The organism is Streptomyces sp. NPDC030143 (assembly GCF_055573695.1).
Window position 1 is genome coordinate 572,981 of the sequence record NZ_JBVIAY010000001.1, and the last position, 56,120, is coordinate 629,100.

50 protein-coding genes and 1 pseudogene (2 of these 51 running past the window's edge) are annotated in these 56,120 nt (G+C 73.2%); 31 read left to right on the top strand and 20 right to left on the bottom strand.

Annotated features, from left to right (window positions below; genetic code table 11):
- Together ACZ4YY_RS02525 and ACZ4YY_RS02530 are read left to right on the top strand one after the other, a co-directional pair.
- On the top strand, window positions 1–765 hold the 3' portion of the coding sequence (locus tag ACZ4YY_RS02525) for a LacI family DNA-binding transcriptional regulator (protein ID WP_468282823.1). Its footprint begins 270 nt before the window's first position; 765 of the gene's 1,035 nt are visible here — the last part of the coding sequence; its start codon lies beyond the left edge, outside the window; it ends in the stop codon at window positions 763–765.
- Between the two features lie 131 nt (window positions 766–896).
- A complete protein-coding gene (locus ACZ4YY_RS02530; RefSeq protein WP_468282827.1) occupies window positions 897–1,772 on the top strand; it encodes a phosphatase PAP2 family protein in 876 nt (291 codons plus the stop codon).
- Window positions 1,773–1,982: 210 nt separating this feature from the next.
- Here ACZ4YY_RS02530 and ACZ4YY_RS02535 read toward each other — a convergent pair whose 3' ends face one another.
- Window positions 1,983–2,867, bottom strand: coding sequence for a LysR family transcriptional regulator (locus ACZ4YY_RS02535; protein ID WP_468282830.1), 885 nt, complete (start codon window positions 2,865–2,867; stop codon window positions 1,983–1,985).
- Between the two features lie 72 nt (window positions 2,868–2,939).
- Here ACZ4YY_RS02535 and ACZ4YY_RS02540 point away from each other — a divergent pair.
- Window positions 2,940–3,902, top strand: a pseudogene (locus ACZ4YY_RS02540) (DMT family transporter); the annotation flags it as partial.
- Here the strand turns inward: ACZ4YY_RS02540 and ACZ4YY_RS02545 are convergent.
- Entirely contained in the window at window positions 3,808–6,813 is a 3,006-nt protein-coding gene (locus ACZ4YY_RS02545; protein ID WP_468282833.1) for a bifunctional [glutamine synthetase] adenylyltransferase/[glutamine synthetase]-adenylyl-L-tyrosine phosphorylase, read from the bottom strand. The pseudogene ACZ4YY_RS02540 and the gene ACZ4YY_RS02545 sit on opposite strands and share 95 nt — an antisense overlap.
- Before the next feature lie 341 nt (window positions 6,814–7,154).
- Between ACZ4YY_RS02545 and ACZ4YY_RS02550 the strand changes: the two genes are divergently transcribed.
- The 3 genes from ACZ4YY_RS02550 (at window position 7,155) to ACZ4YY_RS02560 (ending at window position 9,652) form a co-directional block, all read left to right on the top strand.
- Window positions 7,155–7,484 (top strand): hypothetical protein, encoded by a 330-nt coding sequence (locus ACZ4YY_RS02550; protein WP_468282836.1) that lies wholly within the window; start codon window positions 7,155–7,157, stop codon window positions 7,482–7,484.
- A gap of 103 nt (window positions 7,485–7,587) precedes the next feature.
- On the top strand, window positions 7,588–8,031 hold the full coding sequence (locus tag ACZ4YY_RS02555; RefSeq protein ID WP_468282839.1) for a VOC family protein: 444 nt from the start codon (window positions 7,588–7,590) through the stop codon (window positions 8,029–8,031).
- Between the two features lie 121 nt (window positions 8,032–8,152).
- On the top strand, window positions 8,153–9,652 hold the full coding sequence (locus ACZ4YY_RS02560; RefSeq protein ID WP_468282842.1) for an FAD-binding protein: 1,500 nt from the start codon (window positions 8,153–8,155) through the stop codon (window positions 9,650–9,652).
- Between the two features lie 332 nt (window positions 9,653–9,984).
- Here the strand turns inward: ACZ4YY_RS02560 and ACZ4YY_RS02565 are convergent, their stop codons facing one another.
- The 3 genes from ACZ4YY_RS02565 to ACZ4YY_RS02575 form a co-directional block, all read right to left on the bottom strand.
- Entirely contained in the window at window positions 9,985–10,491 is a 507-nt protein-coding gene (locus tag ACZ4YY_RS02565; protein WP_468282845.1) for a hypothetical protein, read from the bottom strand.
- Between the two features lie 64 nt (window positions 10,492–10,555).
- On the bottom strand, window positions 10,556–11,011 hold the full coding sequence (locus ACZ4YY_RS02570; RefSeq protein WP_468282848.1) for a GNAT family N-acetyltransferase: 456 nt from the start codon (window positions 11,009–11,011) through the stop codon (window positions 10,556–10,558).
- Between the two features lie 289 nt (window positions 11,012–11,300).
- A complete protein-coding gene (locus ACZ4YY_RS02575) occupies window positions 11,301–12,488 on the bottom strand; it encodes a globin domain-containing protein (protein WP_468282851.1) in 1,188 nt (395 codons plus the stop codon).
- Between the two features lie 327 nt (window positions 12,489–12,815).
- Between ACZ4YY_RS02575 and glnA the strand changes: the two genes are divergently transcribed.
- On the top strand, window positions 12,816–14,177 hold the full coding sequence (gene glnA, locus ACZ4YY_RS02580; RefSeq protein WP_468282854.1) for a type I glutamate--ammonia ligase: 1,362 nt from the start codon (window positions 12,816–12,818) through the stop codon (window positions 14,175–14,177).
- 223 nt (window positions 14,178–14,400) lie between these two features.
- Here glnA and ACZ4YY_RS02585 read toward each other — a convergent pair whose 3' ends face one another.
- On the bottom strand, window positions 14,401–14,841 hold the full coding sequence (locus ACZ4YY_RS02585) for an RrF2 family transcriptional regulator (RefSeq protein ID WP_468282857.1): 441 nt from the start codon (window positions 14,839–14,841) through the stop codon (window positions 14,401–14,403).
- Window positions 14,842–15,018: 177 nt separating this feature from the next.
- Between ACZ4YY_RS02585 and ACZ4YY_RS02590 the strand changes: the two genes are divergently transcribed.
- The 4 genes from ACZ4YY_RS02590 to ACZ4YY_RS02605 all read left to right on the top strand — a co-directional run bounded on the left by ACZ4YY_RS02590 (window position 15,019) and on the right by ACZ4YY_RS02605 (window position 20,345).
- Window positions 15,019–15,684: a DUF3105 domain-containing protein gene (locus tag ACZ4YY_RS02590; RefSeq protein ID WP_468282860.1), complete on the top strand. Its 666-nt coding sequence runs from the start codon at window positions 15,019–15,021 to the stop codon at window positions 15,682–15,684.
- The gene (locus tag ACZ4YY_RS02595) at window positions 15,681–16,298 is read left to right on the top strand and encodes a DUF305 domain-containing protein (protein ID WP_468282863.1); all 618 of its coding nucleotides are present in this window, start codon (window positions 15,681–15,683) and stop codon (window positions 16,296–16,298) included. Before ACZ4YY_RS02590 ends, ACZ4YY_RS02595 begins: the two co-directional genes overlap by 4 nt.
- Before the next feature lie 265 nt (window positions 16,299–16,563).
- Window positions 16,564–18,504, top strand: a complete 1,941-nt coding sequence (locus tag ACZ4YY_RS02600; RefSeq protein WP_468282866.1) for a S53 family peptidase — start codon at window positions 16,564–16,566, stop codon at window positions 18,502–18,504.
- Window positions 18,505–18,590: 86 nt separating this feature from the next.
- Window positions 18,591–20,345: an NAD+ synthase gene (locus tag ACZ4YY_RS02605; protein WP_468282869.1), complete on the top strand. Its 1,755-nt coding sequence runs from the start codon at window positions 18,591–18,593 to the stop codon at window positions 20,343–20,345.
- A 453-nt stretch (window positions 20,346–20,798) separates the two neighbouring features.
- On the opposite strand, the gene ACZ4YY_RS02610 is transcribed toward ACZ4YY_RS02605, so the two are convergent.
- From ACZ4YY_RS02610 to ACZ4YY_RS02625, 4 genes are all read right to left on the bottom strand, one after another.
- Complete coding sequence (locus ACZ4YY_RS02610) at window positions 20,799–22,016, bottom strand: MFS transporter (protein WP_468282872.1); 1,218 nt, start codon at window positions 22,014–22,016, stop codon at window positions 20,799–20,801.
- A 97-nt stretch (window positions 22,017–22,113) separates the two neighbouring features.
- Window positions 22,114–23,172: an endonuclease/exonuclease/phosphatase family protein gene (locus ACZ4YY_RS02615; protein WP_468282874.1), complete on the bottom strand. Its 1,059-nt coding sequence runs from the start codon at window positions 23,170–23,172 to the stop codon at window positions 22,114–22,116.
- 124 nt (window positions 23,173–23,296) lie between these two features.
- Window positions 23,297–23,986 (bottom strand): TetR/AcrR family transcriptional regulator, encoded by a 690-nt coding sequence (locus ACZ4YY_RS02620; RefSeq protein ID WP_468282877.1) that lies wholly within the window; start codon window positions 23,984–23,986, stop codon window positions 23,297–23,299.
- Window positions 23,987–24,063: 77 nt separating this feature from the next.
- Window positions 24,064–25,656: an MFS transporter gene (locus tag ACZ4YY_RS02625; RefSeq protein ID WP_468282880.1), complete on the bottom strand. Its 1,593-nt coding sequence runs from the start codon at window positions 25,654–25,656 to the stop codon at window positions 24,064–24,066.
- 170 nt (window positions 25,657–25,826) lie between these two features.
- Between ACZ4YY_RS02625 and panB the strand changes: the two genes are divergently transcribed.
- The 3 genes from panB (at window position 25,827) to ACZ4YY_RS02640 (ending at window position 28,732) form a co-directional block, all read left to right on the top strand.
- Window positions 25,827–26,693, top strand: a complete 867-nt coding sequence (gene panB / locus ACZ4YY_RS02630; RefSeq protein ID WP_468282883.1) for a 3-methyl-2-oxobutanoate hydroxymethyltransferase — start codon at window positions 25,827–25,829, stop codon at window positions 26,691–26,693.
- A 192-nt stretch (window positions 26,694–26,885) separates the two neighbouring features.
- Window positions 26,886–27,914, top strand: a complete 1,029-nt coding sequence (locus ACZ4YY_RS02635) for an ATP-binding cassette domain-containing protein (protein WP_468282886.1) — start codon at window positions 26,886–26,888, stop codon at window positions 27,912–27,914.
- Entirely contained in the window at window positions 27,911–28,732 is an 822-nt protein-coding gene (locus ACZ4YY_RS02640; RefSeq protein ID WP_468282889.1) for an ABC transporter permease, read from the top strand. Before ACZ4YY_RS02635 ends, ACZ4YY_RS02640 begins: the two co-directional genes overlap by 4 nt.
- A gap of 9 nt (window positions 28,733–28,741) precedes the next feature.
- On the opposite strand, the gene ACZ4YY_RS02645 is transcribed toward ACZ4YY_RS02640, so the two are convergent.
- Complete coding sequence (locus ACZ4YY_RS02645) at window positions 28,742–32,035, bottom strand: AfsR/SARP family transcriptional regulator (RefSeq protein WP_468282892.1); 3,294 nt, start codon at window positions 32,033–32,035, stop codon at window positions 28,742–28,744.
- Window positions 32,036–32,222: 187 nt separating this feature from the next.
- Here ACZ4YY_RS02645 and ACZ4YY_RS02650 point away from each other — a divergent pair, with 187 nt between their 5' ends.
- Window positions 32,223–33,023: a site-2 protease family protein gene (locus ACZ4YY_RS02650; protein WP_468282895.1), complete on the top strand. Its 801-nt coding sequence runs from the start codon at window positions 32,223–32,225 to the stop codon at window positions 33,021–33,023.
- Here ACZ4YY_RS02650 and ACZ4YY_RS02655 read toward each other — a convergent pair.
- A complete protein-coding gene (locus tag ACZ4YY_RS02655; protein WP_468282898.1) occupies window positions 33,013–33,195 on the bottom strand; it encodes a hypothetical protein in 183 nt (60 codons plus the stop codon). The genes ACZ4YY_RS02650 and ACZ4YY_RS02655 overlap by 11 nt on opposite strands.
- A gap of 59 nt (window positions 33,196–33,254) precedes the next feature.
- On the bottom strand, window positions 33,255–33,971 hold the full coding sequence (gene npdG, locus ACZ4YY_RS02660; protein ID WP_468282901.1) for an NADPH-dependent F420 reductase: 717 nt from the start codon (window positions 33,969–33,971) through the stop codon (window positions 33,255–33,257).
- Window positions 33,972–34,096: 125 nt separating this feature from the next.
- Between npdG and ACZ4YY_RS02665 the strand changes: the two genes are divergently transcribed.
- Together ACZ4YY_RS02665 and ACZ4YY_RS02670 are read left to right on the top strand one after the other, a co-directional pair.
- Window positions 34,097–34,696 (top strand): hypothetical protein, encoded by a 600-nt coding sequence (locus ACZ4YY_RS02665; protein ID WP_468282904.1) that lies wholly within the window; start codon window positions 34,097–34,099, stop codon window positions 34,694–34,696.
- A 62-nt stretch (window positions 34,697–34,758) separates the two neighbouring features.
- Complete coding sequence (locus tag ACZ4YY_RS02670; protein WP_468282907.1) at window positions 34,759–36,072, top strand: MFS transporter; 1,314 nt, start codon at window positions 34,759–34,761, stop codon at window positions 36,070–36,072.
- Window positions 36,073–36,222: 150 nt separating this feature from the next.
- On the opposite strand, the gene ACZ4YY_RS02675 is transcribed toward ACZ4YY_RS02670, so the two are convergent.
- On the bottom strand, window positions 36,223–36,453 hold the full coding sequence (locus ACZ4YY_RS02675) for a hypothetical protein (RefSeq protein WP_468282910.1): 231 nt from the start codon (window positions 36,451–36,453) through the stop codon (window positions 36,223–36,225).
- Between the two features lie 58 nt (window positions 36,454–36,511).
- Here ACZ4YY_RS02675 and map point away from each other — a divergent pair, with 58 nt between their 5' ends.
- Together map and ACZ4YY_RS02685 are read left to right on the top strand one after the other, a co-directional pair.
- Entirely contained in the window at window positions 36,512–37,369 is an 858-nt protein-coding gene (gene map / locus ACZ4YY_RS02680) for a type I methionyl aminopeptidase (protein ID WP_468282913.1), read from the top strand.
- 127 nt (window positions 37,370–37,496) lie between these two features.
- Window positions 37,497–38,147 (top strand): biliverdin-producing heme oxygenase, encoded by a 651-nt coding sequence (locus ACZ4YY_RS02685; RefSeq protein WP_468282916.1) that lies wholly within the window; start codon window positions 37,497–37,499, stop codon window positions 38,145–38,147.
- Between the two features lie 67 nt (window positions 38,148–38,214).
- Here ACZ4YY_RS02685 and ACZ4YY_RS02690 read toward each other — a convergent pair whose 3' ends face one another.
- Window positions 38,215–38,577: a hypothetical protein gene (locus ACZ4YY_RS02690; protein ID WP_468282919.1), complete on the bottom strand. Its 363-nt coding sequence runs from the start codon at window positions 38,575–38,577 to the stop codon at window positions 38,215–38,217.
- A gap of 131 nt (window positions 38,578–38,708) precedes the next feature.
- Window positions 38,709–39,353 (bottom strand): PhzF family phenazine biosynthesis protein, encoded by a 645-nt coding sequence (locus ACZ4YY_RS02695; protein ID WP_468282922.1) that lies wholly within the window; start codon window positions 39,351–39,353, stop codon window positions 38,709–38,711.
- Window positions 39,354–39,773: 420 nt separating this feature from the next.
- On the opposite strand from ACZ4YY_RS02695, the gene efeO reads away from it, so the two are divergent.
- From efeO to ACZ4YY_RS02715, 4 genes are read left to right on the top strand one after another with little or no spacing between them, the layout of a single operon-like run.
- Complete coding sequence (gene efeO, locus ACZ4YY_RS02700) at window positions 39,774–40,916, top strand: iron uptake system protein EfeO (protein WP_468282925.1); 1,143 nt, start codon at window positions 39,774–39,776, stop codon at window positions 40,914–40,916.
- Between the two features lie 15 nt (window positions 40,917–40,931).
- On the top strand, window positions 40,932–42,194 hold the full coding sequence (gene efeB, locus ACZ4YY_RS02705; RefSeq protein WP_468282928.1) for an iron uptake transporter deferrochelatase/peroxidase subunit: 1,263 nt from the start codon (window positions 40,932–40,934) through the stop codon (window positions 42,192–42,194).
- Between the two features lie 3 nt (window positions 42,195–42,197).
- Window positions 42,198–43,082 (top strand): iron uptake transporter permease EfeU, encoded by an 885-nt coding sequence (gene efeU / locus ACZ4YY_RS02710; protein ID WP_468282931.1) that lies wholly within the window; start codon window positions 42,198–42,200, stop codon window positions 43,080–43,082.
- Window positions 43,030–44,043, top strand: coding sequence for an SCO2278 family lipoprotein (locus ACZ4YY_RS02715; RefSeq protein ID WP_468282934.1), 1,014 nt, complete (start codon window positions 43,030–43,032; stop codon window positions 44,041–44,043). Before efeU ends, ACZ4YY_RS02715 begins: the two co-directional genes overlap by 53 nt.
- Before the next feature lie 25 nt (window positions 44,044–44,068).
- On the opposite strand, the gene ACZ4YY_RS02720 is transcribed toward ACZ4YY_RS02715, so the two are convergent.
- The 3 genes from ACZ4YY_RS02720 to ACZ4YY_RS02730 all read right to left on the bottom strand — a co-directional run bounded on the left by ACZ4YY_RS02720 (window position 44,069) and on the right by ACZ4YY_RS02730 (window position 46,696).
- Window positions 44,069–44,794: a bifunctional DNA primase/polymerase gene (locus ACZ4YY_RS02720; RefSeq protein WP_468282937.1), complete on the bottom strand. Its 726-nt coding sequence runs from the start codon at window positions 44,792–44,794 to the stop codon at window positions 44,069–44,071.
- Window positions 44,795–45,010: 216 nt separating this feature from the next.
- The gene (locus tag ACZ4YY_RS02725) at window positions 45,011–45,643 is read right to left on the bottom strand and encodes a TetR/AcrR family transcriptional regulator (protein ID WP_468282940.1); all 633 of its coding nucleotides are present in this window, start codon (window positions 45,641–45,643) and stop codon (window positions 45,011–45,013) included.
- 51 nt (window positions 45,644–45,694) lie between these two features.
- Window positions 45,695–46,696, bottom strand: coding sequence for a Gfo/Idh/MocA family protein (locus ACZ4YY_RS02730; protein WP_468282943.1), 1,002 nt, complete (start codon window positions 46,694–46,696; stop codon window positions 45,695–45,697).
- Between the two features lie 80 nt (window positions 46,697–46,776).
- On the opposite strand from ACZ4YY_RS02730, the gene ACZ4YY_RS02735 reads away from it, so the two are divergent.
- The 4 genes from ACZ4YY_RS02735 (at window position 46,777) to ACZ4YY_RS02750 (ending at window position 51,494) form a co-directional block, all read left to right on the top strand.
- A complete protein-coding gene (locus ACZ4YY_RS02735; RefSeq protein ID WP_468282946.1) occupies window positions 46,777–48,078 on the top strand; it encodes a multidrug effflux MFS transporter in 1,302 nt (433 codons plus the stop codon).
- A 56-nt stretch (window positions 48,079–48,134) separates the two neighbouring features.
- Window positions 48,135–49,199 carry a serine hydrolase domain-containing protein gene (locus ACZ4YY_RS02740; protein ID WP_468282949.1) on the top strand — a complete coding sequence of 355 codons (1,065 nt, stop codon included), beginning with the start codon at window positions 48,135–48,137 and terminating at the stop codon, window positions 49,197–49,199.
- Window positions 49,200–49,459: 260 nt separating this feature from the next.
- Window positions 49,460–50,446, top strand: coding sequence for a small ribosomal subunit Rsm22 family protein (locus ACZ4YY_RS02745; RefSeq protein ID WP_468282952.1), 987 nt, complete (start codon window positions 49,460–49,462; stop codon window positions 50,444–50,446).
- 286 nt (window positions 50,447–50,732) lie between these two features.
- A complete protein-coding gene (locus ACZ4YY_RS02750; RefSeq protein WP_468283229.1) occupies window positions 50,733–51,494 on the top strand; it encodes an SDR family oxidoreductase in 762 nt (253 codons plus the stop codon).
- 285 nt (window positions 51,495–51,779) lie between these two features.
- Here ACZ4YY_RS02750 and ACZ4YY_RS02755 read toward each other — a convergent pair whose 3' ends face one another.
- Window positions 51,780–52,106 carry a nuclear transport factor 2-like protein gene (locus ACZ4YY_RS02755; RefSeq protein WP_468282955.1) on the bottom strand — a complete coding sequence of 109 codons (327 nt, stop codon included), beginning with the start codon at window positions 52,104–52,106 and terminating at the stop codon, window positions 51,780–51,782.
- A 125-nt stretch (window positions 52,107–52,231) separates the two neighbouring features.
- Here ACZ4YY_RS02755 and ACZ4YY_RS02760 point away from each other — a divergent pair, with 125 nt between their 5' ends.
- From ACZ4YY_RS02760 to ACZ4YY_RS02775, 4 genes are all read left to right on the top strand, one after another.
- The gene (locus ACZ4YY_RS02760; protein WP_468282958.1) at window positions 52,232–52,774 is read left to right on the top strand and encodes a DoxX family protein; all 543 of its coding nucleotides are present in this window, start codon (window positions 52,232–52,234) and stop codon (window positions 52,772–52,774) included.
- A 94-nt stretch (window positions 52,775–52,868) separates the two neighbouring features.
- Entirely contained in the window at window positions 52,869–53,333 is a 465-nt protein-coding gene (locus tag ACZ4YY_RS02765) for a MazG-like family protein (protein ID WP_468282961.1), read from the top strand.
- 394 nt (window positions 53,334–53,727) lie between these two features.
- A complete protein-coding gene (locus ACZ4YY_RS02770; protein ID WP_468282964.1) occupies window positions 53,728–54,408 on the top strand; it encodes a class I SAM-dependent DNA methyltransferase in 681 nt (226 codons plus the stop codon).
- Window positions 54,405–56,120, top strand: the 5' portion of a protein-coding gene (locus ACZ4YY_RS02775) for a SpoIIE family protein phosphatase (protein WP_468283232.1). The gene runs 108 nt beyond the window's last position; the window shows 1,716 of its 1,824 coding nt (coding positions 1–1,716); it begins with the start codon at window positions 54,405–54,407; the stop codon falls past the right edge of the window. Before ACZ4YY_RS02770 ends, ACZ4YY_RS02775 begins: the two co-directional genes overlap by 4 nt.

Genomic DNA, 56,120 nt, shown 5'->3' on the forward strand with positions numbered 1-56,120 from the left:
GTCCTCGCCACCCAGACCCCGGGCGGCTCCACCGAGGACGAGCTGACCGAGATGCTGGTCGACCGCGGGGTCGCCGGCATCATCTACGTGTCCGGGCTGCACGCGGACACCACCGCCGACATGCAGCGCTACGACCAGCTGCGCGCGCAGGGGGTGCCGTTCGTCCTCGTCGACGGCTTCTCGCCGAAGGTGCAGGCGCCCTTCATCTCCCCCGACGACCGGGCGGCGATGACGCTGGCGGTCACCCACCTCGTCTCGCTGGGGCACACCCGCATCGGCCTGGCCCTCGGTCCGAAGCGCTTCGTCCCGGTCCAGCGCAAGATCGAGGGCTTCGTGCGGGCGGTCCAGGAGCAGCTGGGGCTGACCACCGACGTCGTCGAGTCCGAGCTCGTCCAGCATTCGCTGTACACCCTGGAGGGCGGGCAGGCCGCCACCACGGCGCTCATCGACCGGGGCTGCACGGCGATCGTCTGCGCCAGCGACATGATGGCCCTCGGCGCGATACGGGCGGCGCGCCAGCGCGGTCTGGCGGTCCCGCGGGACATCTCGGTCGTCGGCTTCGACGACTCCCCGCTGATCGCCTTCACCGACCCGCCGCTGACCACCGTACGCAAGCCCGTCCCCGCGATGGGCCAGGCCGCGGTGCGCACGCTCTTGGAGGAGATCGGCGGAACGCCCGCCCCGCACAGCGAGTTCGTGTTCATGCCGGAGCTGGTGGTGCGCGGTTCGACCGCTTCGGCACCCGGTGACCGCAATCGTCCGTGAGACGGAGAATCCCCGGGTCCGGGTCGTCCGTCGGCAGGGCCCGTCAGGGGTCGGTCGGCCGTAGAACATGCGGGTGGGGCAGCCCCGCGGGATGATCGGGGGTGCAAGCTTTTCTGGCAGACTCTGTATCCATGGGTGAACCGACCGTGACGTCACCGGAAGGCCGCGAAGAGGCCCTTCCACGGCCCGTCACGGCCGAGTCCCGGCCGAACCGCCTGGACCGTCTGCGCAGCCCCCGCCGCCCACGCCTGTGGTTCGAGACCCTCCTCATCGCGGTGAGTTACTGGACGTACTCACTGATCCGCAACGCGGTCCCGGAGCAGAAGGCAGCGGCGCTGCGTAACGCCGACTGGATCTGGCAGGCGGAGCAGCAGCTGGGCATCGCCGTCGAGCAGACGGTCAACCAGGCCGTGAACTCGGCGACTTGGCTCATCATCGGCATGAACTACTACTATGCGACCTTGCATTTCGTGGTGACGCTCGGTGTTCTGGTGTGGCTCTACCGCGGTCATCCCGGCCGCTACGCGGCGACCCGTCTCGTGCTGTTCGCCACCACCGGCGTGGCCCTCGTCGGTTACTACCTGTATCCGCTCGCACCCCCTCGGCTGATGAACGGCACGGTCTTCGTGGACACGGTCCTGGTCCACCAGACGTGGGGCTCGATGGCCTCAGGCGACCTGAAGAACATGTCGAACCAGTACGCCGCGATGCCGTCCATGCACATCGGCTGGTCGCTGTGGTGCGGCCTGACGATCTTCGCGCTGGCCCGGCTGCCGTGGGTCAGGATCCTGGGCCTGCTCTACCCCGCCGCGACCCTGGTGGTGATCGTCGCCACCGCCAACCACTTCTGGCTGGACGCGGTGGGCGGCATGCTCTGCCTGGCCTTCGGCTACACGGTCGCCCGCACCTGGTACGGCAGCCTGCCGTACACCCTGCCGAGGACCGTCCGACCACGCGCCACCGCACCGACGGCCGGTCTGTCGCGCCCCCGCGCGCAACAGCGGTGACTCCCGGGGGGCGGGGGCGAGGAGACGGCGGCTCGTGCCCCCTGCCCTCGCGGCCCTCCTGACCCGTCCGGCGGTCGGGGGCGGCGGTCCTGTCCGGCGGTCCGGGGCGGCGCGAGGGACGGAGGCCCGTCGCGCGGGTGCGCCGCCTCGCGCGCATCCGCTCCGGGGCGCGGCCCGTGCGGCGCGGCGCGGCGACGGCCCGCCGGCCGGTCAGACCTCGCCGGCCGCCCGCAGGGCGCCGATGAACGCCTGGAGCGCCGGCTGCGGTGGGGCGCTCTCGCGCACCGCCGCGTGGATGACGCGGACGGGAACCGGGTCGCGCACCTCGCGGACGGTCACTCCCGGGTGCCGGCTGCCGAGGCCCAGGCGGGGGATCAGGGCGACCCCGAGGCCCGCCGCGACGAACCCCTGCGCGGTGACGTAGTCCTCGCTCTCGACGACGAACCGGGGCCGGAATCCCGCGGCCGCGCAGGCGTCGAGCTGGGCGTCCCGGCACGGCCCCGGCCACTCGCTGCCGACGAACGCCTCCTCGGCCAGCTCCCCCAGCCGCACGCTCCGGCGCGCAGCGAGCCGGTGCCCGCGCGGCAGGACGGCGAGGTAGGGATCGTCCAGCAGGTGCGCGAGCCGCAGCCCGTCCCCGGGCTCCGCCCGCACCACCAGGGCGAGGTCGGCGCGGCCCTCCCGCACGTCCGGCAGCGCGCGCTCCGGCTCGCTCAGTCCCAGCTCGACCCGCACCCCCGGATGCTCCTCGCGCAGCCGCGCCACGGCGGGGGCGACCAGACCGGCCCCCGCGGTGGCGAAGTAGCGCACCGCCAGCCGCCCCGAGCGCCCGGCCAGCAGATCGGCCAGCGCGGCCTCCGCCTCGGCGACCTGGCGTCCGATGGCCTCGGCGTACTCGGTGAGCAGCAGCCCCGCCGCCGTGGGCCGCACTCCCCGCCCCACCCGCTCCAGCAACTCGGCCCCCGCCTCCCGTTCCAGGGCGGCGACCTGCTGACTGACGGCGGAGGGCGTGTAGCCCAGCGAAGCCGCCGCCCCGGTCACCGACCCGGCGGCCACCACGGCCCGCAACACCTGCATCCGCCGCACATCGAGCATGCAGTCCACCTTAACGAACCATCCAGAACTTTTCACTTGTCCTGTATCAACGGGTGGACCACGGTGGGGGCCATGCCCCTCTCCTCGACCCTCCGCATGACCGCCCTGGCGCTTCTGTGGGGCTCCGGCTTCCTCTGGATCGAGCTGGCCCTCACCCACGGTCTGACCCCGGCCCAGATCACGATCGCCCGCTGCGCCCTGGGCACGGCCGTGCTGCTGCTCCTGGCCCGCAGGGCGGGCCAGCGTCTGCCCCGCGACCGCGCCACCTGGGCCCGGCTCGCCGTGGCGGCCCTGTTCTGCAACGCCCTGCCCTTCGCCCTGTTCAGTCTGGGCCAGCAGACGGTCGACTCGGGTGTCGCGGGCGTCCTCAACGCCACCACACCCCTGTGGTCGCTCCTCATCGGCGTCCTGCTGGGCACCGACCGCCCCCTGCACCCCCTGCGCCTGACCGGCCTCGTCCTGGGCTTCGCCGGCACACTGCTGATCTTCGCCCCCTGGCACCGCTCCGGCCTGCTGACCTGGGGTGCCCTCGCCCTGCTGGCCGCCGCGGCCAGCTACGCGGTGGCCTTCGCCCACATGGCCCGCACCCTCACCGTCCGGGACGCCCCGCTCGCCCTGTCGGCGGCCCAGCTCCTCGCCGCCACGGCCTGGACCGGTCTGGCCCTTCCCGCCGCCGGCCCCCTGCGCCCCGACCTCACCGCCCTGCTGGCCGTGACGGCCCTCGGCACCCTGGGCACCGGCGTGACCTTCTACCTCAACTACCGCCTGATAGCCGACGAGGGCCCCACCACGGCGGCGACGGTCGGCTATCTGCTGCCGGTCGTCTCGGTGACCCTCGGCGCGGTGTTCCTCGACGAGGCGGTGAGCGGACGCGTCCTGGCCGGCATGGTGGTGATCCTCGCGGGGGTGGCGCTGACCCGCACCCCGCGGCGAGCGGGCCTCACCCTCCGTAGAACAGCTCGTCCACCACGCCCCGGGCCCGCCGCGCCGTCCGCCGGTACCCGTCCAGCAGCTCCCCCACATGCCCCGGCCCGTACCCCAGGTACCGTCCGACCGCGGCCAGCTCACGGCTCTCCGACGGAAACGTGTCCCCCGCCCGCCCCCGCACCAGCATCACCGCGTTCCGCACCCGCGTAGCCAGCACCCACGCCTCGTCGAGGATCGCCGCGTCGTCCGCGCCGAGCAGCCCGGCCTCCCGGGCGGCCCGCAGGGCCTCCCGGGTCCGGGTCGTGCGCAGCCCCGGCCGCTCCCACCCGTGGCGCAGTTGCAGCAACTGCACGGTCCACTCCACGTCCGACAGCCCGCCCGGCCCCAGCTTGGTGTGCAGCTTGGGGTCGGCACCGCGCGGCAGCCGCTCCGACTCCATCCGCGCCTTGAGCCGCCGGATCTCCCGTACGGACTCCTCCCCCAGACCGCCCTCCGGGTAGCGCAGGGGATCCACCAGCGCGAGGAACCGCCGTCCCAGCTCCTCGTCCCCCGCCACCACCTCGGCCCGCAGCAGCGCCTGCGACTCCCACACCAGCGACCAGCGCCGGTAGTAGGCCTCGTACGACTTCAGGGTGCGGACGAGCGGGCCGGACTTGCCCTCCGGCCGCAGGTCGGCGTCGATCAGCAGCGGCGGGTCGGCGCTCGGGATCTGCAGCAGCCGCCGCATCTCGGAGACGACCCGGTTGGCCGCCCGGCCGGCCTCCCGCTCCTCCACGCCCTCCCGGGGCTCGTGCACGAACAGCACGTCCGCGTCCGACCCGTAGCCCAGTTCGTGCCCCCCGAAGCGGCCCATGCCGATGACGGCGAACCGGGTGGGCAGCGTGTCGCCCCAGCCCTCCCTGACCACCGCCCGCAGGGTGCCGGCCAGGGTGGCCGCCGTCAGATCGGAGACGGCCGCCCCCACCCGGTCGACCAGCGCTCCCTGGTCGGCTTCGGCGGGCTGGGCCTCGGTGCCGTAGGAGCTGACGATGTCCCCCGCCGCCGTCCGGAACAGCTCACGCCTGCGCACCCCGCGGGCCGCGGTGACCGCCTGCTCCGCGTTCCCGGCGCGTCCGACGGTCGCGAGGATCTCCTGCTCCAGGTGCGGGCGCCCGCGCGGCATCAGGCCACCGCCCTCCCCGCCGTCCCCGTCGCCGAGCAGCGCGACCGCCTCGGGTGCGCGCATCAGCAGGTCGGGGGCGAGCCGCCCGGCGGAGAGCACCCGGGCGAGGTTCTCCGCGGCGGCCCCCTCGTCCCGCAGCAGCCGCAGGTACCAGGGCGTCTTGCCCAGCGCGTCCGACACCTTGCGGAAGTTGAGCAGGCCCGCGTCGGGATCGGCGGAGTCGGCGAACCAGCCGAGCAGCACCGGCAGCAGGGTGCGTTGGATGGCGGCCTTGCGCGTCACCCCCGACGACAGCGCCTCCAGGTGCCGCAGCGCCGAGGCGGGATCGGCGTACCCGAGCGCCACGAGCCGCTCGCGGGCCGCCTCCATGCTCAACCGCGCCTCGCCGGAGGCGAGTTGGGCGACGGCGTCCAGCAGCGGCCGGTAGAACAGCTTCTCGTGCAGCCGCCGTACGACGGCGGCGTGCCGCTTCCACTCGCGGTTCAGCTCGCCGATCGGATCGGTGCGCAGCCCCAGCGATCTCCCGAGCCGCCGCTGGTCGGCCTCGTCCTCGGGCACCAGGTGCGTGCGCCGCAGCCGGTACAGCTGGATGCGGTGCTCCATGGACCGCAGGAACCGGTAGGCGTCGTCGAGCTGCACGGCGTCCACCCGGCCGACGTACCCGCCCGCGGCGAGCGCCTGCAACGCGTCGAGTGTCGTACCGCTGCGCAGCGAGGGATCCGTGCGCCCGTGCACCAGCTGGAGCAGCTGCACGGCGAACTCGACGTCCCGCAGTCCGCCCGGGCCGAGCTTCAGTTCGCGCTCGATCTCGGCGGCGGGGATGTTCTCCACGACCCGGCGCCGCATCTTCTGCACGTCGGCGACGAAGTTCTCCCGCTCGGCGGCCTGCCACACGAGCGGTTCCACGGCGGCGACGTACTGCTCGCCGAGCGCGAGGTCGCCGGCGACCGGCCGGGCCTTGAGCAGGGCCTGGAACTCCCACGTCTTGGCCCAGCGCTGGTAGTAGGCGAGATGGCTGCTCAGCGTCCGCACCAGCGGTCCGTTGCGTCCCTCGGGCCGCAGGTTGGCGTCGACGGGCCAGATCGACCCCTCCACCGTGGTCTCCGAGCAGATCCGCATCATGTGCGAGGCGATCTTGGTGGCGGCCCGCAGGGCCTTGCCCTCGTCGGCCCCCTCGACCGCCTCGCCGACGAAGATCACGTCCACGTCGGAGACGTAGTTCAGCTCGTGTCCGCCGCACTTGCCCATCGCGATCACCGCGAGCCGGCACAGCGCGGCCTCCTCGGGCGCGGCGGCCCGCGCGAGGGCGAGGGCCGCGCGCAGCGTCGCGGTGGCCAGGTCGGCGAGCTCGGCGGCGGTCTGGGCGATGTCGGTGGTCTGACACACGTCCCGGGCGGCGATGGACAACAGGCAGCGCCGGTAGGCGACGCGCAGCGTGACGGGGTCGGTGACCTCGGCCAGGCCCCGCTCGAACTCCTCCACCCCCGGGTGCAGGTCCCGCGGCTCGTAGGTGACCAGCGCCTCCCAGTCCCGCGGGTGCCGGGCGAGGTGGTCGGCGAGGGCCGCGGAGGCGCCCAGCACCCCCAGCAGCCGGTCCCGCAGCGGCTTGGCCGCGATGAGCGTGTCCAGCAGTCGGCGCCGGGCGGTCGCCTCCGGCTGCGCCTCCAGCAGCCGGACGAGCCCGTGCAGCGCGAGGTCGGGGTCGGCGGTCGCGCCGAGCGCCTCCAGCAGGAAGGGGTCGCTGCGCACGGGCGCGAGCTCGGCGCTGTCCAGCAGCCGCTCGGCGGCGGAGGCGTCGGTGAAGCCGTGCCGCAGCAGCCGTGTGAAGGTACTGCTCCTGCGCCCCGGCGTCATCATCCCCGGCCCTCCTCGTACGAACGGCTCCGATCAAGGTCGTACAGGCCCGAGCCTAACCGGAGAGCCTGGGGGAAGCGCCGGGACGGGCACCGATGTTCCGCTTGTCCGGCCGGTCCGGCCTGTGCAGGGAACGACGCGAGGAGGGTGCCCGATGTCCGTTCGCCCTCAGACCGATCGCCAGGGATCCGCCGGCCCGCAGCCCACCCACCGGCGGTCCGACCGCCCGCAGACCCATGACCCACAGCCCACTCACCCGCCATCCGGCCGCCCACCGAGCGACGGCCTCCGGACCGATGCCCCACCGGCCGACGGCCCGGAGACTCATGGCACACCGAAGACCGGTGGCCCAACCGACCGATCACGCGCGGTCCGCCCGTCCCGGGGCCGGCCGCCGCCCCCGGACCCGTCTCGATGCCCGCTACGGCGACGAGGCGGCGGCCGCGACGCCGTGGCCGCAGGCCGAGGCCCGGCTCGCCGCGGCCGAGCTGTTCTGGATCTCGACGGTACGGCCGGACGGACGGCCCCACGTCAGCTTCTGGCGTTTCGAGGTGCGCGACGGGCTGTTCCACCACGGCGCCGGGGACGCCGTCGTCCTCGCGGTGGCGCCCCGCACGGTTTTCGGCTTCGGTAAGGGGGAGCCGTTCAGCCAGACGCGGTGGCGGTTCGACTGACACCCTGTGGGGACGCCCCCGTCCCCGGGTGCGGCACCCTGCCGGTACGACGCGGTCGTGGGCGGCCGGCGACCGGTGTGACAGGTGACCGAGAGGAGCAGCCATGCACTACACGCTCGAAGTGATCCCGCTGCCCGTCAGCGACATTGACCGCTCCCGCGACTTCTACCGGGACCAGGTCGGCTTCCACGTGGACATCGACCAGGAGGTGATGCCCGGCATGCGGATCGTGCAGCTGACACCGCCGGGCTCGGGCTGCTCGATCGCCCTCGGCGACAGCATCTGGGAGATGGCGCAGGGCGCCCGCCCGGCCCCCGGCTCCTACCAGGGCCTCCAGCTGTGCGTGGCCGACATCGAGGCCGCTCACGCGGAACTCGTCGCACGCGGTCTGGACGTCTCCGAACCCGTCCGGTACGCCCCCGACGACGGCGCCACCTTCATGTACTTCACGGACCCGGACGGCAACGGCTGGGCGATCCAGGAGTACCGCCGCCGGGCGACGGAACCGCTGCACCAGGTCCTGGCGGAGCTGTCCGCGCGGCGCTAGCCGGCACCGCGAGCGGGCCCGCTCCACCGCTGGTGGCGGGAACCGCGTACCTGACCGCACGAACTCCCCTAGGCTGACGCGGATTTCACCATTTCCGCACATCAGAGGGGGGAGTGTGCGCATGACTCGCACACCGTCCAGACGTACCGTCCTGCGCGGCCTCACGGCCACCGGGGCGGCCGTGACCGGCTTCTGCACCGCCACCCGGAGCTGGGCCGCGACCGCCCCGGCGGCCGGAGCGGAGTCCGCCAGCGCGACCGGGGCCGCGACCCCGGCCGCGATTCCGCGGCTGGACGGCACGCTCGTCACGGACGAGTCGTCGCTCGCCGCCGCGGCCGACGACTACGGCCACATCGTGCACCGCCGTCCGGTCGCCGTGCTGCGCCCGGGCTCGGTCCGCGACGTCGTCACCATGATCCGCTTCTGCAACGACCACTGTCTGCCCGTCGCGCCGCGCGGCCAGGGCCACGCCCCCTACGGTCAGGCGCAGGTCCAGGGCGGCCTGGTCATCGAGACCACGCCCCTCGCGGGCATCGGCCCGCTGGGGCCGGACAGCACCACCGTCACCGTGGGCGCCGGCGCCAGGTGGAGCGACGTCGCCCGGGCCACGCTCGCCCACGGCCTCACCCCGCCGGTCTTCACCGACTACCTCGAACTCTCCGTCGGCGGCACCCTGTCCGTGGGCGGCCTGGGCGGCCAGGCCCACCGTTACGGCGCGCAGGTCGACAACGTCACCGCGCTGCGCGTCGTCACCGGCGCGGGCGAACTGGTCAGCTGCTCGCCGTCGCGGCGCCCCGACCTCTTCCACGCCGTCCTTGCCGGCCTCGGCCAGTGCGCCGTCATCGTCGAGGCCACACTGCGCCTGGTGCCCGCGCCCGCGACCGTACGCCACTACCTGCTGACCTACGACGACCTGGAGACCTACCTCGCCGACCAGCGTGCCCTGGTCGAGGAGGGCCGCTTCGACTACGTGGCGGGCCAGGTCTTCGCGAACGCCGAGGGCGCCTTCCGGGTCTACGTCCTGGAGGCGGTGGCCTACGGCCCGCCGGTCGGCCCCGCACCGGACGACGCGGCCCTGCTGCGCGGGTTGCGCCACCTGCCCTCCGGCGTCGAGAGCGCCGATCTCGGCTACTGGGACTTCCTGGACCGGCTGGCCCCGCTCATCGCCGCCCTGAAGGAGGCCGGCGTCTGGACGTACGCCCATCCCTGGCTCAACCTCGTCCTCCCCGGCGAGTCCGCCGCCGAGCTCAGCTCCCGGGTGCTGGACGGCCTCACCCCGGCCGACCTGGGTCCGGGCGTCATCCTGCTGTACCCCCTGCGGCGCGACCGTCTCACCCGCCCGATGTTCCGCACCCCCGACGATCCCGTGCCCTACCTGTTCGACGTGCTGGGCGCCATCCCGCCCGACGACACCGCCACCGTCGACCGCATCCTGGCCGCCAACCGGGCCGCCTACGAGGCCACCGCGGCGGCCGGCGGCACCCAGTACCCCGTCGGCAGCATCCCCTTCACCCGGGCGGACTGGCGCGCCCACTTCGGCACGGCCTGGCCGCGGCTGGCAGCGGCGAAGCAGACCTACGACCCGCGGGGGATCCTGGTGCCGGGTCAGGGCATCTTCTGATCCGGTGCGCCGTCGCGCGCGAGGCCGACGCGGCGGGTCAGGGCGCCCTCTGACCTCGCACGGCGTCGCGCGCGCCCCCGGCGCGGTGGGCCAGGGCACGGTTTCCCGCCCTTTTCGACTCCGCGCGCGGGTGCGGCGCGCCCGCGGAGGGGCATCCCCCCTGCCCCCGCACGGCGCCGCGGCGGCCCCGGCGCGCCCGGGCAGGGGCATCCTCTGCCCCCGCGGCGTCGCGGGACCGGCGCCCCGGACCGTCGGCCCGGCGCCGTGTGGTCGTCGAGCCCCGTCTTCCCGAGCCCTGCCCGCCGTCTTCCGCCGCCGCGCGGCGCGAGCGGTCAGGGGGCGTTGAACTCCGTGACCCGCCAGACCGAGCCGATGCGGCCTACACGCAGCCAGGTGTATCCCTGCGGGCAGTCGATGTCGACGCGGACGGAGTCCGGGCCGTCCTCGGGGTCGCCGTCGACCTGGTAGCTGCCCGCCGAGTCGACGCAGTCGGCCTGCGTGAACACGTACCGCTCGTCCTCCGCGAGCTCGGCCATCGCCTCGGGACACGACCCGCCCCGCCCGGACGCGTAGGACCGCAAGCGCGCGTCGGCCAGCCCGCAGGCCAGCTCCGTGTCCCCGCCGGCCAGGGCCCGCGCGAACTGCCGCGCGGCGTCCTGGGCGGTGGCGGCCGGCTCGACGGGGGCGGGTGTGGTGGCCGCGGTGGTCGCGGAGGCGGACGCGGAGGCCGTCGAGGACGCGGAAGCCGGTGCGTCACCCGAGGACGCGGCGCATCCCGCGAGGGCGGTCAGGACCAACAGGGTGGCGGTGGTGAGACGGAGGCGGCTGTCGGTGATCACCCGGGCACCCTAGCAATGGGCCCGTCCCCGGCCCGAGTTGACGGCGGCCACCCCGAGTCGGACGTCATCGGCGCTGCCCGGGGCCGTGAGCGCCCCGCGGCGTGCCGGCCCGCGGATCCGGGGCCGCGTAACACAAGGCCTCGATGCTCTGCCCTTCGCCGTAGTGGTGCACGGCCCGGCCGGTCCTGAGCCACCCGAGGCGTTCGTAGAGACGGACGGCGGCCGTGTCCTTGACCATGACGTCGAGGACCAGGCGGCGGTCGTGGCTCAGGGCGTGGTGCATGGCCGTCCGCACCAACCGCTCGCCGAGGGCGCGCCCGCGTGCGTCCCTGACGACGAAGAGGCGGGCCAGCACGCCGATGCGGTGTTCGGCGTCCCCGCCGCGCCGGGCCCACAGGCGCACGGCGTCCTCACCGCGCGGCCGCAGCACCGCGACGTGGCCGACGATCCCCCTGTCCGATTCGGCGACCCAGGAGGCCAGGACGTCGTCCGACCGCAGCCACGCCTCCGGCCGGGCCACCCCTCGACCGGGTAGCCGTCGGTGGCGTGCACGGCGGTCAGCGCGGCTGCGGCGCCGGGGAGGTCCCCGTCCTCGAAGGGGCGGACGGCTGTGTTCTCCACGCAGGACTCCTCGGCCGCTCTGTGTTCGGTCGGTCCATTCCTGGTGCAGTCCCGTCCGGTCCGCACGGTGTCCGCGCCTCGTCGCGCCGAACGGCTCGGCGCGCCGCCGGTGTTCGCCCCACCGCAGGCCGCCGGGCGAGGTCTCGGCAGGTGCCGGCCCGATCAGGCGGGCATGGTGCAGGGCCCCCTCAGGTCCCCGCGAGCCACAGGTCCGGCCCGAACACCTCGTAGTGGACGTCCGCCGGGGCCACCCCCTTGGCCAGGAGCTGCGCCCGCACCGCCCGCATGAACGGCAGCGGACCGCACAGGTACGCGCGCGTGCCGGGGCGCACGGGAACGTCGGTGAGGTCGGCGCGGCCGGTGTGCGCGCCCTCGGGAGCGTCCTGCTCGTACCAGAGGTGGACGTCCGCCCCGGAGAGCTTCGCCGCGCAGGTCTCCTGGTCGGCGCGCAGGGCGTGGTCGGCCGGGGAGCGGTCGGCGTGCACGACGGTGACGGGGGCGGTGTGACCGGTGGCGGCGAGGTGCGCCAGCATCGCGACCATCGGGGTCACGCCGATGCCGGCGGACGCGAGCAGCAGCGGGGCGTCCGGGGCGTCGTCCAGGACGAGGTCGCCGCAGGGCTCGGAGAGCTCCAGGACGCTGCCCTCGCACGCGCGCGTGTGGAGGTGACGGGAGACCTCGCCCTCCGGGGCCGTGCCGTCGTGGACGCGTTTGACGCTGATCTGGCGCAGGGCCGGGCCGGGCGCGCCGGAGAGGGTGTACTGACGGGCCTGGCGGGCGCCGTCGGGGAGTTCGACGCGGACGGAGACGTACTGGCCGGCGCGGAAGTCGCGGACCGGGCCGCCGTCGACGGGGCGCAGGCGCAGGGTGACGACGTCGGCGGTCTCGGGCACTCGCTGGACGACCTCCCACGCGCGCCACTGCGCCGCGCTGCCACGCTCCTCGTACAGCCGCTGCTCGATCGCTGTCAGCGCGTTCGCCATCAGCCAGTAGACCTCCGTCCAGGCGGCCGCGACCTCGGGGGTGACCGCCTCGCCGAGGACGTCCGCGATGGCGGCGAAGAGGTGCTCGTGGACGACCGCGTACTGCTCGGGCGCGATGCCCAGGGAGGCGTGCTTGTGCGCGATGCGGGCGAGCATCGCGTCGGGGCGGGTGCCCGGGTGCTCGACGAGGTGCGTGGCGAAGGCGGCGATGGAGCCGGCCAGGGCCTGCCGCTGGGTGCCGGCGGCCTGGTTGCCTCGGTTGAACAGGTCGCGCAGCAGGTCGGGGTGGGCGGCGAAGAGTCCGGCGTAGAAGCGCTCGGTGATCTCGCCGATGGCCGCGCCGACGGCGGGGAGTGTGGCGCGGACGGTGGCTGCGGACCGCTCGGACAGCATGGGGCCTCCTCGGGGCTCGCCGGGACTTCCGCTCGGCGGCCGGCTGTCCGGCACGGTATTAAAACTTGCATCCCAGATGCAAATTAAAAGCACGGGGCGGGCCGCCGGGGACCCGGGCATTACGGATGTCGCTGCGAGCAGGCAAGATGGGCGACAGAGCAGCACACCCGTACCAGCGGCGCGCGAGGCGTTCAGGCCCGGGTCGGTCGGGCGATCATGGTCCGCAACGCGCACGAAACGGTGGTGTGGTGTGATGCTCAGGTGCCCGACCGCCTCCCGTGGGACGGGGGACAGGCGGCCTGACCAGCAAGGATGGGGAAGCGGAAGATGGACAAGCAGCAGGAGTTCGTACTCCGGACGTTGGAGGAGCGCGACATCCGGTTCGTACGCCTGTGGTTCACGGACGTGCTGGGCTTCCTCAAGTCCGTCGCCGTGGCCCCGGCCGAGCTCGAGCAGGCCTTCGACGAGGGCATCGGCTTCGACGGCTCCGCGATCGAGGGCTTCGCCCGCGTCTACGAGTCCGACATGATCGCCAAGCCGGACCCCTCCACCTTCCAGGTCCTGCCGTGGCGCGCCGAGGCCCCCGGCACCGCCCGCATGTTCTGCGACATCCTCATGCCGGACGGCTCCCCCTCCTTCGCCGACCCGCGGTACGTCCTCAAGCGCGCCCTCGCCCGCGCCTCCGACCTGGGCTTCACCTTCTACACGCACCCCGAGATCGAGTTCTTCCTGCTGAAGGACCGCCCGCTCGACGGCTCGCGCCCCACCCCGGCCGACAACTCGGGCTACTTCGACCACACCCCGCAGAACATCGGCATGGACTTCCGCCGCCAGGCGATCACCATGCTGGAGTCGATGGGCATCTCGGTCGAGTTCTCCCACCACGAGGGCGCCCCCGGCCAGCAGGAGATCGACCTGCGCTACGCCGACGCGCTCTCCACGGCCGACAACATCATGACGTTCCGCCTGGTCATGAAGCAGGTGGCGCTGGAACAGGGCGTCCAGGCGACGTTCATGCCGAAGCCGTTCTCCGAGCATCCCGGCAGCGGTATGCACACCCACCTGTCCCTCTTCGAGGGCGACCGCAACGCCTTCTACGAGTCCGGCTCGGAGTACCAACTGTCGAAGGTCGGCCGGTCCTTCATCGCGGGCCTGCTGAAGCACGCGGCGGAGATCTCCGCCGTCACCAACCAGTGGGTCAACTCCTACAAGCGCATCTGGGGCGGCTCCGAGCGCACCGCCGGTGCCGGCGGCGAGGCCCCCTCGTACATCTGCTGGGGCCACAACAACCGCTCCGCCCTGGTCCGCGTCCCGATGTACAAGCCCGGCAAGACCGGCTCGGCCCGCATCGAGGTCCGCTCCCTCGACTCCGGCACCAACCCCTACCTGGCCTACGCGATGCTCCTGGCCGCCGGCCTCAAGGGCGTCGAGGAGGGCTACGAACTCCCGCCGGGCGCCGAGGACGACGTCTGGGCCCTGTCCGACGCCGAGCGCCGCGCGATGGGCATCGAGCCCCTCCCGCAGAACCTCGGCGAGGCCCTGACCCTGATGGAACGCAGCGACCTGGTCGCCGAGACCCTCGGCGAGCACGTCTTCGACTTCTTCCTGCGCAACAAGCGCCAGGAGTGGGAGGAGTACCGCAGCGAGGTCACCGCGTTCGAGCTGCGGAAGAACCTGCCGGTGCTGTAAGGGCAGGTCAAAACAGGTTTGCCGCCGTTTCGGCGGGTGGGGCCGACGGTCGCGGACCGCCGGCCCCGTGGCGTGTCGGGCCGCGCGGTGCGACGGCTGCGGCGGCCGGCGAGAGGTCCGGGTGCTCCGGGCGGCCGGGTCCGCGATCCCGCGACCCTCGCTGTCCGGTGGGAGCGGGTGTGCCGACGAGCGTCACGCTCCCCTGCGTCCGGCGATCCGTCCGCTACCGCCCGGGCCCGGTGATCTCCAGCAGCAGCGCGCCGGTCGGTTCCGCCACGATGTCCGAGACCGTGACGGGGTCCAGGGACGCGAAGAACGCCTCCTGGGCGCGGCGGAGGGCGCCGCGCAGGCGGCAGGCCGTGTTCAGGGGGCAGGGGGTGGCGCCGCCCTCGCAGTCGACGACGTCGCCGTCGCCCTCGAAGGCCCGGACGACGGCGCCGACGGACGCCGTGCGGCCGCGCTCGGCCAGTGCGAGGCCACCACCGCGGCCCCGGCGGGCCTCCAGCAGCCCCATGTGCTGGAGTTCGGCGACGACCTTCGCGGCGTGGGTGTAGGGGACGTCCATGGCGGCCGCCACGTCACGGGTCGTGGGGCTGTTCCCGCCCGCCACCGCGAGCCGCATCAGCACGCGCAGCGCCAGGTCGGTGGATCTCAAGAGCCGCATGGGAGGAAGCGTAGATAATACGCATCTGGGCTGCAAAATTAGGCGGCCCCGCCTCCCCCGTCCCCCCGTTCCCCCTTCTTGGCCGTGATCCGCCTACGGGATCGCCCCCGTCTGCCCTTACCATCAGCGGACGCGCACGACCCCCTCGCCCCCGTCGCCCCAGAAGGACAGGCCCCCATGGGTTCCGCCAACACCAGCACCGACGCGGCGCGCAAGGCCCGCATAGAGCACATGCGCCGCGCCGAGCGGGCACGTGAGCGGCGCAACCGGATCCTCGTGATCACGGCGAGCGTGGTCGCGGTGGCCGGGCTCGTCGCCGGCACCGTGGTGCTCGTGCGGTCGCAGTCGGACGACGGCGGCTCCACGACGGCCGACGCCAAGGCCTCGGGGCAGTTCGTCACGGGGGCGGACGGCGTCAGGACGTGGAAGGGGACCCTCGGCCGCACCCACGTCACCAGGACCGTGAAGTACCCGACCGTGCCCCCGGTCGGGGGCGACCACCACCAGGCGTGGATGAACTGCAACGGCGACGTCTACACCAAGGCGATCGACGACATGAACGCCGTGCACTCGCTGGAGCACGGCGCGGTCTGGGTGACGTACAACAGCAAGGCCCCGAAGGCGGACGTCGACGCGCTGGCGGCGAAGGTCGAGAAGACCCCGTACACGCTGATGAGCCCGGTCGACGGGCAGGCCGACCCGATCATGCTCACCGCGTGGGGGAACCAGCGCACGGTGACCGGGGCGAGTGACCCGAACGTGAACGCGTTCTTCGAGAAGTTCGTGCAGGGAGAGCAGACGCCCGAGCCGGGCGCCGCGTGCACGGGCGGTCTGTCGCAGTGAGGTACGCGGGAGTCGCCGTGGCGGTGGCCGGGGTGCTGGTCGCGGCCGGGGCCGTCAGCTACTCGGCGGCCGGGGACGACGGCGGCTCCGAGGTCCCGTCCGCCGACTCGGCCGACGCCGGCTTCGCCCGGGACATGGCGGTGCACCACCAGCAGGCCGTGGAGATGGCGTACGTCGTGCGCGACCGCACGCGGGACGAGGAGGTGCGCCGGCTCGCCTACGACATCGCGCAGACGCAGGCCAACCAGCGCGGCATGCTGATCGGCTGGCTGGACCTGTGGGGGCTGCCGAAGGTGTCCTCGGCCGAGCCGATGGCGTGGATGGGCATGGGCGGCACGGCCTCCGGCGAGGACGGCGCCCTGATGCCGGGAATGGCCACCGACGCCGAGATGAAGAAGCTGGGCACGCTCAACGGCCGACAGGCCGAGGTCTTCTTCCTCCAGCTGATGACGGACCATCACAAGGGCGGCATCCACATGGCCGAGGGCTGTGCCGCCGCGTGCTCGGTCGGGGTGGAGAAGCGGCTCGCTCGGGGCATGGTCGAGGGACAGCAGTCGGAGCTCCAGCTGATGGCGGACCTGCTCACGTCCCGCGGGGCCGCGCCGCGCCCTTAGGGCTCCGAGCGCCTGATCAGACACTCAGAGGCGCAGGACCCCTGGAAGCTCCGGGGGTGCCGCAGGTGTCGGGGGCACCGGGGGCGAGCCCGGACCGAGGGGGACTTGTCCGTCAAATCGGCGCACGCAGAAGGCACTTGAGGGCTTCTTGGCCCGGGCAGGGTTCTTCTTGGCCCACCCATTCCCCTGGCATGAACGGTTCATCGAGAGAGTGGCCGACGTCGAGTGATCCACTCGCGACGAACCGTCAGAAACTGGGGGTCCCATGAGATCCAACCGTGCCGCGCTGCGGGCCGGGGTGAGCATGGCAGCGACACTGCCCATGATCGCCGGCGCGTTGACGCTCGGCATACCCGCGGCGCACGCCGCGGACACCCCGTCCCGTGACACGCTGGCCGGGACCCGGCCGGCGTGGGCCACGCCCAGGGCGGACGAGGGCGCGACCCCGGACAACGCCCCGGTCACCGCCCGGGTCTACCTCGCCGGACGGGACGCCGCCGGCCTCGCACGGTACGCGAGGGCGGTCTCCGACCCGGCCTCCCCCACGTACGGCGCGTACCTCTCCGCCCAGCAGGCCCAGGCCCGCTTCGGCGCGACGAAGGCCCAGGTGGCGGCAGTCAGGGCATGGCTGACGGCGGCCGGGCTGAAGGTCACGGGCGTCTCGCAGCACTACGTCTCCGTCACCGGTGACGTGGCCTCCGCGGAGAAGGCGTTCGGCACGCAGCTGCACGACTACGCCAAGGGGTCGAAGACCTACCGCGCGCCGGCGTCCACGGCCTCCGCGCCGGCGAGCCTGAACGGCGCGGTCCTCACCGTCACCGGCCTGGACAACGCCCCGCACAAGGCGAACGCCAAGGACCAGTTGCCGCCGCCGGACGCGGTGTTCCGCAACGCCGGGCCGTTCTCCACGTACCACGGCTCGAACGTGGCGACCTCACTGCCGGACGCGTACGGCACCAGGATCCCGTACGCCGTGCGGGGTTACACCGGAAAGCAGCTGCGCACCGTCTACGGGGCCGGCACGCGCACCGGCAAGGGCGTGCGGGTCGCCATCACCGACGCCTACGCCTCGCCGACCATCGCCTTCGACGCGGCCACCTACGCGGTGAAGCACGGTGACGCGGCCTGGAAGACCGGCCAGCTCACCCAGGTGCTGCCGAAGGGCTACACGCGGACCGACGAGTGCTCGGCGGCGGGCTGGTACGGCGAGGAGACCCTCGACGTCGAAGCCGTGCACGCGGTCGCTCCGGACGCCCACGTCACGTACGTCGGCGCCGCCTCCTGTTACGACGACGACCTGCTGGACTCGCTCGGCAAGATCGTCGACAACCACCTGGCCGACATCGTCTCCAACTCCTGGGGGGACATCGAGGCCAACCAGACGCCGGATCTCGCGGCCGCCTACGACCAGGTCTTCCAGCTCGGCGCGGTCGAGGGCATCGGGTTCTACTTCTCCTCCGGCGACAACGGCGACGAGGTCGCGAACACCGGCACCAAGCAGGTCGACACCCCGGCGGACTCGGCGTGGGTGACGGCGGTCGGCGGCACCTCGCTGGCGGTCGGCAAGGGCGACCGGTACCTGTGGGAGACCGGCTGGGGCACCGAGAAGGCGACCCTGTCGGCCGACGGCAGGAGCTGGACCGACTTCCCCGGCGCGTTCACCTCCGGCGCGGGCGGCGGCACCAGCAGGACGGTCGCCGAGCCGTCCTACCAGAAGGGTGTCGTCCCGAACGCGCTCGCCACGGCCGTCAACGCCACCGGCAACCGCGTGGTCCCGGACATCTCGGCGATCGCCGACCCGAACACCGGCTTCCTGATCGGGCAGACCCAGACCTTCCCCGACGGGTCGCAGCAGTACGACGAGTACCGCATCGGCGGCACCTCGCTGGCCGCGCCGGTCATCGCGGCCGTCCAGGCCCTCGCCCAGCAGGCCCGCGGCGGCGGGGCCATCGGCTTCGCCAACCCGGCGATCTACGCCAGGTACGGCACGCGGGTCTACCACGACGTCACCGACGACCCGACGGGCTCGGGCCTGGCGGTGGCGCGCCTCGACTACGTCAACGGCTACGACGCGGCCGGCGGCATCGCCACCTCCGTCCGAAGCCTCGGCAAGGACAGTTCGCTGTCCGCCGTGAAGGGCTACGACGACGTCACCGGCGTGGGCACGCCCGCCGCCGGCTACGTCGAGTCGTACCGCGGGCGCTGACGAGGCGGCCCCGTGCAAGGGGTGGCGTGGGGCAGCCGACACCCCGCGCCACCCCATCGCGTCGGTTTGACGATTACACTGGGCGCGTGCCTCAACTTCGTCTCGCCCTGAACCAGATCGACGCGCGTGTCGGTGACCTCGTCGGCAACACGGAAACGATCCTCCGCTGGACCCGGCACTCCGCCGAGCAGGGAGCGCACCTCGCGGCGTTCCCGGAGATGGCGCTGACCGGCTATCCCGTCGAGGACCTGGCCCTGCGCCCGTCCTTCGTCGACGCCTCCCGCGCGGCCCTGCGCACGCTCGCCGAGCGCCTGGCCGAGGAGGGCTTCGGCGAACTCCCGGTGATCGTCGGCTACCTCGACCGGTCGGAGACCGCCCAGCCGAAGTACGGCCAGCCGGCGGGCGCCCCCCGCAACGCGGCGGCGGTGCTGTACGGCGGCGCGGTGGTGCTGACCTTCGCCAAGCACCACCTGCCGAACTACGGCGTGTTCGACGAGTTCCGCTACTTCGTGCCGGGCGACACCATGCCGGTCGTGCGCGTGCGCGGCGTGGACGTCGCCCTGGCGATCTGCGAGGACCTCTGGCAGGACGGCGGCCGCGTCCCGGCGGCCCGCTCCGCCGAGGCCGGACTGCTGATCTCCGTCAACGCCTCGCCGTACGAGCGCAACAAGGACGACACAAGGCTGGAGCTGGTGCGCAAGCGCGCCCAGGAGGCGGGCTGCACCACCGCCTACCTCGCCATGATCGGCGGGCAGGACGAGCTGGTCTTCGACGGCGACTCGATCGTCGTCGACCGGGACGGCGAGGTGATCGCGCGGGCACCGCAGTTCTCCGAGGGCTGCGTGGTCCTGGACCTCGACCTGCCGGCGGCCTCGGCCGACGCACCGACGGGTGTGGTGGACGACGGCCTGCGCATCGACCGGGTGGTGCTGTCGGAGGAGCCGGTGCCCGCCTACGAACCGGAGCTGACCGGCGGGTACGCGGAGCGGCTGGACGACGACGAGGAGGTGTACTCGGCGCTGGTGGTGGGCCTGCGGGCGTACGTCGCCAAGAACGGCTTCACGTCGGTGCTGATCGGCCTGTCGGGCGGGATCGACTCGGCGCTCGTCGCGGCGATCGCGTGCGACGCGCTGGGCGCGCAGAACGTGTACGGCGTCTCCATGCCGTCGAAGTACTCCTCGGAGCACTCCAAGGGGGACGCGGCGGAGCTGGCCCGGCGCACCGGGCTGAACTTCCGGACGGTTCCGATCGAGCCGATGTTCGACGCGTACATGTCCTCACTGGGACTGACGGGGCTCGCGGAGGAGAACCTCCAGTCGCGGTTGCGCGGGACGCTGCTGATGGCGATCTCCAACCAGGAGGGGCACATCGTGCTCGCGCCGGGCAACAAGTCGGAGCTGGCGGTGGGCTACTCGACGCTGTACGGCGACTCGGTGGGCGCGTACGGGCCCATCAAGGACGTGTACAAGACGTCGATCTTCCGGCTCGCGCAGTGGCGCAACCGGGCGGCGGCCGAGCGGGGACAGACCCCGCCGATCCCCGAGAACTCCATCACCAAGCCGCCGAGCGCCGAGCTGCGGCCGGGGCAGGTCGACACGGACTCCCTGCCGGACTATCCGGTCCTGGACGCGATCCTCGAGCTGTACGTCGACCGGGACCAGGGCGCGGACGCGATCGTCGCGGCGGGGTACGACCGTGAACTGGTCGTGAAGACCCTGCGCATGGTGGACACCGCGGAGTACAAGCGGCGGCAGTACCCGCCGGGTACGAAGATCTCGGCGAAGGGGTTCGGCAAGGACCGGCGGCTGCCGATCACCAACGGGTGGCGGGAGTCGGTGTAACCGGCGCCCCCGGCTGCCTGCCGGCCGGGGTGCGGTGACGGGGATACCGGGTTCCAGCCGCTTGCCCGCTGCCGGGCCGCCTGCCCGGGTGCCGGGCCGCCGTGCCGCGGTTGCCGAGCCGCCGTGCCGCGGTTGCGGGGCCGCCGTGCCGCGGTTGCCGGGTGCCGGGCCGCCCTGCCGGGTGCTGACGGCCCTCGGGTGCGGGTCCGTCGTGGCCGGGCGCGCCGTTCCCCGCGCCCCCGAAAGGGCGGGACTACGACCCCCGCCCCAGACCGGCGCCCGGCGATCGGCCACCGCGCCGGGCCGCCCTGCCACGTCTGACAGCCCTCGGGTGCAGGTCCGTCGTGGCCCGGCGCGCCGTTCCCCGCGCCCCCGAAAGGGCGGGACTACGGCCCCCGCCCCGAACCGGCGCCCCTGGAGGGGCCGGGTGCGGGGGTGGGGGGGGTCCCGTGCCTAGCGGTGGGCCGCTTGGGGTTCGCGGGGGCGGGCCGTGGCGACGATCCGGGCCCGGCCGCCGGTGAGGCCACGGCGTCGGTCCACGCCATAGGCCACGGCCGCCACGGCCACTCCGAGAGCCGCCAGGGCCGCGCCCGCGAGCGCCGGGGAGGTGACGCCGAAGCCCGCCGCGAGGGCCAGGCCGCCGATCCAGGCACCGCCGGCGTTGGCGAGGTTGAAGGCCGCCTGGTTGGCGGAGGAGGCCAGGGAAGGGGCCGAGGAGGCCTTCTCCATCACCATCAGCTGGAGCGGCGAGCCGGTGACGAACGCGGCGACGCCCAGCAGGGTCACCCCCAGCGCGGCGCTCCACGGCGCCGCCATCAGCAGCGGGAACAGCGCGAGGACGGCCACCAGGGAGATCAGCCCGCCGAACAGCGTGCCGCGCATCGCGTGGTCGGCGAGCCGACCGCCCACCAGGTTGCCGACGGTCGCGCCGACGCCGAACAGCGCCAGCAGCATCGTCACGCTGGAGTCGGCGTACCCGGCGGAGTCCGTGAGCATCGGGGTGATGTAGCTGTACGCGGAGAACAGCGCGCCGAAGCCCGCGACGGTAGTGCCGAGGGCCAGCCAGACCGGCAGCGACCGCAGGGCGGCCAGTTCTCCGCGCAGGCCGGTGGCGGAGGCGTGCGTGCGGTCGTGCGGGATGAGCAGCGCCAGGGCGACGATCGCCGCCACGCCGATCACGCTGACGCCGAGGAAGGTCGCCCTCCAGCCGAGGTGCTGGCCCATGAGGGTGGCGACGGGCACGCCGGCGACGTTGGCGACGGTCAGGCCGAGGAACATCAGCGACACCGAGCGGGCCCTGCGGTCCGGGGCGACCAGGCTGGTGGCCACCACCGCGCCCACGCCGAAGAAGGCGCCGTGCGGCAGACCGCTGAGGAAGCGGGCGACCAGCAGGGAGCCGTTGTCGGGGGCGAGGGCGGACAGCGCGTTGCCGGCCACGAACAGGCCCATCAGGGAGATCAGGACCGTGCGGCGGGACAGCCGCGAGGTCACGGCGGCCAGCAGCGGGGCGCCGACGACGACGCCCAGCGCGTACGCGGAGACCAGGTGTCCGGCCGTCGGGATCGAGAGGTGCAGGTCGTCCGCGACGTCGGGCAGCAGGCCCATCATCACGAACTCGGTGGTGCCGATGCCGAAGGCACCCACGGCCAGGGCGAGCAGGGCCAGGGGCATGAGAGGGCCTGTGCCTTTCAGTGAGGGGGTTCGTCCGTCATGAAATCACTATGTTCAAGTACGGAACAAACTCGCCTCGGCACGGTATTCCGGGAGGCTACGGTGTGGTGACCTTCACACGAGCCGCGACCGGCAGGTGGTCGCTGCCGGTCGCCGGCAGGGTCCACGACGTGACCGGTTCCACACCCGTCACCATGATCTGGTCGATGCGCGCCATCGGGAACGACGCCGGCCAGCTGAAGCCGAAGCCGCTGCCCGCCGCGCCCTGCGCGGAGCGCATCTGGGAGGTGACGGCGTTCAGCGAGCGGTCGTTCATCGTGCCGTTGAGGTCGCCGAGCAGGACCTTGCGGCTCAGCGGGTCGGCGGCGATCGCCTCGCCCAGCGCGTCCGCGCTCTTGTCGCGCTGCCGGGCGGTGAACCCGGCCTGGAGCTTCACCCGCACCGACGGCAGGTGGGCGACGTAGAAGGCGACGGGCCCCTCGGGCGTGGCCACCGTCGCCCGCATCGCGCGGATCCAGCCCAGCTTGATGTCGACGTCCGCGATGCCGCTCATCGGGTACTTGCTCCACAGCCCGACCGTGCCCTGCACCGAGTGGTACCGGTAGGTCGCCGCCAGCGCCTTCTCGTACACCGGCACCGCCGAGGCGGTCAGCTCCTCCAGGGCGAGCACGTCCGCGCCGGAGGCGGCCACGTCACGGGCGGTGCCGGACGGGTCGGCGTTGTCGGCGTTGACGTTGTGCGTGGCGACCGTGAGGTCGCCGCCGGTGGCGGTCTTGTCGGTGAGCAGCCCCCCGAAGAGGTTCAGCCAGACCACCGCCGGGAGCACCACCGCGATCACCGCGGTCGCGGACCGGCGCAGCAGGGCCAGCACGAGCAGCAGCGGCACGAAGACGCCCAGCCAGGGCAGGAACGTCTCGGTGAGGCTGCCGAGGTTGCCGAAACGGTTCGGGATGCGGGAGTGGACGAGCATCACCAGGGAGAGCAGCAGCGCGAGGGCGGCGACGACGAGGCCGCGGCGCCAGATCCGCGGATCGCCGCGCCAGCCCGACGTCAGCCGGGTCGCGAGGCGTCCGAGCAGGCTCCGGAGCCGGGTTCCCGGACGCTCGGGCCCCGAGCCGCCGTTGTCCGTCTCCGTCATGTATGCCTGCTGCGCCATACCGTCGCCTCACTGCCTGCCGTGCACACCGTCTCTCCCCCGTGGGTATGACCCTAGGGGATGATCGGTTCCCATCCTGCCGCCCGGTGGCGGCCGTACGGGCACGAGGACGACCGGCGCGGCGTCAGGGGTTCCGGTCGTGGGGGGGCGGCGTCCGCTCTGTGACGGAACCCGCACATTCGGTGGGGGCGTCCGGTGAACTGACGGGCCGTAGGCCGGCCAGCAGCGCGTCGACGATGTCCTCGGCGAGGCCCTCGGGGAGGTCGCCGTCCGGGTGCAGCACGGCCCGGACGAGCATGGGGCCGAGGACGATGTCGTACATCAGGTCGAGGTCGAGGTCGGTGCGGAGTTCGCCGTTCTCCCGGCCGCGGCGCAGGACCGCCAGGCCCATCCGGCGGCGCGGGGCGACGACCGTGTGGTGGTAGGCCGTCCACAGGCCGGGGTTGGTCTTCATCTGCGTGCGGACGTTGTGCAGGAGCGCCGAGGACCGGTCGGCCAGTCCGCGCCGGCGCAGCGACTCCAGCAGGACGACCAGGTCGTCGCGCAGGGAGGTGCCGGGGAGTTCGAGGTCGTCCGGCTCAGCGGCCCGCAGGACGTCGGCGAACAGTTCCCCCTTGCCGCTCCAGCGGCGGTAGATGGTCGCCTTGCCGACGCCTGCGGTGCGGGCGATCCGCTCGATGGACAGCTCACCGAGCGGGATTCCCTCCTCCAGCAGCTTCATCGTCCCCTCGATGATGGCCCGTTCCGCCGTCTCGCTGCGGGGCCGCCCGCGCCCGGGCTGGTCCGCGGCGGTGCGGTTCTCGGCGAGGCTCACGTCCGTCCGTCCCTTCTTCGCGCTGGGGGGATTCTCGCTCAGCGGACGGCCGCGGGGCCGCCTGAGGGGTCCTTGCACTATGAGCTCGTGCCCACCAACTCCTCACCGTCCGCGGCGCCCTGAGGCTGCTTCGGCCGGCCCGGCAGGCACAGCCCGACCACGACCGCGCCGACGACCGCCACGCCCGCCCCGCACAGCGCGGTGACGTGCATGGCGTGCAGGAACGCCTCGTGGGCCGGGGCGACGAGGGCCTGCCCCTGCGGCCCGAGCTTCGACGCGACCCCCAGGGTCGCCTCGATCGACTCGCCCGCCGTCTCCCGCAGTCCGGCGGGCAGGGCGCCGAGCCCGTCCTCGACGCCGTTGCGGTACGCCGTCGACAGCACCGAGCCGAGGACGGCGATGCCGAGGGCGCCGCCGACCTGGCGGAAGGTGTTGCTGAGCGCGGAGGCGGAACCGGCCTTCTCACGGGGCAGGGCCTGCATGATGACGACGCTGGTCGGGGTCATGATGTGGGCCATTCCGGCGCCCATGCAGAAGAAGACGACCTCCAGCACCCAGATCGGGGTGTCCGCGTCCAGCGTGGCGAACGCCGTCAGCGTCGCCGCGATGACCAGCATGGCGGTCGTCGTGGTGGCCTTGATGCCGAAGCGGTCGACGACCAGCCGGGCCCGGGGCGCGAAGACCATCTGGGCGACGGCCAGCGGAAGCATGAGCAGACCCGTCTGGAGCGGCGAGTAGCCGCGCACGCTCTGGGTGTAGAAGACCGAGAAGAACGTCACGCCCATCAGCGCGAAGAAGACCAGCGCGATCACGGAGATCGCCGCCGAGAACACCTTGTTGCGGAAGTACGTGACGTCGATCGAGGGGTGGTCGCTGCGCTTCTCGAAGACGACGAAGGCGGCGAGGACGACCAGACCGGCGCCGGTCGTGGCCAGCACGGTGGGGTCGGTGAAGTCGGCCAGTTCGCCGCCCTTGATGATCCCGTAGACGAGCAGGACCAGGCCGACGACGGACAGGATCACGCCGACGGGGTCGGTCCGGCCGGGGTTCGGGTCGCGCGAGTCGGGCACCAGCCACAGCATCAGCGCGAGCGCGACCAGCACGATCGGCACGTTGACGAGGAAGACCGAGCCCCACCAGAAGTGGTCGAGCAGGAGACCTCCGGTGATGGGCCCGATGGCGATGGCGAGGCCCACGCCGCCCGCCCAGATGCCGATGGCCTTGGGCTGCTCCTCGCGCTCGAAGACGTTCATCAGCACCGCGAGGGTGGCGGGCATCACGAAGGCGGCACCGAGGGCCATCAGCGCGCGGAAGGCGATGAGTTCGCCGGGCGAGCCGGACTCGGCGGCGAGCGCGGAGCCGATGCCGAACACCACCAGACCGCCGAGCAGCACCTTCTTGCGGCCGAGCCGGTCGCCGAGGAGACCGGCGGAGAACAGCAGGCCGGCGAAGACGAGCGTGTAGGAGTTGATGGCCCACTCCAGCTCGCTCTGGGTGGCGCCGAGGCCCGTGGGCGCGGGCGTGGAGATGGTCTTGATCGCGACGTTCAGGATCGAGTTGTCCAGTACCACGATCAGCAGGCTCAGCATGAGCACACCGAGGATCGCCCAGCGGCGCCGGTGCACGGCTTCCGGTATGCGGGGGGCGTCATGGGCGGCAGGAGACGTCATGGGGCCGAGCGTAGGCACCTTGCGATACGAGACCGTCTCGTATCGGATTTCTTTTACTGAGGTCTTACCCACAGGGGGCGCTCTGGCCCTCCCTGGCACGAGGTGTCACCATGGGGGGTGGTCCGGGGACGCCGTGAGGGCGCCTCGAGATGACGTGAGGAGCCGTTGCAATGACGCAGCTTTCGGCTGCCCAGACGAAGTCCTCCGACGGCAGCAAGGCGCTGTACGGAGGCAAGGGCACGCGCCGCATCACGGTCCGCGACATCGCCGCCGCCAAGGAGCGCGGCGAGAAGTGGCCCATGCTCACCGCCTACGACGCGATGACCGCGTCCGTCTTCGACGAGGCCGGCATCCCGGTGATGCTCGTCGGCGACTCGGCGGGCAACTGCCACCTGGGGTACGAGACGACCGTGCCCGTCACCCTCGACGAGATGACCATGCTGTCGGCGGCGGTCGTACGGGGCACCCAGCGCGCCCTGATCGTCGGCGACCTGCCCTTCGGGTCGTACCAGGAGGGCCCCGTCCAGGCGCTGCGCAGCGCGACCCGGCTGGTGAAGGAGGCCGGGGTCGGCGCGGTGAAGCTGGAGGGCGGCGAGCGCTCGCACCGGCAGATCGAGCTGCTGGTGGAGTCCGGGATCCCTGTCATGGCCCACATCGGGCTGACCCCGCAGTCGGTGAACGCCATGGGCTACCGCGTGCAGGGGCGGGGCGAGGAGGCGGCCGCGCAGCTGCTGCGGGACGCCAAGTCCGTGCAGGACGCGGGCGCGTTCGCGGTGGTCCTGGAGCTGGTGCCGGCCGAACTGGCCGCCGAGGTCACCCGTGTGCTGCACATCCCGACCGTCGGCATCGGGGCGGGGCCGGAGACGGACGCGCAGGTGCTGGTGTGGACCGACATGCTCGGTCTGACCGGGGGCCGGGTGCCGAAGTTCGTGAAGCAGTACGCCGACCTGCGCCAGGTCATGGGCGACGCGGCGAAGGCGTTCGCGGAGGACGTCGTCGGCGGAACGTTCCCGCAGGAGCAGCACTCGGTTCACTGAGGGGTCCTTGCGCTATGAGCGCCTGAGCCAACTCCGCACAGGCAGCCCGCCGATCTTCCCCCGTCGGCGGGCTGCCGCCTTTTCCCGGGGCTCCGGTCGGGCCGGCCCCGGTCGGCGCTCTGTCGGTGGTCTGTCGGTCGGCGTCCGCGGGGTGTAGGCCGTCTGTCGGTGGGGACTGACAGCGTCTTGCGCATGACGCGAATCGACAAGAACCCCGACCCCGGCGCGGGCAGCGCCGTGACCGTGCGGGGTCTGGTCAAGCACTACGGCGAGACCAGGGCACTGGACGGTGTCGACCTGGACGTGCGCGAGGGCACCGTGATGGGTGTGCTGGGGCCGAACGGCGCCGGCAAGACCACCCTCGTACGGATCCTGTCCACCCTCCTCTCCCCCGACGCCGGGCAGGCGACCGTCGCCGGCTACGACGTCGTGCGCCAGCCGCGGCAGCTGCGCCGGGTCATCGGACTCACCGGGCAGTACGCCTCCGTGGACGAGAAGCTCCCCGGGTGGGAGAACCTGTACATGATCGGGCGGCTGCTCGACCTGCCCCGCAAGGAGGCGCGGGCCCGGGCCGACGAGCTGCTGGAGCGGTTCTCGCTGACCGAGGCCGCCAAGCGCCCGGCGAGCACGTACTCCGGCGGTATGCGGCGGCGACTCGACCTCGCCGCGTCGATGATCGGGCGGCCCGCCGTGCTGTACCTCGACGAGCCCACCACCGGTCTCGACCCACGGACCCGCAACGAGGTCTGGGACGAGGTCAAGCGGATGGTCGGCGACGGGGTCACCGTCCTGCTCACCACCCAGTACATGGAGGAGGCCGAGCAGCTCGCCTCCGAGCTGACCGTCGTGGACCGCGGCAAGGTCATCGCGAACGGCGCCATCGAGGAGCTGAAGGCGAAGGTCGGCGGCCGCACGCTGCGGGTCCGCCCGGCCGATCCGGCGCAGTTGCGGCCGCTGGCCGCATGGATCGACGAGCTGGGCATCACCGGGCTCGCCACCACGACGGTGGACACCGAGCGCGCCTCCGTCCTGGTGCCGATCCTCAGCGACGAGCAGCTGACCGCCGTGGTCGGCGCGGTCACCGCGCGCGGCGTCACGCTGACCTCCATCTCCACCGAACTGCCCAGCCTGGACGAGGTGTTCCTCTCCCTCACCGGCCACCGCGCCGGTGCCCCCGAGGACGCCGCGCCCGCCGAGACCCGCGAGGAGGTCGCCGTATGAGCGCCACGACCGCCACGATCAACACCATCGACGCCGACGCCCGGATCACGCTGCGCGGCCACCTGCGGCACACCGGCGCCCTGATCCGCCGCAACCTGCTGTGGATCCGGCAGGACCCGGAGTCGATGTTCGACGCGCTGCTGATGCCGGTCGTCTTCACCCTGCTGTTCGTCTACGTCTTCGGCGGCTCGATCGGGCAGGCCCTGGGCGGCGGGCAGGACGGGTACGTGCAGTACGTGATCCCCGGCATGATCTCGATGATGAGCATGACGTTGTCGCAGAGCGTCGGCACCGGTTTCAGCCAGGACTTCAACTCCGGTGTCATGGACCGCTTCCGCTCCCTTCCGATCGGGCGCGGTTCGGTGCTGTTCGCGAAGATCTCGGTGGAGCTGATGCGGATGCTCTTCGCGACGACCGTGCTGATGGTCGTCGCCGTCCTGGTCGGTTTCGACATCCACAACTGGCCCGGCCTGTTCGCGACCGTGGGTCTGTCCGCGGTGTTCGCCTCGTCGATCATGTGGGTGTTCCTCACCCTGGGCGTGGTCCTGAAGAACGCGCAGTCCGTGCAGGCGATGGGCTTCCTGGTGCTGTTCCCGCTCCAGTTCGGCTCGTCGATCTTCGCCCCGACGGCGTCGATGCCGGGCTGGCTCCAGGCGTTCACCGACTACAACCCGCTCTCCACGCTTGCCGACGCGGCCCGCGGGCTGATGGTCGGCGGCCCGGTCGCCCACGACCTGTGGGTGACGCTCGGCTGGTCGGCGGCCATCACGGCCGTGATGGCCCCGGTCGCGATCCACAAGTTCCGCACCAAGGCCTGACGTGGTGCGTCACACGAGGGCGACGGCCTCCTCGTAGGAGAGGCCGGCGCCCTCGGCGTACGCCGCCGCGTACGCCTCCTCGCCGAGCGCGGCCCGGGTCAGGGCGGTGGCGCGGACGCTCGTCTCGTGTTCCAGGCGCGGCGCCACGTGCCGGGGCGGCAGCAGGGCGTCGGCGGCGCCGAGGCAGCGGGCGGCGGCGAGGGCACGGCCGTCCCCGTCGGCGCCGGCCAGGGCGACGGCGGCGACGGTCAGGTAGAAGGAACGCATCTGCGGGGCGATGGCGGTGGACAGCGGGTCGCCGGCCCGTTCCAGCGCCTTGCGGATGAGGGTCAGTGCCTGCTCGCAACGGCCGTCGCGGGCCTCCAGCCAGGCCTCCGCGCCGAGGATGTAGGCGTCGAAGATGACGAAGTGCGCGATGGCGAACTCCTTTCGCAGGAGCCGCAGTTGCTCACGCGCCTCGGCGATCCGGCCGGTCATTCCGAGCCGGCCGGCCAGGAAGAGCCGGGCGATGGGCATGGCCTCGTTGGCGGTGCCGTCCTTGTCGGCGATCACCTCGCGCAGGAGGCGCTCGCCCCGCTCCTCCTCGCCCGCCTCCACCAGGGCGCTGCCCAGCCGGGCGGCGAGGACCGCCTTATGGGCGCGGGCCCCGAGCTCCTCGGCGTGCTCCATGGCGTCCTCGTAGTCCCTGGCGGCCTTGCGGTAGGCGCCGAGGCGTTCATGGGCCTCGGCGCGCGCGGAGAGGGCCTCGGCAGTGCCCCAGGCGTCGCCCAGACGCCGGTAGATCTCCAGGGACTCGTCGGCGTCGCGCTGTGCGTCGCCCGCCCAGTCGGAGCGGTTGGCGAGGATGTTGGCCCGCAGTTGCAGACAGGACGCGAGCTCCCACTCGTAGCCGGGCGTCTCGCGGCAGGTGCGGACGTTGGCGTCGATGATGGTGCCGAGGCGGTCCATGTCGCCGGTGAGCATCACGGCATAGAACCAGAGCAGGCCGGGGGTGCGGCAGGTCTGCGGCAGGCCGGGTTCGTAGGTGTCGGCGATGGCGCGCAGCTTGGCCTTGGCGGCCGGGCGCTGCCAGGCGTCCAGCTCGGTGTCCATGCAGGCGAGGTGCGCCAGGTGGACCCCGCGCCGGGCCTCCGCGAGGATCTCGCCGGTCATCGGCGGCGGGGTGTCGGTGCAGGGCTTCCACACCGGGGCGGCCGGGCGCACGGGCTCGGTGAAGGGGTCGGGGCCGAGGGCCATGACCTCGAGGCACCAGGTGCGGGCCTCGATGCGCAGGTCCCGCATCTGCCAGTACCGGACCAGGGAGAGCGTGAGGCAGAGCGCCTCCTGCTCGTCGCGCAGGGCGACGGCGCGGCCCAGCGCGGTCCGCAGGTTCTCGTACTCGAGCTGGAAACGGCCGACGGCGGCACGCTGACCCGGGCCGCGCAGTAACCGCTCGGTGGTGCGGGCCAGTTCGCGGTAGTACGTCAGATGCGCGCGTTCGGCGGCGGTGCGGCCGCCGGACTCGTCCAGGCGCTCGCCCGCGTACTCGGCGACGGTCTCCAGGAGCCGGTAGCGCCTCGCGCCGTCGGGCGCCGGCGCGGCCACGACCAGCGACTTGTCGACGAGGGAGCCGAGCGCCTCCAGGGCGGCGGGGCCGCAGACGGCCTCGGCGGCGGTGAGGTCGCAGCCGCGGGCGAACACCGACAGCCGGCCGAGGACCTCGCGTTCCTCCGCGTTCAGCAGCTCCCAGGACCAGTCGACGACGGCCCGCAGCGTCTGCTGGCGGGGCAGCACGGTACGGCTGCCGGAGGTCAGCAGCCGGAACCGGTCGTCGAGCCGGTCAGCGATCTGGCGGGGCGTCAGCATCCGCAGCCGGGCCGCCGCGAGCTCGATCGCGAGGGGGAGGCCGTCCAGCCGCCGGCAGATCTCGGCGCACGCCTCCGGGTCGTCCTCGGTCCGGAAGCCGGGTGTCGCGGCTGCCCCCCGGTCGGCGAACAGCCGCAGGGCGACCGGTTCCGGCAGCGGTTCCACCGGGCGCAGCACCTCACCGGGCACTCCGAGCGGTTCCCGGCTGGTGGCGAGCACGGTCACTCCCGGACACCGTCTGAGCACCTCCTCGACGAGCCGGGCCGCGGCCTCGACGACGTGCTCGCAGTTGTCGAGGACGATCAGCATGCGGCGGCGCGCGCAGTGCTCGACGAGCCGCTCCACGGGGTCGTCGTGCCGGTCGGCCACCGCGCGCATCTCCTCGGCGCCGGCGCCGTAGAGCACGGTCTCCCGGGCCCCCACGGCGGTCAGGACGGCCTGCGGCACGGCGCCCGGGTCCGCGACGGGCGCGAGTTCGGCCAGCCACACCCCGCCCGGTATGTCGCCCCGCACGGTGTCGGCGGCCTCCTGCGACAACCGGGTCTTGCCGGCTCCCCCGGGCCCCAGCAGCGTGACGAGCCGCGCGGCGGCGAGGTCTCCCCGGATGTCCTCGATGTCCGCCTCCCGTCCGACGAAGGAGGTGAGGCGGGCCCGCAGGTTGCCCCGGGCGGGGGCGGGGCTCGGCGGTCCGTCTGCGTGGTGGGGGCGGGCGGCCGGTCCCGGCGGGGTGCCGGGGGTGAGGAGCTCGGCGTGCAGGGCGCGCAGTTCCGGGCCCGGGTCCGTGCCCAGGCGTTCGGTGAGCAGGCGGCGGACGGCGTCATAGGCGGCCAGGGCCTCGGCGGTGCGGCCCGCGTCGCGCAGGGCGCGCAGGCGGAGGGCCTGGAGGGGCTCGTCGAGGGGGTGTGCGTCGCACAGGGCGGTCAGGTCGGGCAGGGACTGCTCGGCCCGGCCGAGGGCGAGCGCGGCGGTGTGGCGGGCACGGACCGCGTCGAGCCGGCGGGCCTCCCGCCGGGCGGCCTCGGCGGTGCGGTCGGGCAGGTCGGCGAGGGCCGGACCCCGCCACAGGGCGAGGGCGTCGTCGAGGAGGACGGCCGCCTTGGCGGGGTCGTCGTCGGCGAGGGCGCGCAGGCCGTCACCGGTCAGCCGTTCGAAGCGGTGCAGGTCGACGGCGTCGGGGCCGGCGGCGAGGCGGTAGCCGCCGTCCACGGAGGCGACGGCGTCCGCGCCCAGGGTGCGGCGCAGCCGGCCGACGAGGGCCTGGAGGGCGCCGGTGGCGTCGGCGGGCGGGTCCCCGGCCCACACCTCGTCCACCAGGAATGCGGCGGGCACGGTCCGCCCGGCCCGCAGCGCCAGCACGGTCAGCAGGGCACGCAGCCGGGTGCCGCCGACGGCGACGGGGGTGCCGTCGGGGCGGAGTGCCTGGGTGGTGCCGAGGATGCGGTAGCGCACGGGGTTCATTCTCTCCGGTCGGCTGGGGACGGGTCACGGGGACGGGGTGCGAGGTGTGTCCCGGCACCGAGGTGTCCCACGCGGGGTCTGGTCCCACCTTCCTCGGAACCCGGAGACCCTCGCGAGACGTTTTCCCCGTGCGCCCGGTACGGTCGGGCTCGCCGCAGGCCGCCGACCCGACAGGGAGCACCCCTCGATGACCACCGCCCTCACCCGCCGCAGCGACCGGCGGATCAGTCCCGTGTTCGTCGGGATCGTGGCCGTCACCGCGGTCACGGGCTGGGCCACCTGGACCGGTTTCGCCGCGCAGCCCGGTGTGGCCGTGTTCCTGTTCGTGACGGCGGCCTGGATCGTCTCCCTGTGCCTGCACGAGTACGCGCACGCGCGCACCGCCCTGCACAGCGGTGACATCTCGGTCGGCGCGAAGGGGTACCTGACGCTGAACCCCCTCAAGTACACGCACGCGCTGCTGAGCATCGTGCTGCCGGTGGTGTTCGTGATCATGGGTGGGATCGGTCTGCCGGGCGGTGCCGTGTTCATCGAGCGCGGCCGGATCCGGGGCCGCTGGCGGCACAGTCTGATCTCGGCGGCCGGCCCGCTGACGAACGTGCTGTTCGCCGTGGTGTGCACCGCGCCGTTCTGGCTGGACGCGCTGGACGGCGTGCCGGCCGACTTCCGGTACGCGCTGGCGTTCCTCGCCGTGCTCCAGGTGACGGCGGCGATCCTGAACCTCCTGCCGGTGCCCGGTCTCGACGGCTACGGCGTCGTCGAGCCCTGGCTGCCGTACCACGTGAAGCGGCAGGTGGAGCCGTTCGCGCCGTTCGGGCTGCTGTTCGTGTTCGCGCTGCTGTGGGTGCCGGCGGTCAACGGCGCGTTCTTCGACGCGATCGACGCGCTGATGCGGGCGCTGGGCGTCGGCGACCTCGAGCAGTACTGCGGTCAGTCGCTCTACCGGTTCTGGCAGGGCACGAGCGAGATCTGCTCGGTCAGCCCGTGACGGAGGACCTGCGGGCCTTCTCACGCTTGACGTAGTACCAGGACATGTTGGACGACAGGCCGGCGAGCAGCACCCACACGACGCCCAGGAAGCTGCCGTTCGCGAACGACACGACGGCGGCCGCCACGGCGAGCAGGCAGACGACGAGGGTGTAGAGAGCGAGGCGGGGCATGGGGTCGGCTCCTGTCGGGGGGACACTGCTGGTGACGCCCACCAGTGTCCCCCATCGCCTCATACGTCCGTGACGCGGAGCCCGGCGTGGGCCTTGTAGCGGCGGTTGACGGAGATCAGGTTGGCGACCAGCGACTCCACCTGGTGGGCGTTGCGCAGCCGGCCGGCGAAGACGCCGCGCATGCCGGGGATGCGGCCCGCCAGGGCCTGCACGATCTCCACGTCGGCGCGCTCCTCGCCCAGCACCATCACGTCGGTGTCGATCTCGTCGATCTCGGGGTCCTGGAGCAGCACGGCCGACAGGTGGTGGAAGGCGGCGGTGACCCGGGAGTCCGGCAGCAGGGCGGCGGCCTGTTCGGCGGCGCTGCCCTCCTCGGGCTTGAGCGCGTAGGCGCCCTTCTTGTCGAAGCCGAGCGGGTTGACGCAGTCGACGACGAGCTTGCCGGCCAGTTCCTCGCGCAGTGACTCCAGGGTCTTGCCGTGCCCGTCCCACGGCACGGCGACGATCACGATGTCGCTGCGGCGGGCGGTCTCGGCGTTGTCGGCGCCCTCGACGCCGTGACCCAGTTCCTCGGCGGCGGCCCTGGCGCGGTCGGCGGCGCGCGAGCCGATGATCACCTTCTGACCGGCCCGGGCGAGCCGGTGGGCGAGGCCCTTGCCCTGCGGCCCGGTTCCGCCGAGCACGCCGACGACGAGGCCGGACACGTCGGGGAGGTCCCACGGGTCCTTGGCGGGGGCCTTCGCGGGGGCGTTGTGTGCACTGTCGGTAGAGGTCATGGGCCGACTGTACGTGCGAGCGGGCACCCCCGAGGGGTGGGGTGGCGGCGGTCACGTTCCCCGGTCGGGGGAATCGCCGGGGAACGTCCGTCCGGCGGGGGCCGGGTGCGGCAGGATGCGGCCGCATGGACGCCGTACGGGTCGCGCTGCTGCGCGAAGTGCTCGCCGGGACGGAGTGGCTGGGGGCCACCCGCAGGTTCGCCGCGGTGCTGCGCGGGTCCGTGGTGTCGCACGGTGGCGGGCTGCTGCTGGTGGGCACGCCCGACTACGAGCCGTGGCATCTGGCGGCGCACCTGGTGGACGAGGCGGCCTGGTCGGGCACTCCGGAACTGGCCCCGACGCTGGTGCGCCATCACGCGCGTCCCTCGGATCCGGCGCACCTCGCGGTCGGGCCGGGGCGGATCGGGGCGGCGCGGCGCGGCGAGACGCTGCTGGTGGTGTCGCCGTCGCGGGACGCGGACCTGCTGGAGCGGGTGTCCGACGCCCGGCGGGCCGGGGTGACCGTGCTGGCGCTGGGTCCGGGCGAGGGGGAGCTGACGGGGCTGGCGCACGAGGCGCTGGCCGTGCCGGAGGGCTCGGAGCTTGACCTGGACACCGTGCAGCACCTGGTGAGCGCGGCGGCCGGGGAGAACGTGGTGCCCTCGCGGAAGGGCCGCCGCCGCTTCCGCGACCGTCTGTCGAGGCTCGCGGAGTCCCTGACGGCGCCGCCGCCCGCACCCTGGTGAGTGCCGGACCGGCCGGAAAAGCGGTTGCCGCACCCCGGGGCCGCCCCCGACGATGACCGGTCGTGACCGCCGACGACTCCCCCACGTCCCCTTCCCGTCCCCGCGTCTGGCTGCCCGATCTGACGCCCTGGCGGGCCTCCCGTGACTTCCGCCGGCTGTGGGTGTCGGGGCTGATCTCGAACTTCGGCAGCTTCCTCACCTTCGTCGCGCTGCCGGTGCAGCTGAAGGAACTGACCGGGTCGGCCGCGGCGGTCGGCGCGATCGGGGCGGTGGAGCTGGTGCCGCTGCTGCTGTTCGGGCTGTACGGCGGGGCGCTGGCCGACGCCTGGGACAAGCGGAAGCTGATCCTGTGGACGGAGGCCGGGCAGGGCCTGCTCTCGGTCGTGCTGCTGCTGAACGCGCTGGCGCCGACGCCGGCGGTGTGGCCGTTGTACGTCGTCGCCGCGCTGTCCTCCGCCCTGGTGTCGGTGCAGCGGCCCGCGATGGACTCGCTGTGGCCGCGGATCGTGGCCCACGAGCACCTGCCGGCGGCCTCGGCGCTGAACTCACTGCGCTGGACGGTCGGCGGGGTCGCGGCCCCGGCGCTGGCGGGCGTGGTCGTGGCGTACGCGGGGCTCGGCTGGGCCTACGCGGCCGACCTGGTCACCTTCGTCGTCTCCGTCGCCCTGATCCGGCGCATCGCCGCCTCCCCCGCCTCGGGCGACGCGGTCAGGCCGTCGCTGCGGGCGATCGCCGAGGGCGCCCGGTACGCCTGGAGCCGCAAGGAACTGCTCGGCACGTACGCCGTCGACCTGGCCGCGATGTTCCTGGCGATGCCGCTGGCCGTGCTTCCGTTCCTCGCGGACGAGCTGCACGCCGAGTGGTCGCTGGGGTTGATGTACGCGAGCGTGCCGGCCGGGGCGATGCTGGTGAGCCTGACCGGCGGCTGGACGTCCCGCGTCCACCGGCACGGGCGGATGGTGGTGCTCGCGGCCGCGGTCTGGGGCGTGGCGATCGCGGGCGCCGGGCTGGTGGGCAACGTGTGGCTGGTGCTGCTGTGCCTGACCCTGGCGGGGGCGTCCGACATGGTCAGCGGCATCTTCCGCGGCGTCATGTGGGACCAGACGATCCCGGACGACCTGCGCGGGCGGCTCGCCGGCATCGAGCTGCTGTCGTACTCGGTCGGGCCGACGGTGGGTCAGGTGCGCAGCGGTGGGCTCGCGGCCTGGCTGGGGGTGCGGACCTCGGTGTGGTCGGGCGGGCTGCTCTGTGTGGGAGCGGTGGGGCTGCTGGCCCTGTGTCTGCCGAAGCTGATGACGTACGACGTGCGGACGAGCGAGCACGCGGCGCGGCTGCGCGCACAGCGCGCGACAGCCGCACCGAGCGAGGCGGCCTGAGAGCTCCGGACAGAAGGGGGGGCCGATCGGCTCGCGGCGTCCGGTGCGTGCGATCGCAAGGCGCCGGAAGCCGTTCGCAGCGGAGCCGTCAGGCGCTCGGAGCTCCGGACGGAAGCAGGACTCCCTTTTCGTCCGGAGCTCCAGGGCCCGTCAGTCGTCGTCCCGGCCGCCCGTGGGGGCGTCGTGCCACTTGGGGTCGTTCTCCCACTCGAGGTTGCGCTCGCGGGCCGTCTCCATCGCGTGCGCGGCCTCTGCCCGCGTGGTGTACGGGCCGAAGCGGTCCTTGCCGGGGCACTCGGGGCCTTCCTCGACCTTCTTGTGCTCCAGGCAGTAGTACCACTCGCCCGGCTTGCCGACCGTCCGCTTCTTGAACAGGGCCATGACCAGCTCCTCTCGCCAACGACATGTTCCCCCATGCCCGCTGGTTAGACTCGCTGTCATGTCTGGCCAGTCGCTGCTCGTCCCCGGGGAACTGTCCCCCACCCGTTCCGTGCCCGGAAACATCCGCCGCCCCGAGTACGTCGGCAAGCCCGCGCCGACGCCGTACACCGGCCCGGAGGTGCAGACGTCCGAGACGATCGAGGCGATGCGGGTCGCCGGCCGGATCGCCGCGCGGGCGATGGCCGAGGCCGCGAAGATCATCGCGCCGGGCGTGACCACGGACGAACTGGACAAGGTGGCGCACGAGTACCTGTGCGACCACGGCGCCTACCCCTCCACCCTCGGCTACCGCGGTTTCCCCAAGTCGCTGTGCACGAGCGTCAACGAGGTCATCTGCCACGGCATCCCGGACTCGACGGTCCTGCGGGACGGCGACATCGTCAACCTGGACGTGACCGCGTACATCGGCGGCGTGCACGGCGACAACAACGCGACCTATCCGGTCGGGGAGGTCGACGAGGAGTCTCGCCTGCTGGTGGAGCGGACCCGGGAGTCGCTCGACCGGGCGATCAGGGCCGTCAGGCCGGGCCGGCAGATCAACATCATCGGCCGGGTGATCGAGTCGTACGCCAAGCGGTTCGGGTACGGGGTGGTGCGGGACTTCACGGGCCACGGCATCAACTCGTCGTTCCACTCCGGGCTGATCATCCCGCACTACGACAGCCCGCACGCGACGACCGTCATCCAGCCCGGGATGACGTTCACGATCGAGCCGATGCTGACCCTCGGGACGCACGAGTACGACCTGTGGGACGACGGCTGGACGGTCGTCACGAAGGACCGCAGGCGTACCGCCCAGTTCGAGCACACGCTGGTGGTCACGGACACGGGCGCGGAGATCCTCACCCTGCCCTGAGCGCCGCCTGCCGCACCTCCGCGGAAACCCGTCCTCTGGTGAGGGCGGGTTTCTTCTTCTACGCTTTTACCGACAGGGCGTCGGCAAACTGTTGACTTAGGCACACCTAACCTCAGAGGATGTGGCCATGGACTCCTCGTTCTCGACAGTGATCCGCACGGCGTCCCACGAACAGCACGTGGAGGCCGAGACCTCGACGTTCATGGCCGACCTGCTCGGCGGCAAGCTCGGCGTCGACGCCTACGCGCGCTACACGGAGCAGCTGTGGTTCGTGTACGAGGCGCTGGAGGCGGAGGCCGGGAGGCTGGCGTCGGATCCGGTGGCGGGGCCGTTCGTCCGGCCGGAGCTGTTCCGGCTGAGCGCGCTGGAACGGGATCTGGCGCACCTGCGGGGCCCGCGCTGGCGGGAGCTCCTGTCCGCGCTGCCGGCCACGCGCGCGTACGCGGACCGGGTGCGCGCGTGCGCCGAGCAGTGGCCCGGCGGGTACATCGCCCACCACTACACCCGCTACCTCGGCGATCTCTCCGGCGGGCAGATCATCCGCGACCGGGCCGAGCGGACCTGGGGCTTCGAGAAGAAGGGTGACGGCGTCCGCTTCTACGTCTTCGAAAAGATCGGCAATCCGGCCGCCTTCAAGCGCGCCTACCGCGCCCTGCTGGACGGGGTGCGCGCCGACGACCTGGAGAAGCAGCGCGTCGTGGCGGAGTGCAGGAGGGCGTTCGCCCTGAACACGGCCGTCTTCCGCGCGCTGGGCGAGGAGTTCCGGCTCTCGGCGTGAGCCGCGCGGCGCGCGGCGGCACCGGCCCCCTCGGTCGAGGAGGGGGCCGGTGCCGTCGCGCGGGTCCTCAGAAGCGGTCGCAGTGCGCGCCGGCCCAGAACAGGTCGCTGGACGACGTGTCGATCGCGCCGATGTACGGGCTGCAGACGGGGTCGGCGTCGAAGCGGTGGCGAGCGTGATCACCGTGGTGGCGGCCCTCGTCACCGTGGTGACGGCCCTCTTCGCCGTGATGGCGGCCCTCCGCGCCGTGGTGGCGGCCCTCGTCACCGTGGTGGCGGCCCTCGTCACCGTGATGGCGGGCCTCCTTACCGTAGTAACCGGGGTCGTCGGCGTGGTAGCCGGGCTCGTCGGCGGCGGTGGCGGTGGTCGCGCCGACGGCGGTCAGGGCGGCGCCCAGGACGACGGCGGCCAGGGCAGCTCGGATGCGCATGGTGCTCCTCTCGGGGTGGCTGGGTGGTCACGCCCAGAGGTCCCCGCTCGCCGCCGCGCGCACACGCGGGACCACCCGTACGGACGCCCGAATGACCACCGGACGCGGACGACGCTCCGCCGGGCCCCGGCTCAGCGCTCCAGGTACACGCGGCCGCCGATCTCCACCCACCCGTGGGGCTGCGGCGCCGTCAGGATCTGGGAGCCCGCGCCCTGCGTGATGTTCAGGGCCCGGCCCAGCCGGTCGGTGAGCAGCAGCGCCGCCGCGCCGGTCGCCTCGTCCTCCTCGATGCCGTCGTCGCGGCCGGGGAAGCCGCGTGCCCGGATCCGGCCGGCGGGCTCGTCCTCCCAGGCCCACGCGTAGACCCACTCGCCGGGCGGCGGTACCGGCAGGTCGTCGACCTCGGCTGCGGTGGCGTACTGGCGCAGGGTGCGCGGCGGGGCCCACTCGGCGCGCGCCTCGATCCAGCTGAACTCCCCGTCGAGACGGGCGCCCACCACCCCGGCGGGGGTGACGAGTTCGGGCACGTCCAGGAGCCAGGCCGTGCCGACGCAGGGGTGTCCGGCGAAGGGCAGCCGCAGGGTGGGGGTGTAGATGTCGATGATCCCGCGCTCGGGGTCGTCCACGAACACCGTCTCGCTGAAGCCGAGTTTGGCCGCGAGTTCCTGCCGGTCGCTCCGCTCGGGCATCCGGGAGCCGTCGCGGACGACGCCCAGTTCGTTGCCGTATCCGCCGTTCGGCGCACAGAAGACGCGGAGCACGTCGTAATCAGTCACGCGGGCATTGAAGCATCGCGCGCCCGCCCGGGCTCGCTGACGCCGTGTCGGACGGGTCGCCGGTCGGCGCTGCGGACGTGCGGCCGTGCGCGTGGCGGATCGCCTCCGACGGGCCGGCCGCCGAGATGCGCGCCGAACGGTTCTCGACGCAGGCGTACGGCCGGCCCGTCGAGAGGCCGCCGCACCGCCGGACGGACGCGCCGCCGTATCACCCGCGGCGGGAGCTTTGAGTTTCCTTTGACCGGTTCTTTGCGCCCGATTTGACCCCGCGTGATCTCCTCGTGCTCATGGAGCGTCCATGAGAGCTGAATCACGGCCCGGACGGGTATCGGAGAGGTAAGCCTCGGTTAAGTTAGGGCAGCCTCACTCATCTCTGTGAGTACCGTCACGCCGCTTTTCAGCCACCCCCCGGGAGCCCGCATGCGAGCCGTCAGACTCTCCGTCGTCACCGCCGCCCTCACCGCGGCCGCCCTGACCGCCGTCACCGGCTGCACGGAGAAGAGCGATGCCAAGGGCGGCGACCGGGTCATCGACGTGACCGCCACCGACGACAAGTGCGAGACCTCCAAGAAGGAGATACCCGCCGGGCACGTCGAACTGGCCATCGAGAACAAGGGATCCAAGGTCACCGAGGTCTACGTCCTCTTCCCCGACGACCGCGTGGTCACCGAACGGGAGAACATCGGCCCCGGCACCAAGCAGCGGGTCACCGCCGAGGTGAAGGCCGGCGAGTACCAGATCGCCTGCAAGCCGGGCATGAAGGGCGACGGCATCCGCCAGACCCTCAAGGTCACCGGCACCGGCTCCACCGCCGCGCGCGATCCCCGCCTGGACAAGGCCGTCGCCGCCTACCGCGCGTACGCGCAGGCGCAGGCCGACGAGACGCTGCCCAAGGTCGCGACGTTCGTGGCGGCGGTCAAGGCCGGTGACCTGGAGGCCGCGAAGAAGGCCTACGCGCCCTCCCGCATCGGCTGGGAGCGCACCGAGCCGGTCGCCGAGTCCTTCGGCGACATCGACCCGAAGGTCGACGTGCGCGAGGACGGCCTGGAGGCCGGTCAGGAGTTCACCGGCTGGCACCGGCTGGAGAAGGCCCTCTGGCAGGACAAGAAGATCGGCGCCGAGGAGAAGACCCTCGCCGACCGGCTCGTCACCGACCTGACGGACTGGCAGAAGCGGGTCGGCACCGCCGAGATCAGCCCGACCTCCATGGCCAACGGCGCCAAGGAACTGCTCGACGAGGTCGCCACCGGCAAGGTCACCGGCGAGGAGGAGCGCTACTCGCACACCGACCTCGTCGACTTCAAGGCCAACGTCGAGGGCGCCCAGAAGGCCTACGAGCTGCTCAAGCCGGTCGCGCAGGAGAACGACGCGGCGCTGACCGGCGAACTCGACCGGCAGTTCACCGCGCTGAACACGCTGCTGGACAAGTACCGCGCGGACAAGGCCTCCTACGACTTCGTCTCGTACGACAAGGTCACCGAGGCCCAGCAGAAGGAGCTGTCGGACGCGGTGAACGCGCTCGCCGAACCGCTGTCGAAGCTCGCCGCCGCCGTCGCGAAGTAACCGGAGGCCACTGACATGTCGGAGCTCACGGACCCGGACAGCACCTCCCCCGCCCCCACCCGGCGGGCGCTGATCGGCTGGGGCGGCGCCGGGCTGGCGCTCGGGGCCGCCGCGGCCGGCGGCGCGGTCGCCATGGCCCGCACCGGCCAGGACGCCGAGCCGGCCGGCGCCGCGGCGGGCGCCGCGATCGCCTTCCACGGCACCCACCAGGCGGGCATCGCCACACCCGTCCAGGACCGGCTGCACTTCGCCGCGTTCGACGTGACCACGACCGACCGCGCCGCGCTCGTACAGCTGCTGAAGGACTGGACCGGGGCCGCCCGCCGGATGACGGCCGGCCGGGCCGTCGGCGAGGGCGCGTACGGCGGGCTGCCAGAGGCGCCGCCCGACGACACCGGCGAGGCCCTCGGCCTCAAACCGTCCCGGCTGACCCTCACCGTCGGCTTCGGCCCGTCGCTGTTCACGAGGTTCCAGCTCGCCGGGCGGCGGCCCGAGGCGCTCGTCGACCTGCCGAAGTTCGCCGGGGACAACCTCGACGCGGCCCGCAGCGGCGGCGACCTGTGCGTGCAGGCGTGCGCGGACGACCCGCAGGTCGCCGTGCACGCCATCCGCAACCTGGCCCGGATCGGCATGGGCAAGGTCGTCATCCGCTGGTCGCAGCTCGGCTTCGGCAAGACGTCGTCGACGACGCCCGAGGCGCAGACGCCGCGCAACCTGATGGGCTTCAAGGACGGCACCCGCAACATCGCCGGCACGGAGACGGACCGGCTGGAGAAGTTCGTCTGGGTCGGCGAGAAGGACGGCCCCGCGTGGATGGTGGGCGGCTCCTACCTCGTCGCCCGCCGCATCCGCATGCACATCGAGACCTGGGACCGCACCTCGCTCCAGGAGCAGGAGGACATCTTCGGCCGCGACAAGGGCGAGGGCGCGCCGGTCGGCAAGGCCAAGGAGCGCGACGAGCCGTTCCTGAAGGCGATGAAGCCCGACGCGCACGTCCGGCTCGCCCACCCCGACTCCAACCACGGGGCGACGATCCTGCGCCGCGGCTACTCCTTCACCGACGGTACCGACGGCCTGGGCCGTCTGGACGCGGGCCTGTTCTTCCTGGCCTACCAGCGGGACGTGCGCGAGGGTTTCGTGCGGATCCAGCGCAACCTCGCGAGCGACGCGCTCAACGAGTACATCCAGCACGTGGGTTCGGCGGTCTTCGCCGTCCCGCCGGGCGTCCGGGACGCGGACGACTGGTGGGGCCGGACGCTGTTCTCCAAGGAGGCGTAGCCCGTGTTCTCCAACTACCTGATCGGACTGCGCGAGGGCCTGGAGGCCGGACTCGTCGTCTGCATCCTCATCGCCTACCTGGTCAAGACCGAACGCCGCGACGCCCTCAAGCCGGTCTGGGCGGGCATCGCCGTCGCGATCCTCCTCGCGCTGGGGTTCGGGTCGGCCCTGGAGTTCGGCTCGCAGGAGCTGACGTTCGAGGCGCAGGAGGCACTCGGCGGCTCCCTGTCGATCCTCGCGGTGGTGTTGGTGACGTGGATGGTGTTCTGGATGCGGCGCACCGCCCGGCACCTGAGGACCGAGCTGCACGGCAGGCTCGACGCGGCGCTCGCGATGGGCACGGGCGCGCTGGTCGCCACCGCGTTCCTCGCCGTCGGCCGGGAGGGCCTGGAGACCGCGCTGTTCGTGTGGGCGTCGGTGCACGCGGCCGGTGACGGCACCCCGCGCCCGCTGATCGGCGTGGCGCTGGGCCTGGCCACCGCTGTCCTGCTGAGCTGGCTTTTCTACCGGGGCGCCCTGCGCATCAACCTCTCCCGGTTCTTCACCTGGACCGGCGGCATGCTGGTCGTCGTCGCCGCGGGTGTGCTGGCGTACGGCTTCCACGACCTCCAGGAGGCCGACTGGCTGCCGGGCCTGACCGACCGGGCGTTCGACATCAGCGACACCGTCCCGCCGGACAGCTGGTACGGCACCCTGCTGAAGGGCGTCTTCAACTTCCAGCCGGATCCGACGGTCCTCCAGGTCACGGTGTGGCTGCTGTACCTGGTCCCGACGCTCGCGCTGTTCCTCGCCCCGGTAGGGTTCGCCTCCGGGAAGGGGAAGGTGAAGTCACCTGATGACCAGGGAACGCAGCCTGAGGACCGGCCGTCCACGGCCCCGCAGGCGTGAGAGCAACGCACTCGTAGCGGTCTCGCTCACCGTCGTCTCGCTGACGGCGAGCGGATGCGTGGTGGTCCACGGGGAGCGCGAGGTGCTCCCCGCGACCACCCGGGCGGAAGCGGCCGAGGCACTCGAGGAGTTCACGACCGCGTACAACAAGGCCGACGCGGCGTACGACAGTTCCCTGGACGCCCGGTACACGACCGGCGCGCTCGCCGTCATCGACGCGGCGCGTCTGAAGGCCGGACGGGTCAACAACCCGGACGGCAATCCGCGGCACACCCCGCTGGTGCTGACGGACGTGCGGTACACGATCCCCAAGAAGGCGGGCTGGCCGCGCTGGTTCGTCGCCGACGCGGACGCCAACAAGGCCGGCGACTCGCGCTGGGTGCTGGTGTTCACCCGGCACGGTCTGTCGGAGACCTGGCAGGTGGCGTACCTGACGCTGGTCGCGCCGGGCGCGCTGCCGGAGTTCACCAAGGACAAGGACGGCTGGGCCGAGGCCGTGCCGGCCGACTCCGCCGAACTGGCCCGGCCGCCCGCAGAGTTGAGCAAGGACTACACGTCGTACCTGAAGAACGGCGGCGACACCTTCGCCGACGGTGTGTACACCAGCGACCTGCGGGCCGCCCGCGCGAAGAACTCCATCAAGCCCGGCCTGGTCACGCAGTACATCGACGAGCCGCTGACCGACCACGACTACGCGCCGCTGGCACTGCGCACGGTGGACGGCGGGGCGGTCGTCTTCTTCTCCTCGCACCACTACGTCAAGCAGACCGCCGCGGCCGGAGCGACGGTGCCGACGCCGAACGCGAACGTGCTGGCGCTGACCACCGGCGAGGTCAAGCAGTCGCTGACCATGGAGTTCGTGGGCAACGGGGTGGCCGTCGACCCGGCGAAGGGGGCCGCGGACCAGAAGGTGTCGTTGGTGAGCCGGCTGGAAGGACTGACGGCCGCGAAGGGCGAGTGACGCCCCCTCGGAGCCGGGGCGGGGGTCAGTGCCGCAGGGGCCAGGGGGCGGGGGTCTGGCCCACGTGCCGGGCGCAGGCGTCGGTCAGGGCTTCGAGCAGGGTCAACGGGTCGGGCAGCGGGTGCTCGGGGCCGCGGAACCAGTGGACGGCCTGGCCGTCGTCGCCGGGGAGGCGGGCGGGGGGCACCAGGACGTAGGAGCCGCGGCAGTGCCAGCGCAGGCCGGGATGTTCGTCCATGGTCTCGGGGTGGCAGTCCAGCTCACAGGGCCACCACTCGTCCTCGTCCTCGGGGGTGCCGCGGGTGAGGGTGAAGAACAGCATGCGGCCGTCGTCGCACTCGGCGACCGGCCCGACGTCGATGCCGGAACCGAGCAGCCGGTCCAGGGCCTCGCGCCCGGCCTCCAGAGGCACGTCGAGGACGTCGTGGGTCATGCCGGTGGCGGTGATGAAGTTGGCCTGCGGCTGGTGGCGGGCCCAGCGCTCGACCTGGGCTCGGTCGGTGGTGGACTGCGTCTGCCAGGCGAAGGACAGGGGGTGCCGGCCGGGGGTCGGACAGCCGACCCGGTCGCAGGAACAGCGGTAGCCGGAGACCGGGTGGGCGGCGGGCGCGAGGGGCAGTCCCGCCCCGGCGGCGGCGAGCAGCAGGGCCTCACGGCCGCCCTCGTCGGCGGCCTCCTTCGGGCGGCGTCCGCGCAGCCACTGGGAGATTTTGCCCTGCCGGCCGGTGTGGCCGCCGTTCTCCGCGCTCATCTATCCCCTCGCCTCGCCGTGTGCCGACAGCATGCCTCATGGTCCCACCATCCTGCGCATCGGGGGGCCGGAGCCCGCAATAGGGGCAGGTGGGACGAGGGGTACGGATGGGCCGTGAGGGGTGATTGCGGCAGTCGGCCCAGCGGTGCCGCGCCGCGGAGCGCGTGGTCGGCCGGCGGCCGTGGCCAGGAGGGCGGCGACGGCTGCGCGCTGCGCTCAGCGGGGCGCCAGGCCGTGCAGCGCGTAGTCGACGAGGGTGTCGGTGTAGGCGTGGGAGATGGGCCCGGTGTGCTGGAGCCAGCGCTGGGCGAGCGGGGAGATGAAGAACTCGAGGGCGATGCGCAGGTCGAGGTCGGCGCGGACCTGGCCGGCCTCCTGGGCGGCGCGCAGCCGGTCGACGTACAGCCCGATGGACGGCTCCATGAGCTTGGCCACGAACTCCCGGCCGACCTGCTCGTTGACCACGCCCTCGGCGGCCAGGGCCCGGGAGGGCGCCTCGAACCGGGGATCGGTGAGCTGGTCGACGGTGGCCCGCAGCACGGCCTTGATGTCGGCGGCGACGTCGCCGGTGTCGGGGATCGCGTACGGCTCGTGCCGCCCCCCGCCCGCGTCCGCCGCCGCCTGTTCGCTGAGGTCGAGGAACGCCTCCAGCAGGACGTCGGCCTTCGAACCCCACCAGCGGTAGATGGTCTGCTTGCCGACGCCGGCCCGGGCGGCGATGCCCTCGATCGTGGTCTTCGGGTATCCGACCTCCACGACGAGGGCGATGGCGGCGTCATAGATGGCGCGCCGGGACCGCTCGCTGCGGCGGGCGGTGGCGGCGGCCGGCTTTCCGGGCTGGGTGACCATGGATCGACGGTACCAAGGGGGTGAGACGGTACGTCTCGGGAGCGGGAGCTGTCACACGTGCTCTCCGGGGTAGCGCACCCCGATCCGCTCCCGGACGGCGTCCAGGGTCCGCATGACGGCGAGGCTGCCGTCGAGCGGGACGAGCGGGGACTCGGTCTCGCCGGCCCGCAGCGCGCGCATGACCTCCCGGGCCTCGTGGCGGAAGGTGGTGCGGGGGCCGTCGGCCGGGTCGGCGGTGAACTCCTGCGGGTCGCGGCCGGCGCGGTGCAGGACGAGACGGTCGGGGTGGAAGAAGCCCGACGGGATGTCGATGCGGCCGCGCGAGCCGGTGACGGAGGCGGCGGTGCCGGTGCCGCCGACGACGGAGCAGTGCAGGGCGGCGAGCGCGCCGGAGTCCCAGGACAGCGCGAGCGCCGTCTGGAGGTCGACGCCCTCGGCGGACAGGACGGCCTGCGCGGAGACACCCGAGGGCTCGCCGAGCAGGAGGTGGGCGAAGGAGACGGGGTAGACACCGAGGTCGAGGAGGGCGCCGCCGCCCTGCGCGGGATCACGCAGCCGGTGCGAGGGCGGGAAGGGGCCCTCGAGCCCGAAGTCGGCCTGCACGGTCCGCACCTCGCCGATCGCGCCGTCGTCGACGAGCGTCTTCAGGCGGCGGATCAGCGGGTTGCAGTACATCCACATCGCCTCCATGAGGAAGCGCCCGTTGTCCCGCGCCAGCGCCACGAGTTCCTCGGCCTCGCGCACGTTCAGCGTGAACGGCTTCTCGCACAGCACACCGCGCCCGGCCTCCAGGCACAGCCCGGCGGCGGCCCGGTGCGCGGAGTGCGGGGTGGCGACGTAGACGACATCGATGTCCCCGTCCTTGGCCAACTCCGCCCAGTCGCCGTGGGCGCGGGGTATCCCGAAGCGTTCGGCGAACGCCCTCGCGGAGGTCTCGCTGCGCGAGGCGACCGCCACGACCTCCGCGTCGGGAAGGTCGATCAGGTCCGCCGTGAACGCGGCGGCGATCCCGCCGGTCGCCAGAATCCCCCACCGCACGCTGTCCGTCGTCATCCCGCCCCGCTCCCGTGCCGTCCCGTCATGGTGTTCGAGCTGAGAGCATAGGTGGCGCGCAGGTCGGAGAGGGAGGGCACATGGCCGAGGGCGGGGCTGGGGCGTCGACACCGGACGTGTCACGGGCGGCGGCACCGCCCGGGACGGACCGGACACCGGGTGCACGGCGCCGTACGGGTCTGCTGGTCGTCCTGGTGCTGGGCGGTCTGACCGCCACTCCCCCGCTGGCGATGGACATGTACCTCCCGGCGCTGCCGGAGGTCACCCGTGTCCTGCGCGCACCCGCCGCGACGGTCCAGCTCACGCTGACCGCGTGCCTGGCCGGCATGGCGTTCGGGCAACTGGTGGTGGGCCCGATGAGCGACCGCTGGGGCCGCCGCCGCCCGCTGCTGGCCGGTCTCGCCGTGTACGTCGTGGCGACCGCCCTGTGCGCGCTGGCCCCGACCGTGGAACTGCTGATCGCCTTCCGCCTGGTCCAGGGGCTGGCGGGCGCGGCCGGCATCGTGATCGCGCGGGCCGTCGTCCGCGACCTGTACGACGGCGTGGCGATGGCCCGCTTCTTCTCCACCCTGATGCTGGTCTCCGGGGTGGCCCCGGTGGTCGCGCCGCTGATCGGCGGGCAGATCCTGCGGGTCACGGACTGGCGGGGCGTGTTCGTCGTCCTGACGGTGGTGGGCGTGCTGCTGGCGACGCTGGTGGCGGTGCGGCTCCCGGAGACGCTGCCCGCCGCCGACCGGCACGCGGGCGGTGTGCGCGAGGCGCTGCACGCGATGCGCCGTCTGCTGGCCGACGCCTCCTTCGCCGGATACCTGCTCACCGGCGGCTTCGCCTTCGCCGCGCTGTTCGCGTACATCGCGGCCTCGCCGTTCGTGATCCAGGAGATCCACGGCGCCTCCCCGCAGATGTTCAGCCTGCTGTTCGGCCTGAACTCCGTCGGTCTGGTGGTCGTCGGCCAGGTCAACGGCAAGGTGCTGGTGGGCCGGGTCCGGCTGGACCGGGTGCTGGCGGTGGGCCTGGCGACGGTCGTCGCGGCGGCGACGGCGCTGCTGCTGATGTCGGCCGGCGTTTTCGGCTCGGTGGGGCTCGCTCCGGTCGCGGCGGCCCTCTTCGTGCTGATGTCCGCGATGGGCGTCGTCCTGCCCAACGCCCAGACGCTGGCGCTGCTGCGGGTGCGCCACTCCGCCGGCTCCGCCTCCGCACTGCTGGGGACGTCCTCCTTCCTGATCGGCGCGGTCGCCTCGCCGCTCGTGGGGATCGCCGGCGAGGAGACCGCCGTCCCCATGGCGGTCGTCCAACTGGTGGCGGCACTGGTGGCGGCGGCCTGCTTCGTGGGAATGTGCCGTCCCGGGAAGAACGTGGGGGCGGAGGGAGCAGCGAGCTGAGCGCACCGAGACTGCGCGTCGACAGCCCGGAGCGTGCCGGGCTCGACCCCGAGGAGATGCGTCACCTCGTCCGCGAGGTCCACGACCTCACCACCGGAGACCGCCCCTGGGCCGCGGGCGCCGTCGTGGTCGCCGGACGCGGTCCCGTGATCGCCGTGCAGGAGGCCGCGGGCTGGGCGGTGCGCTACGCGCGCCACGACCCCGAGACCGGCACGGGCGTGGAACTGCCGCCCGCGGCCCGGGTGCCGGCCACCGTCGACACGCCCTTCGACCTGGCCTCCCTCACCAAGCTGTTCACGTCGGTCGCGGCGGTGCAGCAGATCGAGCGCGGCACGCTCGGCATCGACGCCCGCGTGGGCGCCTACCTGCCCGACTTCCGCGCGGCGGCCGCCCACGACATCACCGTGCGCCGGCTCCTCACGCACACCTCCGGGCTGCGCCCCGAGCTGCCGCTGTACGACTGCGCCGACGACGAGGCCCGCCTGGAGCTGCTGCGCGCCGAGGCGCCGGTCGGCGAGCCGGGCGTGTACCGCTACTCCGACCTGAACATGCTGCTGCTCCAGCAGCTCCTGGAACGGCTGACCGGCCGCCCCCTCGACGTCCTCGTCCACGACGGGATCACCCGCCCGCTCGGCATGACGTCGACCGCGTTCGGTCCCTGTCCCGGCGCGGCGGCCACCGAGGACCAGCGCCGGCCGTGGGCCAAGGTGGACCGGGGCATGCTGCGCGGCGTCGTCCACGACGAGAACGCCTGGGCCCTGGGCGGCGTCGCCGGGCACGCGGGCCTCTTCTCCACGGCCCGCGACCTGGCGGTCTTCTGCCGCACGCTGCTGGCGGGCGGCTCCTACGGCCCGGCCCGCATCCTGGGACCCGACTTCGTGGAGCTCCTGCTGACCCCGCCCGGCCTCGGCTTCGCCGTCGACCAGCCGCGCTTCATGGGCGGGCTCGCGGGGCGGGGGGCGGCGGGCCACACGGGCTTCACCGGGACGTCCCTGGTCCTGGACCCGGCGACGGACACGTTCCTGGTCCTCCTCGCGAACACGGTCCACCCGAGACGCCGGGAACCGGACAGCAGACCACGAGCGGCGGCGGGGTCACGGCTGGCGCGGGCGGTGCGGTGAGCGGGCGCAAACCGGCGGTGGTCGCGTCACGGGTGGTGCGCCGAGTCGGCGGGGCTGCGCGCCGCCCGGGGCGCGGGTGGCGTGAGGGGTGGGACGACGGGCGGCGGGGCGACGGGGGCGCGCCCGGGCGGTTCAAGGGCCGGCCGTCGCGGCGGTCGCGGGTGGCTCGGGCGGTGGGACGTCGAAGTGCTCGCGGCCGGGATTGCGCATCGCGCGAAGGGCCGGGGCGGCCGTCACCCCGGCGCTCGTAGAATCGCCGGGTGAACCACCCCGTACCCCCCGCGGAAGTCCTCCGCGGCAGCCTCGCCGCGTTGCTGGCCGGACTCCCGCCCCGGCAGGCCTCCGCGGCCGTGGACCGGCTGATCGCCAGTTACCGTGGCGCCACCCCCACCGACGCCCCCATCCTGCGCGACCGAGCGGACGTCGTCGCGTACGCGGCGTACCGGATGCCGGCCACCTTCGAGGCGGTGCGTTCGGCGCTGGAGGCGTTCAAGGTGGCCGTACCGGGCTGGGCGCCCGCCGGGCACGTCGACGTCGGCGGCGGCACGGGCGCGGCGACCTGGGCGGTGAGCGCCGTATGGGAGGGCGAGCGTCCGGTGACGGTGCTCGACTGGGCGGAGCCCGCCCTCGCCCTCGGCCGGGAGATCGCCGCCGCGCACCCCCCGCTGCAGGACGCACGGTGGCAGCGCGCCCGCATCGGGGCACAGCTCTCCCTGCCGGAGACGGACCTCGTGACCGTCTCGTACGTCCTCAACGAGCTGCCCGCCCCGGACCGCGCCGCCCTGACCGACGCCGCCGCGTCCGCCGCGCGGTCCGTGGTGATCGTGGAGCCGGGCACCCCGGACGGCTACGCGAGGGTCATCGAGGCCCGCGACCGGCTGATCGCGGCCGGATTCCGCGTCGCCGCCCCCTGCCCGCACAGCGCGGCCTGCCCGATCGTCCCCGGCGAGGACTGGTGCCACTTCTCGGCGCGGGTCAGCCGTTCGTCCCTGCACCGCCAGGTCAAGGGCGGCTCCCTGCCCTACGAGGACGAGAAGTTCAGCTATGTCGCGGCCACCCGCCTCCCCGTGACGCCCGCCCCCGCCCGGGTGGTCCGACGGCCGCAGATCCGCAAGGGCCAGGTGCTCCTCGACCTGTGCGAGACCGAGGAGCGGCTGACGCGGACGACGGTGACCAAGCGCCTCGGCGACCTGTACAAGGCGGCGCGGGACGCCGACTGGGGCGACGCCTGGCCGCCCCAGGACTGATCGGACCGGCTCGAGCCCCGGCGCTCGGTCTCCGCCACGAAGGACGCCACCGTGCTGATCGGCACGGCCTCGGTGGCGACGTACGGGACGGTCTTGAGGTCGGCGCGGGCGAGGTCGCGGCCGAGGGCGCCGGTGACGTACCCGCGCCGCCCGTTGCAGAACCTCAGGTGCGGGTCGGCGGTCATGGATGGCGGTCATGGATGGCGGACGGAAACGTTCCTCGTGCCGGGCGCCCGCACAAGTTCGCGCCGAGAGCCCTGCCGTACGCTGCGGACCCATGAACGCCATGCGTACCGACGAACGGTCGAGGATCGCGGTGGTCACCGGCGCCGGTTCCGGCATCGGCCGCGCGGTGGCCGTGGAACTGCTGCGCGCGGGCTGGTCGGTGGCGCTCGCGGGCCGCCGCGCCGAGACCCTGGAGGAGACGGCCGCACTGGTGCGAGGAGCGGCGGCTCTCGCCGTCCGGACGGACGTCTCACGGCCCGAGGAGGTGACGGGGCTCTTCACCGCCGCACGGGAGCGGTTCGGGCGGGTGGACCTGTTGTTCAACAACGCCGGCACGTTCGGGCCGGGCGGGGTGCCGGTCGAGGACCTGCCCTACGACGCCTGGCGGCATGTGGTGGACACCAACCTCAACGGGGCGTTCCTGTGCGCGCAGGCGGCGTACCGGCAGATGAAGGAGCAGGATCCGCAGGGCGGCCGGATCATCAACAACGGCTCGATCTCCGCGCACACGCCCCGCCCGCACTCGGTCGCCTACACCGCGACCAAGCACGCCCTCACCGGTCTCACCAAGTCCCTGTCGCTGGACGGGCGACCGTACCGCATCGCGGTCGGGCAGATCGACATCGGCAACGCGGCGACGGACATGACGGCCCGTATGCAGACGGGCGCGTTGCAGGCCGACGGCGAGGTCGCACCGGAGCCGGTGATGGACGTGGCCGACGTGGCGCGCACGGTGCGGCACATGGCGGAGCTGCCGCTGGAGGCGAACGTGCAGTTCGCGACGGTCCTGGCGACCACGATGCCGTACGTGGGACGTGGCTGAACCGTCAACCTACACAAGCGGAATGTGACCGTCCGCACCATGACCGCCGGTCGGGCGCCTATGCTCGTCCCACCTCCACAAGAGCTTCACAGTTGGAGGACGGAGCTTCCGCAGACCGCTCCGAGGGGGAGGACGGCAGCCGCTCCACGGCACCGGATGGGGGTGGACCTCGCGCAGGACGGCGAGGTGCGCACCGGGCCGTGGAGGGGCTGCCGTACACCGACGCGCTCTGCCACGCGCTGTCACCTTCCGAGCGCGCCCAGGCGGGCACAGTGCAAGGACCCCTTACGCCTGCCCGGTCTCGAAGCGGGAGATCCGGCCGTCGTCCTCGACGACGAAACGCCAGGCGGTCCGCATCTCGCCCCAGGCGTCGTTGCTGTAGCGGGCGAGGAGGGCGCGGCCGCCGTTCGACTCCCGATCGACCTCCAGGTGGCCGTGGGAGGAGAAGATCTCCCGGTCGATCCACTCGGCGAGGTCGCGGTCGGAGCCGTCGTCCGCCATCGTCGCGTCGGGCGTCAGCAGGCTCAGGAAGGCCTCCCGGTCGTGGGCGTTGACGGCGGAGACGAAGGCCCGGACGGCCGGGTCGCTGAGTTTTCCGGTCTGGATCGTCATACGCGTCAGCGTCACACCGGCCCCCGAGCCCCGCCACCCGAACGGCGCCGGGGCCGGGCGGGGAGGTGTGAGGGGTGCGACGGTGGAAACGCGAAGGGGGTCATCGCCGTCGTCTGGAGCTCACCGTGACGTGTTACGACCGACGTGATCTGGGTCTGCTGCTGCTTCGACTGGGCACCGGAGGTGTGCTGGTGGCCCACGGCACGCAGAAGCTGTTCGGCTGGTTCGGCGGACACGGCCTGCGCGGGACGGGGCAGTTCATGGAGTCCATCGGCTACGAGCCCGGCAAGGCGAGCGCGACGGCGGCCGGCCTGGCGGAGGCCGGCGGCGGCGCCCTGCTGGCGCTGGGCCTGGCCACCCCGGCGGCGGGCGCGGCGGCGGCCGGCGCGATGGCGGGCGCGTCCGCGGTCCACGTCCCCAACGGCTTCTTCGCACAGAGCGGCGGTTACGAGCACGCTGCCTCCCTCGGCCTGACCGGCGCGGCCCTCGCCGTCACCGGCCCCGGGCGCCTCTCCCTCGACCACGCCCTCGGCCACACGGTCAACCGGGGCTGGATGGTCCCGACGGCCCTGGGTCTGACGGCGGCGGCCACCGCGGTGATCGTGGGCCTGCGCAACCAGCGACTGCGGCGCCGGGAGGAAGGCGAACAGGAGGCCCTGTTCGAGTAGCCACCCGCCGGCGGGGGCCGGTGGCGGGTGGTGCACAGGACGCGCTGTCCGAGCAGCCGCCCGGTGGCGGAGACCGGCGTGGCAGGCTGCGTCCATGACCGATCAGCGCGCCCAGCCCCTCCCCGCCGACCTCTGGGACACCATCGACGCCCTGTGGACGTGGCTGGAGGCCGACCAGCCGATCGGCGGCCGTGAGGGTCTCCTGCTGCGCATGCTGAAGCTGTCGGAGGAGGTCGGCGAGGCGGCCCAGGCCGTGATCGGCGCGACCGGCCAGAACCCGCGCAAGGGCACCAGCCACACCTGGCAGGACGTCGAGTCCGAACTGTGCGACGTGGTCATCACGGCACTGGTGGCACTGCGGACGCTGACGCCCGAGGCGCGGGAGGTGTTCACCCGACACCTGGCCCGCGTGGCGAAACGCTCGCTGGGTGCCGGCCCGAACGACCCGAGCAGCCCGACCAGCCCGAGCAGCCCGACCAGCCCGAACGGCCCTGCCGGTATGACCAGCCCCACCGGCGCGCCCGGCCCGGCCGACACCGTCGGCCCGCCCGGCCGGTAGAGCAGGAGCGGCCCATGAGCCACGACCGCCCGGTGCGGCACGAGCGACCGGCCGATGAGCCACGACCACCCGGTGCGAAACGGCGCCACCGCCCGGTGCGGATGGCGCCACCACCCGGCAGGCACGCACGCCACCGCCCGGCAGACGCGCACGCCACCGCCCGGCAGACGCGCACGCCACCGCCCGGCAGGCACGCACGCCACCGCCCGGCAGGCACGCACGCCACCGCCCGGCAGGCACGCACGCCACCGCCCGGCAGACGCGCACGCCACCGCCCGGCAGGCACGCACGCCACCGCCGGGCAGACGCGCACGCCGCCTCCCGACAGGGACAACGCCCCGAATGCGTGATTTGTGGAAAAATCGCACCGGGGGCATCGAGAGGGAGACGTCTCGTGAGCAGCCCCGGCGACAAGCTCGACTACACGAGCCTGCGGCTCGACCGTACGGGCCAGGCCGAGGCCTTCGACACCATCGGCAACCGCTACGACGAGGCGTTCCCGCACAAGGAGGGCCAGGTCGCGGCCGCCGAGTGGATCGTCGCGAGCCTGCCGGCCGGGGCGCGCGTCCTGGACCTGGGGTGCGGCACCGGCGTGCCGACCGCGCTCCAGTTCGCGCGGGCGGGACTGGACGTCGTCGGCGTGGACCTGTCGGCGGGGATGGTGGAGCTGGCGCGCGAGCAGGTGCCCGGTGCCCGTTTCCACCGGGCCGACATCGCGGACCTGCGCCCGGGCGGCCCCTGCGACCTGGGCCGCTTCGACGCGGTGGCGGCCTTCTTCTCGCTGCTGATGCTCCCGCGCGCGGAGATCCCGCTGGCGCTGCGGACCGTTCGGCACCTGCTGCCGCCGGGCGGGCCGTTCGCCCTGTCGATGGTGGAGGCCGACGTGGACGACTTCTCGATCCCCTTCATCGGCAGGACCATCCGGGTCTCCGGCTATCTGCGGGACGACCTGCGGGATGTCGTGGGGGAGGCGGGTTTCCAGATCGTCGGGGAGTCGTCGTACACGTACGCGCCGGCGACGGCCGACGTACAGCCGGAGGAACAGATCTTCCTGTGCTGCCGCAGGAACGACTGAGACCGGCCGGAACCCGGGCCGGGGAAGCAGGACGCGTGACGGACCACCGCGAAGCCCCTGAACGTCGTCCCGAGCCGTCGGACGCCGCCGGGTACCGGTGGGTCCGGCGCCCGGGCGGCGCGGGCACGGGTACGCAGACCGACCGGCTGCGCTACCTCGACGCGGCGACCCGCCAGATCGCCCGCGGCATGGACCTCGACGAGACGCTGCACGAGCTGTGCCGCGCGGCCGTCCCGCTCTTCGCCGATGCGGTCCTCGTCCATCTGTGGGAGCCGCTGCCGGTCGGGGAGGAGCTCCCCGCCTCCCGCAGGGTCCTGCGGCTGCACAGCGCGTACCGCGAGGCTGAGGGTGGGCGGCCGGTCGGCCCGCGCCCGCCGGAGAGCGCACGGCGGGTGCGCCCGGCGGTCGCGGCACGGCTCGCCCCGTTCCTGGCGGCCGGCCGGCCGGTCTTCGGGACCGCGCCGGGCCTCGTCCCGGCACTGACCGAGCTGCTGCTGTCGGCGGGAGTCGCCGCGGACGACGTCCCGCCGGGCCTGCGTCTCGTCGTCGCGCCTCTGCACGGCCGCAGCAGCCACCTCATGGGCAGCGTCGTCCTGGCCCGCGGGCCGGACCGGCCGCCGTTCACCCGGGACGACCTGCTGGTCGCCTCGCAGCTCGCCACGCACACCGCGTTCGGCGTCGACAAGGCGGTGCTGTACGGGCGGGAGGCGTCCGTGGCGGACGCGTTGCAGCGCACGATGCTCCCGCCGTCGCTGCCCCGGCCGGCCGGTGTGCGGCTGGCCAGCCGTTATCTGCCCGCGTCCCGGACCGCACAGGTCGGCGGCGACTGGTACGACGCGATCCCGCTGCCCGGCAACCGGGTGGCGCTGATCATCGGCGACGTGATGGGCCACTCCATGACCTCGGCGGCGATCATGGGCCAGCTGCGCACCATCGTGCAGACGCTGGCCGGCCTCGACCTGCCCCCGGACGAGGTTCTGCACCACCTCGACGAGCAGGCGGAACGCCTCGGCAGCGGGCACATCGCGACCTGCCTGTACGCGATGTACGACCCCCTGGCCCAACGCCTGCTGATCGCCAACGCCGGCCACCCTCCCCCGGTGCTCCTGCACCCGGACGGCCGCGGCGAGATCCTGCGGGTGCCGCCGGGAGCACCGATCGGGGTGGGCACCGACGGATTCGAGTCCGTGGACACCCAGGCACCCCCCGGAGCGACCCTGCTGCTCTTCACCGACGGCCTGGTCGAGACCCGCGGCTCGGACGTCATGACCGGCATGGAACGCCTCCTGACCCGCCTGCGCACCACCGGCGCGACGGCCACCACCCCCACGCTCGAGCACCTGTGCGACCTGGCGCTGTCCGAGGTCGGCACCGGCGACCGGGACGACGACATCGCCCTGCTCGCCGCCCGCTTCGAGGGCCTCCAACCGGAGACCGTCGCCTACTGGTACCTGGCCCCCCACCCCCGCACCGCCGCGCACGCCCGCCGCCTGACCCGCCGCACCCTGCACCGCTGGGGCCTGGACGACCTCCTCGAACCGACCGAACTCCTGGTGGGCGAGATCATCGCCAACGCCGTCCGCTTCGCCACCCGCCCCCTCACCCTCCGCCTCCTCCTCACCGACGTCCTCCGCTGCGAGGTCGGCGACGACTCCCCCCAACTCCCCCGCATGCGCCACGCCCGCACCAGCGACGAGGGCGGACGAGGCCTG

Bases quoted from the DNA above. Each gene is read 5' to 3' on its own strand.
- ACZ4YY_RS02530 (WP_468282827.1), top strand. From the start codon at position 897: ATGGGTGAACCGACCGTGACGTCACCGGAAGGCCGCGAAGAGGCCCTT.
- ACZ4YY_RS02535 (WP_468282830.1), bottom strand. From the start codon at position 2,867: ATGCTCGATGTGCGGCGGATGCAGGTGTTGCGGGCCGTGGTGGCCGCC.
- ACZ4YY_RS02545 (WP_468282833.1), bottom strand. From the start codon at position 6,813: ATGATGACGCCGGGGCGCAGGAGCAGTACCTTCACACGGCTGCTGCGG.
- ACZ4YY_RS02555 (WP_468282839.1), top strand. From the start codon at position 7,588: ATGCACTACACGCTCGAAGTGATCCCGCTGCCCGTCAGCGACATTGAC.
- ACZ4YY_RS02560 (WP_468282842.1), top strand. From the start codon at position 8,153: ATGACTCGCACACCGTCCAGACGTACCGTCCTGCGCGGCCTCACGGCC.
- ACZ4YY_RS02575 (WP_468282851.1), bottom strand. From the start codon at position 12,488: ATGCTGTCCGAGCGGTCCGCAGCCACCGTCCGCGCCACACTCCCCGCC.
- glnA (WP_468282854.1), top strand. From the start codon at position 12,816: ATGGACAAGCAGCAGGAGTTCGTACTCCGGACGTTGGAGGAGCGCGAC.
- ACZ4YY_RS02585 (WP_468282857.1), bottom strand. From the start codon at position 14,841: ATGCGGCTCTTGAGATCCACCGACCTGGCGCTGCGCGTGCTGATGCGG.
- ACZ4YY_RS02590 (WP_468282860.1), top strand. From the start codon at position 15,019: ATGGGTTCCGCCAACACCAGCACCGACGCGGCGCGCAAGGCCCGCATA.
- ACZ4YY_RS02600 (WP_468282866.1), top strand. From the start codon at position 16,564: ATGAGATCCAACCGTGCCGCGCTGCGGGCCGGGGTGAGCATGGCAGCG.
- ACZ4YY_RS02610 (WP_468282872.1), bottom strand. From the start codon at position 22,016: ATGCCCCTGGCCCTGCTCGCCCTGGCCGTGGGTGCCTTCGGCATCGGC.
- ACZ4YY_RS02615 (WP_468282874.1), bottom strand. From the start codon at position 23,172: ATGGCGCAGCAGGCATACATGACGGAGACGGACAACGGCGGCTCGGGG.
- ACZ4YY_RS02625 (WP_468282880.1), bottom strand. From the start codon at position 25,656: ATGACGTCTCCTGCCGCCCATGACGCCCCCCGCATACCGGAAGCCGTG.
- panB (WP_468282883.1), top strand. From the start codon at position 25,827: ATGACGCAGCTTTCGGCTGCCCAGACGAAGTCCTCCGACGGCAGCAAG.
- ACZ4YY_RS02635 (WP_468282886.1), top strand. From the start codon at position 26,886: ATGACGCGAATCGACAAGAACCCCGACCCCGGCGCGGGCAGCGCCGTG.
- ACZ4YY_RS02640 (WP_468282889.1), top strand. From the start codon at position 27,911: ATGAGCGCCACGACCGCCACGATCAACACCATCGACGCCGACGCCCGG.
- ACZ4YY_RS02645 (WP_468282892.1), bottom strand. From the start codon at position 32,035: ATGAACCCCGTGCGCTACCGCATCCTCGGCACCACCCAGGCACTCCGC.
- ACZ4YY_RS02650 (WP_468282895.1), top strand. From the start codon at position 32,223: ATGACCACCGCCCTCACCCGCCGCAGCGACCGGCGGATCAGTCCCGTG.
- ACZ4YY_RS02655 (WP_468282898.1), bottom strand. From the start codon at position 33,195: ATGCCCCGCCTCGCTCTCTACACCCTCGTCGTCTGCCTGCTCGCCGTG.
- npdG (WP_468282901.1), bottom strand. From the start codon at position 33,971: ATGACCTCTACCGACAGTGCACACAACGCCCCCGCGAAGGCCCCCGCC.
- ACZ4YY_RS02665 (WP_468282904.1), top strand. From the start codon at position 34,097: ATGGACGCCGTACGGGTCGCGCTGCTGCGCGAAGTGCTCGCCGGGACG.
- ACZ4YY_RS02675 (WP_468282910.1), bottom strand. From the start codon at position 36,453: ATGGCCCTGTTCAAGAAGCGGACGGTCGGCAAGCCGGGCGAGTGGTAC.
- map (WP_468282913.1), top strand. From the start codon at position 36,512: ATGTCTGGCCAGTCGCTGCTCGTCCCCGGGGAACTGTCCCCCACCCGT.
- ACZ4YY_RS02685 (WP_468282916.1), top strand. From the start codon at position 37,497: ATGGACTCCTCGTTCTCGACAGTGATCCGCACGGCGTCCCACGAACAG.
- ACZ4YY_RS02690 (WP_468282919.1), bottom strand. From the start codon at position 38,577: ATGCGCATCCGAGCTGCCCTGGCCGCCGTCGTCCTGGGCGCCGCCCTG.
- efeO (WP_468282925.1), top strand. From the start codon at position 39,774: ATGCGAGCCGTCAGACTCTCCGTCGTCACCGCCGCCCTCACCGCGGCC.
- efeB (WP_468282928.1), top strand. From the start codon at position 40,932: ATGTCGGAGCTCACGGACCCGGACAGCACCTCCCCCGCCCCCACCCGG.
- ACZ4YY_RS02715 (WP_468282934.1), top strand. From the start codon at position 43,030: ATGACCAGGGAACGCAGCCTGAGGACCGGCCGTCCACGGCCCCGCAGG.
- ACZ4YY_RS02720 (WP_468282937.1), bottom strand. From the start codon at position 44,794: ATGAGCGCGGAGAACGGCGGCCACACCGGCCGGCAGGGCAAAATCTCC.
- ACZ4YY_RS02725 (WP_468282940.1), bottom strand. From the start codon at position 45,643: ATGGTCACCCAGCCCGGAAAGCCGGCCGCCGCCACCGCCCGCCGCAGC.
- ACZ4YY_RS02730 (WP_468282943.1), bottom strand. From the start codon at position 46,696: ATGACGACGGACAGCGTGCGGTGGGGGATTCTGGCGACCGGCGGGATC.
- ACZ4YY_RS02735 (WP_468282946.1), top strand. From the start codon at position 46,777: ATGGCCGAGGGCGGGGCTGGGGCGTCGACACCGGACGTGTCACGGGCG.
- ACZ4YY_RS02740 (WP_468282949.1), top strand. From the start codon at position 48,135: ATGCGTCACCTCGTCCGCGAGGTCCACGACCTCACCACCGGAGACCGC.
- ACZ4YY_RS02750 (WP_468283229.1), top strand. From the start codon at position 50,733: ATGCGTACCGACGAACGGTCGAGGATCGCGGTGGTCACCGGCGCCGGT.
- ACZ4YY_RS02755 (WP_468282955.1), bottom strand. From the start codon at position 52,106: ATGACGATCCAGACCGGAAAACTCAGCGACCCGGCCGTCCGGGCCTTC.
- ACZ4YY_RS02765 (WP_468282961.1), top strand. From the start codon at position 52,869: ATGACCGATCAGCGCGCCCAGCCCCTCCCCGCCGACCTCTGGGACACC.